Raw genomic sequence first — 41,343 nt, forward strand, 5'->3', positions numbered from 1 at the left:
TCACAGGATGCCTTCGTAGATCGGCCAGAGCGTCTCGGTCTCGAAGAGGGACGAGACGCTGGTGCCGTTCCAGATGTTCAGGATCGCCTGGGCAAACAGCGGCGCGGTGGGCAGGATTCGGATATTGGGCGCCTCCTCGACCGGGCCGGTGGGCTGGATGCTGTCGGTCAGCACCAGCGACTTCATCACCGAGTTGGACACCCGCTCGACCGCCGGGCCCGACATGACCCCGTGACTGATATAGGCATGCACCTCGGTGGCGCCGTGTTGCAGCAGCACCTCGGCCGCCTTGCACAGCGTGCCGGCCGTGTCGCACATGTCATCGACAATCAGGCATTTCTTGCCCTCGACGCTGCCGATCACGGTCATCTCGGCCACCTCGCCGGGTTTTTCGCGGCGCTTGTCGACGATCGAGAGCGGCGCCTCGATCCGCTTGGCCAGTTCGCGTGCGCGGGCCACGCCGCCGACGTCGGGCGAGACCACCATCATGTTGCCGGCGGCCAGGTCCTCGGCGAAGGTCTTCTTGATGTCCAGCGCGAAGATCGGCGAGGCATAGAGGTTGTCGACGGGGATGTCGAAGAAGCCCTGGATCTGGGCGGCGTGCAGGTCCATGGTCAGCACCCGCTCGATCCCGGCCTCGGCGATCATGTTTGCCACCAGCTTGGCGGTGATCGGCGTGCGCGCCTTGGTGCGGCGATCCTGACGGGCGTAGCCGAAATAGGGGATCACGGCGGTGATGCGCGCCGCCGAGGAGCGCCGCAGCGCGTCCGACATGATCAGCAGCTCCATCAGGTTGTCATTGGCCGGGTTCGAGGTGGACTGGAGGATGAACATGTCCTCGCCGCGCACGTTCTCGAAGACCTCGACAAAGATCTCCTGATCGTTGAACCGCTCGACGCGGGCGTCGACTAGGCCGACGCGCATCCCGCGATAGAGCGACATGCGCCGCGCGATCGCCTCTCCCAGGGGGCGGTTCGCGTTTCCGGAGATCAGCTTGGGTTCGATGAGTGTGGGCATGGCGGCGGCTCCGGAGTGACGGATTCGTGACGTTGCGGTCGCCTTAGCATGGCCCTACGGTGCGGGCCAGCGTGACACCGGGGAGGTTCCACCGTGGCCCATATCGACTGTTACTTTGCACCCATTTCGCCCTTCACCTTCCTCGCCGGCAACAGGATGGAGGCGGTTGCGGACCGCCACGGGGCGACGGTCACCTACAAGCCGCTGGACATCATGGCGCTGTTTGCCCGGACCGGCGGCACGCCGGTGCCGCAGCGCCACCCCTCGCGCATCGAGTATCGCGCCCAGGCGCTGCAGCGGCTGGCGGGCAAGACGGGCATGCCCTTCAACCTGAAACCCGCCTTTTGGCCGACCAATGCCGCGCCGTCCTCCTACGCGATCATTGCGGCGCAGAAGGCGGGGGACGGCGACCTGCCGGGGCTCGTGCAGGGCATCCTGCGGGCCTGTTTCGCCGAGGAGCGCGACATCGCCGAGGATGCCGTCATCAAGGACTGCCTCGCCGGTGCCGGTTTCGATCCGGCGCTGGCCGAGCGCGGCCTGCTGGACGGGGCCGAGACCTATGCCGCCAATCTCGAAGAGGCGGTCTCGGCCGGCGTGTTCGGCGCGCCCTTCTACATCGTCGACGGGACCGAGCGGTTCTGGGGGCAGGACAGCATCGAGGATCTCGACCGGTTCCTGGCGGGGCAGCCCTGATGCGCGACGCGGGTGGCATCGCGGTCCGGACCTTCGGGACCGGGCCGTCGCCCGCGCTGATGCTGCATTGCGGGCTGGGCCAGTCGGGCATGCTGAAGCGCATGGCCGCGCCGCTGGGCACGCGGCTGACCATCACCGCGCCGGACCTGCCCGGTCACGGGCAGAGCGCCGATTTTCCGCCCGACCGCGACGTGATGGCGGCGGCACGGGACGCGATGCACCCCTTCCTGCAGCCGGGCGCGCACTTGGTCGGGCACAGCTTCGGCGCCTGTGTCGCCCTGTGGCTGGCGCTGGAGAACCCTGAGAAGGTCGCTTCGCTGACGCTGATCGAGCCGGTGCTTTTCGCCGCGGCGCCGGACGGGCCGGTGAGAGACGCGCAGCGCGGGATCGAGGACGAGATCGAGGCGCTGACCGTGCAGGGCGACAGGACCGGGGCGACGCGGCTGTTCAACCGCATCTGGGGCGGCGGCGCGCGCTGGGACAGCCTGATGCCGGACACCAGGGCCCGGATGGTCGCGCAGATGCCCTTCATCCTGGCGACCGAGCCTGCGCTCTGGCGCGACGTGCACGGGCTGCTGGCGCCGGGGCGGCTGGAGGCGCTGCGCCTGCCGGTGCTGCTGCTGCGCGGCTCGCAGACGGTGCCGATCGTGGCCGAGCTGCATCGCGGGCTTGCCGCCCGGCTGCCCGACGTAACCGAGACGGTGATCGAGGGCGCCGACCACATGCTGCCGGTTACCCATCCCGCGCCCTGCGCCAGCGCCATCGCGGCGCATCTCGACCGGGTGGGCTAGGCCTCCGGTGGTGGCGGGGGCGTCCGCCCGATGCGCGGCTCGGTCCCGGCGCGCAGGCGGGCAAGGTTGTCCTTGTGGCGCAGGTAGATCACCGCGGTCAGCAGCGTGCCGATCACCATCAGGTCGAACCGTCCCATGAAGAACATCCAGATGATCGTCGAGGCCGCCGCCGTCAGCGCCCCCACCGACGAGATCCGCGTGACCGCCACCGCGAAGGCCCATGTGGCGCAGCAGAGCAGCCCCACGGGCCAGGCCAGCGCCAGCACCACGCCCAGGTAGGTCGCCACGCCCTTGCCGCCCTTGAAGCGCAGCCAGGCCGGGTAGCAATGACCCACGAAGGCCGCGAGCCCGGCCCATTGCGCGGCACCCTCGGGGCCCAGCCAGCGCGCCAGCAGCACCGCGGCCGCGCCCTTGGCGCCGTCCAGCAGCAGAGTGGCGGCAGCGGCGCCCTTGTGGCCGGTGCGCAGCACGTTGGTGGCGCCGATATTGCCCGAGCCCACCTTGCGCAGGTCGCCCAGGCCCAAAGTGCGCGTGATGACGATGCCGAAGGGCACCGAGCCCACAAGGTAGCCGAGCACCGACCAGATCAGGATGGCAAGGGCGGGCGTGTCGAACATCGGCTCGGTCCTTTCAGGTCGCGGCGTCGAAGACGCGCGTGCCGGCCACCCATGTGCCCAGCACGCGCCCCTGCAGGCGGGCCCCGTCAAAGGGCGTGTTCTTGGATTTCGAGCGCAGCTTGAACCGGTCCAGCACCAGCGGCTTGTCAGGGTCGAACAGCACGAGATCCGCGGGCGCGCCGCGCGCCAGCCGGCCGCTCTCCAGCCCCAGCCGCCGCGCTGGGTTCAGCGCCAGCGCACGGAACAGAACCGGCAGGTCCAGCTCGTCGGCATGGTAGAGCCGCAGCAGCACCGGCAGCATGGTCTCGAGCCCCACCGCGCCCGAGGCGGCCTCCTCGAAGGGCAGGCGCTTGCTTTCCTCGTCCTGCGGCGTGTGAAAGCTGCCGATCACGTCGATCAGCCCGCTGCGCAGCGCCTCGACCACCTGCTGGCGATCCTCTTCCGAGCGCAGCGGCGGCGTCAGCTTGAAGAAGGTCCGGTAATCGGCCACGTCCAGCTCGTTCAGCGTCAGGTGATGCATCGAGATGCCGGCGGTCACGTCGAACCCGTTGCGCTTGGCGCGCTCCAGCGCGGGCAGGGCGCGGGCGGTGGTGACCTGGTCGGCGTGGTAGCGCGCGCCGGTCATCTCGACCAGCGCGATGTCGCGGTCCAGCCCCATGCGCTCGGCCATGGGCGAGACGGATGGCAGGCCGCGCAGGCTGGCGAACTTGCCCGAGGTCGCGACCGCGCCGGCCGACAGGCCCGGGTCCTGCGGATGGCCGATCACCAGCGCGCCAAGGCTGCGTGCATAGGTCATCGCGCGGCTCAGCACCTTGGTGTCCGACACCACATGGGCGCAATCGGTGAAGGCCGCGGCTCCGGCATCCAGCAGAAAGCCGATCTCGGTCATCTCGGCGCCGGCAAAGCCCTTGGTCAGCGCGGCCATGGGCAACACGTTGACCGGAGCGGCCTCGTTGGCGCGGCGGCGGATGAATTCCAGCGCCTCGGGCGTGTCGATGGGCGGCTGCGTGTCGGGCCGGGTGACCAGCGTCGTGACGCCGCCCGCCGCGGCGGCCTGCCCGGCCGTGCCCAGGCTTTCCTTGTGCCGCTCGCCCGGCTCGCCCACCTTGACGCCGATATCGACGATGCCGGGGGCGAGGCACTTGCCGCCTGCCTCGACCACCGTGGCGTCGGCGACCTGCGGGGCCGGCGTGTCGAAGACCTGGGCGATGCGCCCGGCCTCGATCAGCAGCGCGCCGGGGGCGTCGGTGCCGGCCTCGGGGTCGATCAGGCGGGCATTGGCGATCAGGGTTCGGGTCATGGTTGCGTCATCCGTTCTGGCGTCGGGCCTCGATCCGGGCGATGGTCGCCTGCGGGTCGGCCTGGAACTTGATCAGGTGCTTGTCGCCATCCTGCGTGATCACCTGCACCGCGGCCCCGATGGCGCGCAGCCTGTCGATCCGCGCAAGCGGCACAAGGCGCTCGCCGGGCCCCTCCAGCCGGTCGCCGGTCAGGGTCCAGACATGGGCCAGCTCCTCGCTCATCAGGAACCAGCCGCGGAAGGCTACGGCCCCCAGCCCGCCGATGGCACCGGCCCAGACATGCGGGTTGCCGAGCAGCCAGAGCACGACCATCCCGCCGGCCATGGCCAGCGCGGCCATGATGGCATGGGTGCGGAGATAGGTCTGCCTGTCGGGGCGGAACAGGATCGCGCCGCCCACATCCCGCCCCGCGCCGCTCATGACACGATCAGCACGAGGGCCAGCAGGATCACCACCGCCACGCCGGCCAGCACCAGCTTGAGCGTTGCGGAACTGCCGCGCCCCGGCCCGGCCGGCGCGGTGCCGGTGCCCTGGCCGCGGGCGGCCTCGGTCACGATGGCGGGGCCGCGCCCTTGCGGGCGGATCTCGCCATAGCTGCCCACGAGGCTCAGCGGCGGGGCCACGGTCAGCTCCTGCGAGACGTGGTCGAAGGCCTGCGCGGGCAGCAGCACCACGTGCCCGGTCAGCGCATCGAGCCGGGCGCGGTCGGCGCCTATCGCGGCCGCCTCGACCCCGTGCGCCTCGATCATGTATTGCGACAGCGGCATGGCGCCCAGATCGCGGATGTCGACCACGTCGACAAAGCCCGGGCGCAGCGCCTCGGCCCCCAGCGCGTATTTCAACGGCCATTCGCCCGTGCCGGCCTGGGTGGTGAAGCGCTCCACCGCCTCGGGCGGCAGGTCGAGCCGGAACACCCGCAGCGTGCCGGTGTCCGAGCCGTTGATCGTCAGCTTGCTCATGGCCGTGGACCCTTCGACGAAATGGCCGTTCATGCGGCCGTTCATGCCATCACCTCGGTGGGGCGCGCGCGCAGGTTGCGGGCCAGCAGGTCCATCGCGGCCATGCGCACGGCGACGCCCATCTCGACCTGGTCCTGGATGACCGAGCGGTTGATGTCATCGGCCAGCGTGCCGTCGATCTCGACCCCGCGATTCATCGGCCCGGGATGCATGACGATGGCCTCGGGGCTGGCATGGGCCAGCTTCTCGGCATCCAGCCCGTAGCGGTGGAAATACTCGCGCTCGGACGGGATGAAGCCGCCATCCATGCGCTCGCGCTGCAGGCGCAGCATCATCACCACGTCGACGTCGCGCAGCCCTTCCTCCATGTCGTCGAACACCTCGACGCCGAATTCCTCGATCCCCGAGGGCATCAGCGTGGGCGGCCCGACCAGCCGCACGCGGTTCTCCATCTTGTGCAGCAGCAGGATGTTCGAGCGTGCCACGCGGCTATGGGCGATGTCGCCGCAGATCGCCACCGACAGCCGGTGCAGCCGGCCCTTGGCGCGGCGGATCGTCAGCGCGTCCAGAAGTGCCTGCGTGGGGTGCTCATGGCGGCCGTCGCCGGCATTCAGCACCGCGCAATTCACCTTCTGCGCCAAGAGGTCGGCAGCGCCCGATTGCGGATGGCGCACGACCAGCAGGTCGGGATGCATGGCGTTCAGCGTCATCGCCGTGTCGATCAGCGTCTCGCCCTTCTTGATGGACGAGGCCTGCATCGCCATGCTCATCACGTCGGCGCCCAGCCGCTTGCCGGCCAGTTCGAAACTGGCCTGCGTGCGCGTCGAGCTTTCGAAGAACATGTTGATCTGGGTCAGCCCGGCCAGCGCCCGGGCGTGCTTGTCGCGCCGGCGGCCAAGATCGACATACTGGTCGGCCAGGTCGAGGATCGTGACGATCTCGTCCGGGCGCAGGGGTTCGATCCCCAGCAGGTGGCGGTGGTCGAAGCGCATTCCGTCCTCGTGTCTGACACAAGACGTCATAGGAAGGCCGGCCAGCGGGGGCAAGTGGACAGGCGCCCCGCAACGGGGATTCGGGGAAATCTGCCGGACACGTGCCGTGGGGCGTTCAAAGCGGCGCGCCGCAAGGCTAGGTTATGGCGCATGGATTCGGGCATCGACTGGCATACGGCGCGGGCGCTTCTGGAATGGCAGCTCGAGATGGGGGTGGACGAGACCCTGTCCGAGACGCCCGTGGACCGTTTCGCCGAACACAGCGCGCAACGCGCGGCAGCCGAGGCCAAGAAGGCCGCGGTCGCCGTGGCACATCCCGATGCGGCGCCGCCCGCCCAGGCCGACCCGGTGCAAGAGGCCGAGGCCGCCGCCCGGGGCGCGCGTGATCTGGACGCGCTGCGCGAGGCGCTGGCGGCCTATCCGCATTGCGCGCTGAAGAAGGGCGCGCGCTCGCTGGTCTTCTGCGACGGGGTGCCCGGGTCGCGCGTGATGATCGTGGGCGAGGCGCCGGGCCGCGAGGAGGACCTGCAGGCCAAACCCTTTGTCGGTCGCGCGGGGCAGCTGCTGGACCGGATGCTGGCGCCGATCGGGCTGGCCCGCACCGAGAATGTCTACATCACCAACGTCCTGCCCTGGCGCCCGCCGCAGAACCGCGATCCCAAGCCCGACGAGATCGCCATGCTGCTGCCTTTCCTCAAGCGTCATATCGAACTGGCCGCGCCTGAGATCCTGGTGATCGTCGGCAACATCTCGTGCCAGGCACTGCTGGGGCGGCGCGGCATCACCCGGCTGCGCGGGCAATGGACCGAGGCCGAGGCGCGCCCGGCGCTGCCGATCTTCCACCCGGCCTACCTGCTGCGCAACCCGGCCGCCAAGCGCGAGGCCTGGGCCGACATGCTGGCGCTGCAGGCCCGGCTGCGCCGCCCCTCATGACAAGGAGACGCCATGTCCCGCATCGATGAGACCCGCGAGTTCATCCCCGTCCGCATCGCCGTGCTGACCGTCTCGGACACGCGCACGCTGCAGGACGACCGCTCGGGCGACACGCTGGTCGCGCGGCTGACCGAGGCCGGCCACGTGCTGGCCGATCGCGCGATCGTGAAGGACGAGCGCGCCGTGATCGCCGACCAGCTGCGCCGCTGGATCGCCGACCCGCAGGTGGACGTGGTGATCTCGACCGGCGGGACAGGTCTGACCGGGCGCGACGTCACCGTCGAGGCGCATCGGGATGTCTACGAGAAGGAGATCGACGCCTTCGGCACGGTCTTCACCCATGTCTCGATGCAGAAGATCGGCACCTCGGCGGTGCAGAGCCGGGCCACGGGTGGGGTCGCGGGCGGCACCTACCTGTTCGCGCTGCCCGGCAGCACCGGCGCCTGCAAGGACGCCTGGGACGAGATCCTGGCCTGGCAGCTGGACTACCGGCACCGCCCCTGCAACTTCGTCGAGATTTTTCCGCGTCTGGACGAACATCGCCGACGGAAGTGATCCGGGCGCGCGTATAAGGGCGTAGAGCTTGGAAATTACCGGGGTGCTGCTATCTTTGGCTTGTCCCCGCGGAGTTGGATGCATGCGCTTTCTACGCAAGAGCCTGACGGGGCTCTTCCTGTTGTCACTGACCTTCGGTCTTCTGGCCTATGCCGGCGTGCTGGTGCGCGACGCGGTGCAGGTGCGCATGAACGAGGAGCCGCGCGTGCCCCGTGCGCGCGAGCGGGTCTTTACCGTGAATGTCGTGCCAGTGGTCTTCGAGACCGTGGTGCCCGAGCTCAGCGCCTTCGGCGAGGTGCAGAGTCGCCGCACGCTGGAGCTGCGCGCCGCCACGGGCGGGGCGCTGATCGATCTCGACCCGGCCTTCGTCGAGGGCGGGCAGGTCGAAGCCGGCCAGCTTCTGGCCCGGATCGACCCGGCCGATGCGCAGGCCGCCTTCGAGCGCGCCGAAAGCGACCTGCTGGACGCGCAGGCCGAGCAGCGTGAGGCGCAGCGCGCCATCGTAATCGCCCGCGACGAGCTGACCGCCGCCGAGGACCAGGTGGCGCTCCGGGAACAGGCGCTGAAACGCCAGAACGACCTGCTGGAGCGGCGCGTCGGCACCGCCGCCGCGGTCGAGGCGGCCGAGCTGACGCTGTCCTCGGCCCGGCAATCGGTGCTGACCCGCCGGCAGGCCGTGGCCACCGCCGAAGCGCGCATCGACCAGTCTGCCACCCGGTTGCGCCGGGCCGAGATCGCGCTGGACGAGGCGCAGCGCCGGCTGGACGATACCGAGATCCGGGCGGAATTTTCCGGCACACTGTCGGACGTGACCGTGGTCGCCGGGCGGCTGGTCTCGGCCAACGAGCGGCTGGCTCAGCTGGTCGATCCGCGCAGCCTCGAGGTCGCGTTCCGCGTCTCGACCCAGCAATATGCCCGCCTGCTCGATTCCGACGGGCGCCTGCGCGCGGCGCCGGTCACCGTCACGCTGGATGTGTTCGGCACCAACATCACCGCGCAGGGTCAGCTGTCGCGCGACGGCGCGGCCGTGGGCGAGGGCCAGACCGGGCGCCTGCTCTTTGCCGATCTCGACAGCCCGCGCGGCTTCAAGCCCGGCGATTTCGTGACCGTGACCATCGACGAGCCGGAGCTGCCCTTCGTGGCCCGCCTGCCGGCCACCGCGGTCGATGCTGCCAGCCAGGTGCTGGTCGTGGGCGAGGAAGAGCGGCTCGAGACCGTCGACGTGCAGGTGATGCGCCGGCAGGGCGATGACGTGCTGATCCGCGCCCGGGCGCTGGATGGTGCGCTGGTCGTGGCCGAGCGCACGCCGCTTCTGGGCACGGGGATCAAGGTGCGCCCGCTGGGCGCCGAGGCGGCCGAGGCCGCGCCCGAACCGCCCGCCATGGTCGAGCTGAGCGACGAGCGCCGCGCCCGGCTGGTGGCCTTCGTGCAGGGCAACAGCCGCATGCCGGACGAGGTCAAGACCCGTATCCTGGCCCAGCTGGAACAACCCGAGGTGCCGGCCGAGATGGTCGCGCGCTTCGAGTCGCGGATGGGGGGCTGATCCATGGCCCGTTCCGCGCCTCGTGCCGCCGGCGGCATCTTCAGCTATTTCACGCGCCATCCCACGCTGGCCAACCTGCTGCTGGTCATCCTGCTGACCGCCGGGGTGATGGCCGCGCCCAACATGCGCGCGCAGTTCTTCCCCGATGTCATCATCGACGAGGTCAGCGTCAGCATCCGCTGGGACGGGGCCGGGGCCGAGGATATCGATTCCGCCATCGTGCAGGTGATGGAACCCGCGCTGCTGGCGGTCGAGGGGGTAGAGAGCGCGGAGGCCGTCTCGCGCGAGGGATCGGCCCGCATCCAGCTGGAGTTCGAGCCCGGCTGGGACATGTCGCGCGCCACCGACGACGTGCAGGAGGCGGTGGACGGCATCTCGAGCCTGCCCGAGGAGGCCGAGGATCCCGACGTGATCCGCGGCGCCTGGCGCGATCGCGTGACCGACATGGTCATCACCGGGCCGGTGGGGGTCGACCAGCTGGCGCGCTTCGCCGACGAGCTGGTGGTGCAGCTCTTTGCCGAGGGCGTCACCCGCACCACGATTCAGGGCGTCGCCGCGCCCGAGACGCTGGTCATCGTGCCCTCGCAGAACCTGATCGCCTACGACGTCACCATGCAGGAGATCGCCGCGGCCATCGCCGCCGAGGTCGATGCCGACCCGGCGGGCGATGTGGGCGGGGCCGGCGCGCGGGTGCGCACGGGGGTCGAGAAACGCTCGGCCGACGATATCGCGGGCATCGTGCTGCGCTCGAACCCCGACGGCTCCAAGCTGACCGTGGCCGACGTGGCGACCATCCGGGTCGAGGGGATCGACCGCGAGCGCAGCTATTTCGTGGGCGACAACCCCGCCATCGCGATCCGCGTGGACCGCTCCGACCAGGGCGACGCGATCGGCATTCAGAACACGGTCGAGGAGGTGGTGCGCGGCTTCCAGGCCTCGCTGCCCGAGGGCACCACGATCGACCTGATCCGCACCCGCTCCGAAGCGATCACCGGGCGGCTGAACATCCTGCTGGACAATGCGCTGACCGGGCTGGCGCTGGTCGTGCTGCTGCTGTTTCTCTTCCTGAACACGCGCACCGCCTTCTGGGTGGCCGCGGGCATCCCGACCGCCATGTTCAGCGCCATCGCGCTGATGTACGTGGCCGGGCTGACGATCAACATGATCTCGCTCTTCGCGCTGATCATCACGCTGGGCATCGTGGTCGATGACGCCATCGTCGTGGGCGAGCATTCCGACCACCTGCGCCGCAAGGGGCTGGGCGCCTTCGAGGCCGCCGAGGGCGCGGCGCGGCGCATGGCGCTGCCGGTCTTTTCGGCCACGCTGACCACGGTGATCGCCTTTTTCGGGCTGACCGCGATCTCGGGGCGGTTCGGCGACCTGATCGCCGACATTCCCTTTACGGTTATCGTCGTGTTGATCGCGTCACTGGTGGAATGCTTCCTGATCCTGCCCAACCACATGGCCCATGCGCTGAAACATTCCGACCGGCAGCACTGGTACGACCTGCCCTCGCGCATGGTGAACCGGGGCTTCGTCTGGGTGCGCGAGACGCTGTTCCGCCCCTTCATGCGGCTGGTCATCACCATGCGCTATGCCGTGCTGGCCGGCGCGGTGGTGCTGCTGGCGGGGCAGGTCTCGCTGCTGATCACCGGCGATGTGCAATGGCGCTTCTTCAACGCGCCCGAACGCACCTCGGTCTCGGGCAATTTCGCCATGGCGCCGGGCGCCACGCGCGAGGACACGCTGGCGCAGATGCGCCTGTTGCAGGAGGCGACCGAGGCGCTGGGCGCAGAATACGAGGAACGCTATGGCCGCAACCCGCTGGCCTATGTCATGGCCGAGATCGGCGGCAATTCGGGCCGTGGCCTGTCGGGCACCGACACCAAGGATGCCGACCAGCTGGGCGCCATCTCGATCGAGCTGATCGAGGCCGACCTGCGGCCCTATTCCTCCTTCGCCTTCGTGGGCGAGTTGCAGGAGAAGGTCACCCGCCATCCGCTGGCCGAGACGATCTCGTTCCGGGGCTGGCGCTCGGGGCCGGGGGGCGACGCGCTGGACGTGCAGTTCTACGGCGCGGACTCCGAGACGCTCAAGGCCGCGTCCGAGGATCTCAAGACCGCCGTGGCGCGCTTCCCCGAGGTCTCGGCGGTCGAGGACAACCTGGCCTATGACAAAGAGGAGCTGATCCTTGAGCTGACACCGCAGGGGCAGGCGCTGGGTTTCGACATCGACGGTCTGGGCCGTGTGCTGCGCAACCGGCTGGGCGGGATCGAGGCGGCGACCTACCCGGTGGGGCCGCGCTCGGCCGCGATCCGGGTCGAGCTGCCCGAGGGCGAGCTGACCGCCGATTTCCTGGAACGCACCCAGATGCGCACCCCCGGCGGCGCCTATGTGCAGCTGGCCGACATCGTCAGCGTCGAACGCCGCACCGGCTTCTCGACCGTCCGGCGCGAGAACGGCATCCGGCTGGTCTCGGTCACCGGCGACATCTCCGAGGACGACCCCGCCCGCGCGACCGAGATCATGAAGGCGCTGGAGGAGGAGATCCTGCCCACCATCGCCAGCGAGCAGCAGGTCGAGTACCGCATGTCCGGCCTGTCCGAGCAGGAGGACCGGTTCCTGAACGATGCCCGCACCGGGCTGATCCTCGTGCTGCTGGGCATCTACCTTGTGCTGGCCTGGGTCTTTGCCAGCTGGACACGGCCGCTGGTGGTGATGGCGATCATCCCCTTCGGACTGGTCGGCACGATCTTCGGCCACGCACTATGGGACGTGCCGCTCAGCATGTTCACCGTGGTCGGGCTCCTGGGCATGACCGGGATCATCATCAACGACTCGATCGTGCTGGTGACGCAGATCGACGAATACGCGGCCGAGCGCGGGCTGATCCCCTCGATTATCGACGGCGCGGCGGACCGGCTGCGCCCGGTCTTCCTGACCACGGCCACCACGGTGCTGGGCCTTGCGCCGTTGCTCTACGAGCAATCGGCCGACGCGCAGTTCCTGAAACCCACCGTGATTACGCTGGTCTACGGGCTGGGCTTCGGCATGGGGCTGGTGCTGCTGATCGTGCCCTCGCTGGTGGCGATGCAGCATGACGTGGCGCGCCATGTCACCGCGCTGCGCCGGGGCCTGCGATTCCGCGCGCTGGGGCCGCGGCTGGCCTCGGGGGCGGCGGTGCTGGCCATGCTGGGCTGGCTGGGCGTGACCATGGGCCATGTCGCCTGGACCGGAGAGCTGCTGCCGCTGCTGGCCGGGCTGGGCCCGGTCTCGGCGCTGTCGCCGCTGCTGGCCAGCTTCGTGATCTTCGTGGCTGGCGCGGGGCTGTTCGCGCTGCTGCTTTACCTGCTGGGCGCGCTGGTCGTGGGGCTGATGCGCCTGCGTCGGCCCGCCGCGCCGGCGGGCTGAGGCCTCAGCCGTCGCAGCCGCGGATCTCCAGCGGCAGGCGGCCGTTCAGCACCGTGACCTGCAGCGCGCCGCGCGACAGGGCAAAGGCTCCGCCAGAGGCGTGCGAGACATGCGCCTCGGCCACAAGGTCGCCATCCTGCCAGTAGGTCTGCGGCTCGGTCACCCAGAGCTGGGGGTCGGGAAACTCGATCACCGTCTCCTCGCGCCCGGTGCCGCGCGGCATGTCCAGCTCGACCCGCACGGCCAGCCCGCCATCCGAAGCAGGCGAGACCCGGCAGCGCATGGCCGAGACGCCGCCATCCTCGCGCCCGAAGGGCAGATCGGCCAGCGAGGCGGCGATCACCGGGTCGGGGCGGGTGGCATCTGCGGGCAGCACGGCCTCGACCTGCAGGCGGTGCGGCATGCAGACATCGTGGCAGATGCCGATATCGACCACCCCGGCCAGCCGCGCGTCGCGGCTGCTGTTCTTCAGCGAGACGCGCAGCGGCAGCACGACCTCGTCGCGATAGCCGACCGAGCGCATGCCCGATTGCCAGAACACGTCCGGGGCGGGCCACTGCACCCGCACGGCGCCGGTATTGCGCGCGCCCGACCAGTCGAAGACCGGCGGGATGCCGGCCTCGCCCGGGCTGCGCCAGTAGGTCTTCCACCCCGGCGCCAGCACCATGTGCAGCGCCGCCATGTGATCACCATCGGGCAGACGCCAGCCGGGCCGCAGCTCGGCCGAGATGACGTCGTCATAGGGGCCCGACAGGGCCGTGCCTGGCACGGCCAGGCCCAGGAGCAATGCGAGAATGCGTGTCATCCGGCGATATAGGCCCGGATTCGCTGAAATGGGAAGTCACGAAGCGGCGACGGAAAACGTGAGCCCGCCATGTCCGCACGCCCTTGCACGGGACCCGGCGGGCGGTCATTCTGGGCCGGCCAAGAGCCGGAGTACCCTTCACGTGACGATGTCAGAAATTGCGACAGGCGCGACCGACCTGACCGGGCACATGCTGATCGCGATGCCGGGCATGGGCGATCCGCGGTTCGAGCATTCGGTGGTCTTCATGTGTGACCATTCCGAGGACGGCGCCATGGGGTTGATCATCAACAAGCCCAGCGACGATCTCGACATGGGCGGGCTGTTGTCGCAGCTGTCGATCGAGACCGACCCGGCGCTGGCCAAGCGCCGCGTGCATTTCGGCGGCCCGGTCGAGATGGGGCGCGGATTCGTGCTGCACACGCCCGATTACAGCTCGGTCGTGACCACGCTGGAGGTGCTGGACGAGGTGCACATGACCGCCACGCTGGATATCCTCGAGGATCTCGCCACTGGCAAGGGGCCCTCCAAGTGGTTGATGATGCTGGGATATGCCGGCTGGGGGCCGGGCCAGCTGGAGGGCGAGATCGCCGAGAACGGCTGGCTGGTCTGCCCCTGCGCGCCGCGGCTGGTCTTCGATCTGCCCGACATGGAGAAATGGGAGGCGGCGCTGGAATCGATCGGCGTCGCGGCGCTGGCCCTGTCGGCCGAAGGCGGTCGGGCCTGAGACGATGCCCTCTGCGCTGATCGTGACCGCCCATCCCGGGCCCACCTCCTTTGCCCGCGCCTGGGCACAGGCATCGCGCGATGCCTGTGCCGAGCTGGGCTACAGCGTTGAAATCTCGGACCTTTACGCCATGGGCTTCGACCCGGCCGAGCGCGCTGCGCTTTATGGTCGGGACGGGCCGTTCGATCCGCTGGTCGCGCAGGAAGACCTGGGCGGCGCGCCGGATGCGCAGGCCGAGGCGGCCAAGATCGAGGCGGCCGACCTGCTGGTCCTGCATTTCCCGATCTGGTGGTTCGCGCCGCCCGCCATGCTGAAGGGCTGGCTGGACCGTGCGCTGATCCACGGGCGGCTGCACGATGTCGAGAAGCGTTTCGATTCAGGGGTTTGCCGCGGCAAGACCGCGCTGCTCTGCGTCACGACCGGCGCCTCGGAGGCCGAGGTCGGCCCGCGCGGCAAGGAGGGGCGGCTGGACCTGCAGCTCTGGCCGGTGGCCTACACGCTGCGCTATTGCGGCTTCGACATTGCCCGGCCCGTGGCGTTGCACGACGTGCATGGCTACTGGGACGGGGCCGAGAAGGACGCGCTGGAGGCGCGGCTGTCGGCGGCGCTGGCGGGGCAGCGCGACGTGATCGCGGGGCTGCCGGTGCGCCCGCGCTGGCGCTTCAATGCCGATGCCGATTTCGACGAGACGGGGCGATTGAAGCCCGGCGCGCCGGTCTACTGGCCCTTCGTGTCCTGAACGCGGGTTTGCCCGTTTCGTACGAAACGGGTGCCGATCTTGCCAAAACGGACGAAACCCCTCAGCGCTCGGCGGCGGCGCGGCTCAGCCGGTCATTGATGGCGACGCCGAGATCGAGATGCGGCACGGGCGAGACGGCGATCACCTCGGCCCCCGAGGCGTCCAGCCGGTGCAGGTACTCGAACAGGTTGGCGGCCGCCTCGGTCAGGTCTTCGTCCTGCGACAGGTTCAGGTCGCAATCGACCGGGCCGAAGCCCAGCCGCGCCTCGCCCGGTTCCCACTCGGTCGCGTTGATGCGCACGCGGGCGCGCGGCGCGTAATGCGACGGCGTCTGGCCGGGGGCCGAGACGGCCTCGGTGTCGCGGCGACGGGCGACCGGGGCGCCCAGTGTCCGGGCCAGCGCCTCGCGCGAGATCGCGCCGGGGCGCAGCAAGGTGGGCGGGCCGGACAGGCCGAGGATGGTCGATTCCAGCCCCACCCGGCAGGCCCCGCCATCCAGCACCGCGTCGAGTCGGCCGGTCATGTCGGCGGCGACGTGCGCGGCCCGGGTCGGGCTGATGCGGCCCGAGCGGTTGGCCGAGGGCGCCGCGACACCGCGTCCCACCCGTCGCAGCAGCGCGCGGGCGACCGGCGCCTCGGGCACGCGCACGGCCAGCGTGTCCAGCCCGGCGGTCACCAGCCGCGACACCCGCGCGCCGGGGCGCAGCGGCAGGACCAGTGTCAGGGGGCCGGGCCAATAGGCCCGCGCTGCGGCCTCTGCCGCGTCGGACCAGGTGACAAGCGCCTGTGCATCCTCGATTTCCGCCAGATGCACGATGAGCGGGTTGAAGCTGGGCCGGCCCTTGGCGGCATAGATCGCGGCGACGGCGCGGTCATTGGCGGCATCGGCGCCGAGCCCGTAGACCGTCTCGGTCGGGAAGGCGACCAGGCCGCCGGCGCGCAGCAGGTCTGCGGCCCGTCCCAGCCCGTCCTCGTCGGCGGCCAGCGAAATCGTGGTACGGTCGGTCATGGGCCTCGTGACGCGGCGTTTCGGTTGCCGGGCCAAGCGCGGCATATACCCTTGCCCCGAGCGATGCCTAGCTACTAAAGCTGACGCGCATTGCCAAGTGGATGCAATGCTGGAGGAGGTTTCCATGTCCTACCGTGCCCCGCTGGACAGCTATCGGCTGTTGCTGGCCGATGTCGTCGGATATGACCGGGTGGCCGCGACCGACCGCTTCTCCGAAGCTTCGATGGAGACGGTCGAGGCCGTGCTGACCGAGGCCGGGCGCATGTGCGAGGAGGTGCTGGCGCCGCTGCGCCGGCAGGGTGACCTGGACCCCGCGCGGCTGGAGAACGGCGTGGTGCGCACCTCCAAGGGCTTTGCCGAGGGCTATGCCGCGATCGCCGAAGGCGGCTGGGTGGCCAGCTCGGCCGATCCGGCGCATGGCGGGATGGGCCTGCCGCTGACCGTGACCACCTGTGTCAACGACATGATGAGCGCCGCCTGCCTTGCGCTGCAGCTGAGCCCGCTGATGACGCAGGGCCAGATCGAGGCGCTGGAGCACCATGCCAGCGACGCGATCAAGGCGCTTTACCTGCCCAAGCTGGTGACCGGCGAATGGGCCGGCACGATGAACCTGACCGAGCCGCAGGCCGGCTCGGACGTGGGCGCGCTGACCACCCGGGCCGAGCCCAATGGCGATGGCAGCTACGCGATCACCGGGCAGAAGATCTACATCACCTGGGGCGACAACGACTTCACCGGCAATGTCTGCCACCTGGTGCTGGCGCGTCTGCCCGGCGCGGTGCCCGGCACCAAGGGGATCAGCCTGTTCCTCGTGCCCAAGTACCTTCCCGACGCCGACGGCAATCCCGGCGTGGCCAACACGCTGAAGGTCGTCAGCCTCGAGCACAAGCTGGGCCTGCATGGCAGCCCGACCTGCGTGATGGAATATGATGGCGCCACCGGCTGGCTGGTGGGCGAGGAACATGACGGGATGCGCGCCATGTTCACCATGATGAACAATGCCCGGCTGGGCGTGGGCGTGCAGGGGATCGGCGTGGCCGAGGGCGCCTTCCAGCACGCGCTGGCCTATGCGCAGGAGCGCAAGCAGGGCCGCAGCCCAGAGGGCACGATCATCGGCCATGCCGATGTGCGCCGGATGCTGGCCACGATGAAGGCCCAGACCTTTGCCGCCCGCGCGATCGGGCTGGCCACGGCGGTGGCGATCGACATGGCCAATGCCACCGGCGGGGCCGAGTGGACGGCCCGCGCCGCGCTGCTGACGCCCATCGCCAAGGCCTTCGGCACCGATACCGGGATCGAGGTCGCCTCGACCGGGGTGCAGGTGCATGGCGGCATGGGCTATGTCGAGGAGACGGGCGCGGCGCAGTTCATGCGCGACGTGCGGGTCACCGCGATCTACGAGGGCACGAACGGCATCCAGGCGATGGATCTTGTCGGGCGCAAGCTGATGGATGGCGGCGAGGCAGCCTATCGCCTGATGGACGAGATCTGCACCACCGCCGAGGACGCCCGGGGCGCCTTCCCCGACCTGGCCGAGGCGCTCTGGCAGGCCACCGAGGATCTGCGCGAGACAACCGAGGCGCTGGTCGCCATGGAGCCCGCCGCGCGTTTCGCGGGCGCGGTGCCCTTCCTGCGCGGCTTCGCGCTGGTGCTGGGGGCGGGCTATCACCTGCGCGCTGCCATGGCCCGGCGCGAGGGGGGCGAGGCGCGGCTGGCCCGGTTCTACATCGAACGCATCCTGCCCGAGACCGCGGGCTGCCTGGCCCATGCGCGCAGCGGGGCCGACAGCCTGATGGCGCTGTCGCCCGAGGATCTCGTGGCATGATGGACGGTGCGGGCGAGGCCATCCGCTACCCGTGGGAAACCCCGCCCGAACCCGGGGCGGCGGTCGAGGTGGCCGAGGGCGTGCTCTGGCTGCGCCAGCCGCTGCCGATGAAGCTGGACCACGTGAATGTCTACGCGCTGGACGAGGGCGATGGCTGGACGCTGGTCGATACCGGGTTCGACACGCGCAAGTCGCGCGTGCTCTGGCAGGCGGCGCTGGAGGGCCCGCTGAAGGGCCGGCCGATCCGGCGCGTCATCGTCACCCATCACCATCCCGACCATGTGGGGCTGGCCGGCTGGTTCCAGCAGGACCACGGTGCCGAGCTGGTCACGACCCGCACCGCCTGGCTTTTTGCGCGGATGCTGCAGCTGGATGCGCAGGACCGCCCCTCGCCCGAGACGGTGGCCTATTGGCGCGCCTGCGGCATGGACCCGGAGATCCTGTCCCAGCGGATGGAGGAGCGCCCCTTCAACTTCGCCGATTGCGTGGCGCCGCTGCCGCTGGGCTTCACCCGGATCCGGCAGGGCGACGTGATTCGCGCCGGCGGGCGTGACTGGGACGTGCACGTGGGCAACGGCCACGCGCCGGAACACGCGACGCTGTGGTCGCGCGATGACGGGCTGGTACTGGCGGGCGACCAGATGCTGCCCTCGATCAGCTCCAATATCGGGGTCTACGCGACCGAGCCCGAGGCCGACCCGGTGGGCGAATGGCTGGAGGCCTGCGAGCGGCTGGCCACGCTGGCGCGCCCCGACCAACTGGTGCTGGGCGGTCACAAGCTGCCCTTCACCGGGTTGCCGCTGCGCATGGCGCAGCTGATCGACAATCATCACGGCGCGCTGGAGCGGCTGCACGCCCATATCGCCACGCCGAAAGCGGCGGGCGAGTGCTTTGCCCCGCTCTTCAAGCGCCGCATCGGGCCGGGCGAATACGGGCTGGCGCTGGTCGAGGCGATGGCCCATTGCCTGCATCTCTGGCACACGGGCCGCGCGACGCGGCAGCGCCGCGACGACGGCGCCTGGGCCTGGCAGGCCGCCTGACCGGGCAGGCGCGCGCGCCACACTGCGACATATGGGCGACCCGCGCGCGGCTTTGGCATCGTGACAGGCGCGGCGAATTCCGGTAATTCCTGTGCCGAACGCAGGAACAGGAGCCGCGACATGGCAGAGCACAAGCATGGCAGCATGGATGTCACCGAACAAGAGAAGACCTTCGAGGGCTTCATCACCTTCACCATCCGCTCGGTGATCGTGATCCTCGCCATCGTGGTCTTCCTCGCCGTGTTCAACACCTGATCCGCGCCGCGGACAGGACAGTGACCATGGTGATGAAACTGCGCTGGCTCATGCTCGCGCTGGTCGCGACCGTCACCCTGAGCGGGTGCGACGCCTCCTTCCGGCCCGATGCCTCGCCCGAAGAGGTGGCCCGCTTCGCCTACCGGCATGACGGCCCGCCCGAGATCGTGCTCTACACGATGATCAACAACCGCACCGGCAATGGCGCGCATTCCAGCATGCTGATCAATGCGCCCAGCCAGCGGGTGGTGTTCGACCCGGCCGGCTCGGTGGCGCTGCGCACCGTGCCCGAGGTGGATGACGTGCTCTACGGTGTCACCCCCGAGGTGCGCCAGTTCTACGAGAGCGCGCATGCCCGCAGCACCTACCACGTGCGCATCCAGAGCGTGCGCGTCGCGCCCGAAGTGGCCGAGATGGCGCTGCGTCTCGCCGAGGCGAACGGCCCCGCGCCGGCCTCGCAATGCGCGCTGTCGACCTCCGGCGTGATCAGCCGCCTGCCGGGCTTCGAATCGGTCGAGCGGGGCTGGTTCCCCAACCGCGTGGCCGAGCAGTTCGCCCGCATCCCCGGCGTGACCGAGCGCAAGCTCTACGAGGATGACGACGAGGACAAGGAAAAGGCCGTGGCCGAGTTCGAGGCGCAGCAATTGGCGCGCCTGCAACGCGCCCAGGCGCAGTAGACCCCTTCGCGCCTGCCCGGGGCTCAGAGCCCGGGCAGGTAGGCGGCACCCAGCATGACCGCGCCGCCGGTGCCCATGGCGGCATAGATGTTCTTCGTCAGGTAGCCCACCGCCAGCGCCAGCAGCGCCGCCGACAGGCGCACCGGGTCGGGCTGCCCGTCATTGGCGGCAGGCCAGACCACCAAGGGCGCGACCAGCGCCGGCATCACGGCGACGGCCGTGTAGCGCAGGTGGCGCAGCAGCCAGGGCGGCAGCGCGCGGTCGCCCACGAGGCCCAGGAAGACGAAGCGCAGCCCGAACGAGCCCAGCCCCAGCGCCGCGATGACGATCCAGAGATTGTCCTTGTCGATCATGTCGCCTCGCGCCGCCGTTCGATCTCGGCCCCCACGACCATCCCGCCCATCGCCGCGACCAGCAGGCCCAGGTTGTAGGGCAGCCAGGCCATCAGCAGCGCAAGCCCCGTGGCGCTCAACGCCGCGCCCACATGGGCGCGGGTGCGCAGCGCCGGGCCGATCATGGCGATGAAGGCCAGTGGCAGAACCATGTCCAGCCCGGTCCCCGGCGGAATCGCCTCGCCCACCCAGGCGCCCACCAGCGTGAACAGATACCAGTTAGGACAGATCGGCGTCGCCACACCCAGGAAGAAGGCGAATTTCTCCGACAGGCTCTGCCGCGGGCGCGCCTCGTAATCGAGGATCGAGGCGGCATAGACCTGGTCGACCAGCAGGTAGGCGGCCAGCGCCCGCTTGTGTAGCGGCAGCGGGCCCAGATGCGGCGTGATCGAGGCCGAGTACATGGCCATGCGCAGGTTGACCGCCAGCGCCGAGGCGATGACCACCAGCGTCGGCGCGTCCTCTCCCATCAGCTGCAGCGCGGTGAACTGCGAGGCGCCGGCAATCACCACCACCGAGAAGCTCAGCGTCTCGAAGAGGCTCAGCCCGGCCTTGGTTGCCACCACGCCGAACATCATGGCGAAGGGCACCACGACAAGGATGAAGGGGCCGCCCCCGCGCATCCCGCGCAGATAGGCGGATCGGATCGTGTCTCTGGACATGTGGACCGTCTGGTTCGCTTTCCGCCGGGCTTACCCCAGCCCGCATCCGGCGGCAATGCGCCGGGCCCGGCGGTGCGCTTGGTGGCGGGCGCCGAAATGAGTATTTCTGGAAAGATGAAAGACGGGGTGCGACCTGCCTTTCATCTTTCTCCAAATACTCCCGGGGGAGGCGCGCAGCGCCGGGGGCGGAGCCCCCTCAGTCGAACGTGCCCGCCACGCGGCCCAGCAGCATGAAGGCGCGCGAGGTGCGGGTCGCGGCAAAGGCCGAGATCTCCTCGTCGCTGGCCTCGGGCTCGAAGGCGGCGAGGCTCTGGTCGTAGCGGCGCAGGAAGTGATGCGCCGCGTCGCGGAAGATCGGGTCCTGTTTCATGCGCCCGGCGGCCAGCGCCAGCGAGGAGCGGTCGCGCACACCGCCCAGCCCGGCGATGGCGCGGCCGCGCGCGCCCTGGGCGAAGGCGCGCCAGACCTCGGGGCGGGCCATGTCGGGGCGCAGGTCGTCCATGTAGATGCCATCCTGGCTGAGCAGGGTGAGCACGTCCTGCGCGGCCTGAATCAGCCTTGCGGCGTTGCGGTCCTTAAGCGCGCGGCGCAGCGCGGCAAAGCCGTCCTCGTCCTCGGCGGTTTCGGGAAAATGCAGCGCGCGGATGAAATCGGCATTGGCCAGCGGCGGCTGCAGCGCCTCGGCGGGCGTGCCGAGCGACAGGCTGGGCTGGTCCTCGCCGCTGCCCTGTGGGGGGGCGCCGGCGGGGCGGGTGCCGCCCTCGGCCTGGCGGATGCCGCCCAGCATGGCCAGCGTGGCCTCGACATTGCGCTGCGCGCCCGAGATCTCGTCCAGCCGCTTGAGGATGCCGGGATGCGGCTGGTCCTGCCGCCCGGTCTGGGCCTGGCTGACATAGGCCTGGCGCAGCGCGTCCACCGCGGCCTGCAGCCGGGCGCTTTCGTCGCGCAGCACGCGCGAGGTGCGGATGGTGATTGCCGCCACCCAGATCAGCGCGATGGGCAGCAGGATCACCATGAGCACCAGCAGGAAGCGCAGGCTGCTGTCGGTGCCGCCATCGGAAGCGGCGAAATACCAGCCCGACAGGCCGAGCCAGAACACGGTCAGCGCCACGGCGACCATCTCGACCCCGGTCACGCCGGCCTCGACGCCGCGGTCATAGAGCCCGGGAAGCGTGGGACGGGCCTGGTTCTGATCGGCCATGCGCGGTCTGCCTTACTGGTAGGTGATCGACAGGATCTCGTAGGACTTCTCGCCGCCGGGGGTGCGGACCTCGACGCTGTCGCCTTCTTCCTTGCCGATCAGCGCCCGCGCAATGGGGGATTTGACGTTGAGCAGACCTTTTTCGATGTTCGCTTCGTGTTCGCCCACGATCTGCCAGGTCTTCTCTTCGTCCGTGTCCTCGTCGACCACGGTGACGGTGGCGCCGAACTTGACGGCGCCGGACAGCGTCTTGGGGTCGATGACCTCGGCCAGGCCGATCACGCCTTCGAGTTCCTTGATGCGGCCCTCGATGAAGCCCTGCTTCTCGCGGGCCGAATGGTACTCGGCGTTTTCCTTCAGGTCGCCCAGCTCGCGCGCCTCGGCGATGGCCTGGATGATGGCCGGGCGTTCGACGCTTTTCAGCTGTTTCAGTTCGGTCTCGAGCGCGGTGAAGCCCGCGCGGGTGATCAGGATCTTTTCCATGTCGGGTCGGTCTTCCCTGGGGAACTCGCGTGTCGTCTGATGGTCGTGCGGTGAGCGCGGGATGTAAAGCCAAGCGGGGCGCGCTGCCAGCAGGTTTTCGCGTGCAGCCCCGGTTGCGGGCGCGAAAGACGCGGCGACGAGGCGTGTGGGGCCGGTCTCGAATCGGGCGATTCGCCGGAATCGCGGCATGCGGGGCTGTGAGTGCGGGGAATTTGTTTACGTTTGGTAAGCAAATTCCGTGGATTGCGTCGAATGCCCTGCATCCCGGGGGGAATTGCAAGAAGTTCGCCATGATTTCGCCAAGCCGGGTATGCTGATGACGGCGATGGGCGAGTGGTGCGCCGGCCGGGGATATTTTCAGGGGACAGAATTATGCCGACAAGTGGAAATGACAGTCTGACGGGGTCGTTTCTGGGCGACCTGATCGCGCTTCTCGAGGGCGACGACACCTATCACGGTCTTGCCGGCAATGACACGATCGACGGCGAGGCGGGCGATGACGTGCTGTCCGGCGATCTCGACGATGACTCGATCAAGGGCGGGCTGGGCTTCGACCTGCTGCTGGGCGGAGAGGGCAATGACACGCTGGAAGGCGGGCTCGACAATGACACGATGGACGGCGAATCCGGCAATGACCTGATGCTTGGCGGCGAGGGCAATGACTGGATGAAAGGCGAGCAGGGCCGCGACACGATGGATGGCGAGGCCGGTGATGACACGCTGGAAGGCGGGCTCGACGACGACTGGATGAAGGGCGAGCAGGGCCGCGACCTGCTGCTGGGCGGCGAGGGCAATGACACGCTGGAAGGTGGGCTCGACAACGACACGATGGACGGCGAATCCGGCAATGACCTGATGCTTGGCGGCGAGGGTGATGACTGGATGAAAGGCGAGCAGGGCCGCGACACGATGGACGGCGAGTCGGGCAATGACACGATGGAAGGCGGCTCCGGCACGGACTGGATGAAGGGCGAGCAGGGCGATGACGTCATGTATGCCGCCTCGGAAGATGGTAACTCGTTCGGCCGGGATACCCTGGATGGCGGGATCGGCGATGACAGCTTGATCGGTGGCAACGGGGCGCAACTGCTGATCGGTGGTTGGGGCAATGACACGATCACTGGCGGGGATGACTGGTTCACCGCCGATACCGACACGATCGAGGGTGGCGGCGGCAACGACCTGCTGATCTCGGGGCAGGTATTGACGCCAATGACTGCGTTTCAGGCGCGCGGCGACATCATGTCGGGTGGGTCCGGGACCGACAGCATCGTCGGCGGTGCTGCGGATGACGTGCTTTATGCTGACGCGGTCAGTGGCAATGCCTACGGACGGGACACGCTGGATGGCGGTGCCGGAGACGACGAACTCTTTGGCGCGAACGGGGCGCAGCTTCTGCAGGGCGGGTCGGGGAACGACACGATCACCGGCGGGGATGACTGGTTCACCGCCGATACCGACACGATCGAGGGCGGGTCGGGCGATGATCTGCTGATCTCGGGACAGACGCTGACGCCGACGGCCGCGACGCAAGGCAACGGCGATATCATGTCGGGTGGCGATGGCATGGACACGCTGGAAGGCGGCGCGGCGGATGACCTGATGTCTGGCGGTGCCGATGCGGATGTCTTCGTCTTTGCGGCTGGCGGGGGCGTGGATACGATCACCGATTTCGAGGACGATATCGACACGCTCGACTTCTCTGCGATCGGGGCACTCTCCTACTCGCTGAGCCCGGACGGCTCCGGGAATACCGAGGTCCTGGCGGACGGCACGTTGTTCCTGATCGTCGAGGGGATCGATCCGTTCCCGCTGAGCGATGACGTGATCCTCTGAGACCTGCGCCATATCAGGCATGAGACATGGCCCGCGCCGATCATGCGCGGGCCTTTTTCATGGCTGCGACGCTGCGTCAGCGGGGCCGCGCGCTTATGACGCTGCGGGCGCATTGACGGATGCCGCAGCGCCGCGCTACCTCTCGTCAAACCCGTCCGGTGCCGCGCGGATCCGCCCGGTGACCGGTCCCATTGAAGGAGTAGGCATGAGCGACGTCACGCGCGAGTCGATGGAATATGATGTGGTCATCGTGGGCGGCGGGCCCGCGGGTCTGTCGGCGGCGATCCGGCTGAAACAGCTGGATCCCGGGCTGGATGTCGTGCTGCTGGAAAAGGGCTCGGAGATCGGGGCGCATATCCTGTCGGGCGCCGTGCTGGACCCGGTGGGGCTGAACGCGCTGATCCCCGACTGGAAGGAGAAGGGCGCGCCGCTGAACGTGCCCGTGCGCGAGGACCAGTTCTACATGCTGGGCGAGGCGGGCAAGCTGCGCATTCCCAACCTGCCCATGCCGCCGCTGATGAACAATCACGGCAACTACATCGTCTCGATGGGCAATGTCTGTCGCTGGATGGCCGAGCAGGCCGAGGCGCTGGGCGTCGAGATCTTCCCCGGCATGGCCTGCTCCGAGCTGGTCTACGGCGCGGATGGCGAGGTGCGCGGCGTGGTCGCGGGTGAGTTCGGCCGCAATGCCGACGGCACGCCGGGACCGGGCTACGAGCCGGGGATGGAGCTGCTGGGCAAGTATGTCTTCCTCGGCGAGGGCGTGCGCGGATCGCTGTCCAAGGAGGTGATCGCGAAATACGACCTGGCCGCCGGGCACGAGCCGCAGAAATACGGGCTCGGCATGAAGGAGATCTGGGAGGTCGATCCCGAGAAGCATCACGAGGGGCGCGTCACCCACACGATGGGCTGGCCGCTGGGCTCGAATGCCGGCGGCGGGTCGTTCATCTACCATCTCGAGAACAACCAGGTCTATGTGGGCTTCGTGGTGCACCTGAACTACCGCAACCCGCATCTCTACCCCTACATGGAGTTCCAGCGCTTCAAGCATCACCCGATGGTGGCCGAACTGCTGAAGGGCGGCAAGCGCGTGGCCTATGGCGCCCGCGCGATCAGCGAGGGCGGCTGGCAATCCATGCCCAAGATGGTGGCGCCGGGTGTCGCGCTGCTGGGCTGCTCGGTGGGCATGGTCAACGTGCCGCGCATCAAGGGCAACCACAACGCGATGCTCTCGGGCAAGGCCGCGGCCGAGGCGGCGCATGCCGCGCTGCAGGCCGGCCGGGCCAGCGACGAGCTGTCCGATTACGAGAAGACGGTGCGCCGCGGGCCGATCGGGCAGGACCTCAAGAAGGTCCGCAATGTCAAGCCGATGTGGTCGAAATGGGGCCTGACCGCCAGCCTGGGGCTGGGCGGTCTGGACATGTGGACCAACGACCTGCTGGGCATGTCGCTTTTCGGCACGATGAAACACGGCAAGACCGATGCCGAGGCGACCGAGCTGGCCGCGCAACACCAGCCGATCGAGTACCCGAAACCCGACGGCACGCTCAGCTTCGATCGGCTGACCAATGTCAGCTTTTCCTTCACGAACCATGAAGAAAGCCAGCCGGCGCATCTGAAGCTGAAGAACGACATGGTGCCGGTGATGGACAACCTGCCCAAATATGACGGGCCGTCCCAGCGCTATTGCCCGGCCGGGGTCTACGAGTTCGTCAAGGACGACAATGGCCGCGCGCGCTTCGTGATCAACTTCCAGAACTGCGTGCATTGCAAGACCTGCGACATCAAGGATCCGGCGCAGAACATCAACTGGACCGTGCCGCAGGGCGGGGACGGGCCGAACTATCCCAACATGTGAGTCTGTTCAGGAAATCTGAACCTTTCCCGGTCCATCCTGCGTCTGCATTCGGCAGCGGCAGGAGGATCGGGTGAAATACAGGGCACAACGCTGGCCCAGCGCCTGGGCGCTGGCGGTGGACACGCCGTCGGGCCGTGTCGCCGTTCAGGTGCGCAATGTCAGCGAGAGCGGGCTGCTCTATCGCGGCGACCTGGGCTGTCAGCCGGGCACGCGGGTCGCGGTCGAGGTGCTGCACCAGGCGCTGCCGGCGGATGTCACGCGGCTGACCGGGCAAGGCGGCGCGCTGGGCTTCGTGCAGCCGGTCTCGGCGGTGCAGCTGGGCGTGTTGCGGCAATATCGCGACGCGGTGCCCGGGATGGGATGACAGGGTGACACGGCTGCGTGAGCAGGGGCGGATCGGCGCCGGCGGGGCGACCGGCGCGATTGCCATGCTGCAAAGGGCGCTCTAGGCTCTGTCAAAACCATATGACAGGAGAGGCGCATTGACTGTTTGGGCCAAGACGATCCGTGCCGGCGTGCTGGCATGCGCGCTGACCGCGCCCCTGGGGGCGGCGGCGACCGGCGTGTCCGGGGATTACCTCGCCGCGCGTCAGGCCAGTTTCCTGGGCGATTTCGAGGCGGCGGCACGCTATTACGGCCGCGCCCTGGCGCATGACCCGGGCAAGCCGGAGCTGCTGGAGCGGGCGATCTACGCCAATATCTCGCTCGGCAAGCTGAACCTGGCCGCCGACCTGGCCGGGCGCCTCGGCCAGCAGGGCTATGCCAGCGAGCTGGGCCAGATGGCGCTGATCTCGCAGGATGTCCGGGCGCAGGATTATGCCGGCGTGCTCAGCGCCATCGAGGCGCAGCGCGGGCTGGGGCCGCTGGCCGACGGGCTGGTCCGGGCCTGGGCGCTTCTGGGCAACGGGGATCGCGACGCCGCGCTCGAGGCCTTTGACGAGGTTGGCCGGATGCAGGGGCTGGCGCCGTTCTCATCCTATCACAAGGCGCTGGCGCTGGCCTCGGTCGGTGCGTTCCGCGAGGCCGAGGCGATCTTTGCCGATGCCGCCGCCGGCAGCATGACCGCCACGCGGCGCGGTATCATGGCCCGCGCCGAGATCCTGTCGCAGCTGGACCGCAACGGCGATGCCGTGGCGCTGATCGACACCAGCTTCGGCGCCGACCTGGACCCGGGGTTGGCGGCGCTGCGCGAGGCGCTCGACAGTGGCCAACAGGTGCCCTTCACCCATGCCGAGACGGCGCGCGACGGGGTGGCGGAGGTGTTCTACACGCTTGCCGCGGCCCTGTCGTCGGAGCGCAATGACGACCTGACCCTGCTCTATGCGCGGCTGGCCGAGTTCCTGCGCCCCACCCATGTGGACGCCATCCTGCTGTCGGCCGAAGTGTTGGACGAGATGGGGCAGTTCGACCTCGCGGTCGAGACCTATGCCGCCGTGCCCAAGGCGCACCCGGCCTATCACGCGGCCGAGCTGGGCCGAGCCGATGCGCTGCAGGCCCAGGACAAGCTGGAACAGGCCGTCGCGGTTCTGGCCGCGTTGGCCGAGACGCATGGCGAGCTGCCCATCGTGCATTCCACGCTGGGCGACCTGATGCGCCGGATGGAGCGGTACGACGACGCCGTCGCCGCCTATACCACCGCGCTGGACCAGGTGGCCGAGATCACCGAGCGGCAATGGTTCATCTTCTACGCGCGCGGCATCTCCTATGAGCGGATGGACGAGTGGGAGCAGGCCGAGGCCGATTTCCGCCGCGCGCTCGAGCTCAACCCCGAGCAGCCGCAGGTGCTGAACTATCTCGGCTATTCGCTGGTCGAGAAGCAGATCAAGCTGGACGAGGCGCTGAACCTGATTGAGCGCGCTGTCGCCGCGCGGCCCGATAGCGGCTATATCGTCGACAGCCTGGGCTGGGTGCTCTACCGGCTGGGCCGCTACGAGGAGGCGGTGGCCCATATGGAACGCGCCGCCGAGCTGATGCCGATCGACCCGATCGTGAACGACCACCTTGGCGATGTCTACTGGGCCGTCGGGCGCCATCGCGAGGCCGAGTTCATGTGGCGTCGCGCGCTGTCTTTCGTCGACTGGGAGGATGCCGCCGAAGAGGCCGACCCGGACCGTATCCGCCGCAAGATCGAGGTGGGGCTGGACCAGGTGCTGGCCGAGGAAGGCGCACCGCCCCTGCAAATGGCCAATGACGACACCCGCTGAGGCCTTTGCGCCGGCTAAGGTCAACCTGACGCTGCACGTGACCGGCCGACGCGACGACGGCTATCACCTGCTCGATTCGCTGGTCATGTTCGCCGATATCGGCGACCGGGTGACGGTGCGCCCTGCGGACGAGATCTCGCTGAGCGTGACGGGCCCCTTTGCAGAGGGGGTGCCGAATGATGCGCGCAACCTGTGCTGGCGCGCGGCCCAGGCCTTTGGCGCGCCGGTGGCGATCACGCTGGACAAGCAACTGCCCGCGGCGGCGGGCGTGGGGGGCGGATCCTCGGACGCGGCCGCGGTGCTGCGCGCGATGGAGGCGGCCTTCGGCCGCCCTGCACCGGTCGATCCGCTGACGCTGGGTGCCGACGTGCCGGTCTGCACCGTGGCTCATGCCGCGCATATGGCCGGCATCGGCGAGCGGGTGTTGCCCCTGACCATGGCGCCGATCCCGGCCGTGCTGGTCAACCCGGGCGTCTCGGTCGCCACGCCAGAGGTGTTCGCCGCGCTGGCCAGCCCCGACAACGCGCCGATGACGCCCTGGCCCGAGGGCGGCGGCACCGCGGCCACTCTGCGCTGGCTGGCAACGCAGCGCAACGACCTGCAGGCCCCCGCCATCGCCTGTGCCCCGGTCATCGCCGAGGTGCTCGACGCGCTGAAGGGGGCTGATCTGGCGCGCATGTCGGGCTCGGGCGCGACCTGTTTCGGCCTGTTCGAAGACGCGGCGGCGGCCGAGGCCTGCGCCGCGGAACTCTCGGCCGCGCATCCCGGCTGGTGGGTGCGGGCGACCACGCTGCGCTAAGCGGCCCCTGCCGACTGAGGGGGTCGGCCTTGTGCACCGCGCCGCCGACCCGCACGTCGATCAATGTGCGTGACCTCGTGCCGACCGGACGGGCCGGATCACGCTGAAGGTGGTCGAGGTCAGGCGCGGGGCCGGCGCAGCACGCCTGCGGGCGGGATGGGCCCGGCCGGTGTGGCGGCGTGGCGGTCGGAATAGTTGAACCAGAACCGCTCGGTCCCGGTGTCGCGCACGCGCACGCCCTCTGGCAGGGTCAGCACCTCGATCCCGGTCTTGTCGCAGACCCAGGCGATCACCCGGTCGAGCGCATCCTCGTCGCCCCAGCCGGCGAGGTAGAGATGCCCGCCCGCATGGACCGCGAAGGGGGCGCCGTCCTCGGCGGCGATGATCGTGTCCAGCCGGCCCTCCAGTTCCTCGCGGTAATGCAGCACATGGCCGCCGCCCGACAGGGGTACGGGCATGTCGGGGCGCAGGCTCTCGACCCGGGCGACGCGCAGATCGGCGCCGGGCAGGCCGGGTGGCAGCCCCTCGGGGATGGCCATGTCGAGGTCGCGGGCCCCGCTGCGCGGCCCGGCCACGACCAGCGCATCGCTTTCGGCCAGCGCGGCCTTGAACGGTGCGGCCATGTGCATCAGCCCGGGCGCGAAGATCGCGGCATAGCCCTCAAGTGCGTCCGGGTCGGGCGGCAGGATGTCGATGGACAGCCCCGCCCGGCGCAGCGCGCGGTAGGTGTCGAAGACCAGCCCGAAATAGCTGAGCCCGCGGCCATGCGGCTGCACCGCCCAAGCGAAATCGGCATCGTAATCAAAGACCAGCGCCACCCGGGCGCGGTGCGGCACGACCTCGGGCGCCTCGGCCAGCTCGGCCGCGACCTGCCGGGCCTCGGCCAGGCCCGGCGCCTCGGCGCTGTCGGGGCGCAGCAGGCCGGCATGCATCTGCTCCTGCGCGAAGGGCGCCTGCCGCCAGCGGAAATAGCACACCGCCTCGGCGCCATGGGCGAAGGCCTCCCAGCTCCACAGCCGGACCATCCCGGGCAGGGGGGCGGGGTTGTAGGGGGCCCAGTTCACCGGGCCGGGCTGCTGTTCCATCACCCACCAGCGCCCGCGCCCGACGGCGCGGTAGAGATCGTGGTGGAAGGCCTGGAAATCGGGGTCGCCCTGCCGTGCATAGGCCCGTTGCCGCTCGGGCGGGGCGCCGACGCGATCCTCGAGAAAGCCCAGCGGGTAGCTGTCCCAGCTGGCCACGTCCAGATCGGCGCCCACCTTGAAATGGTCGAAATCGGTGATCCGGCCCATGTAGTTGTGGATCAGCGGCGCGTCGGTATGGGCGCGCAGGATGTCCACCTGCACGCGGTTGAAGCGCACCACCTGGTCCGAGGAGAACCGCCGGAAGGCCAGCACATGGGCGGGGTTCGGCTCGGTCACCGTCAGGTTGGGCAGGTCGACCTGGTCGAAGCGGTCATATTCCATCGACCAGAACACGTTGCCCCAGGCGCGGTTGAGCGCATCGACGGATTGGTAGCGCTGCGCGAGCCAGTCGCGGAAACCCGCGCGCGCCGCGTCCGAGTAGGACAGGATCGTGTCGTGGCAGCCATATTCATTGTCCGTCTGCCAGGCCGCCACATGCGGGTTGCGGCCATAGCGCCGGGCCAGCTCGGTCACGATGCGGCGGCATTCGCCGAGATAGCCTTGATGGCTGAAGCAGTAATGCCGGCGCGAGCCGAACTTGCGGGGGCGGCCCTGTTCGTCCACGGCCAGCATGTCGGGATGCTTGTCCACCACCCAGCGCGGCGGCGTGGCGGTGGGCGTGCCCAACACCACGCGCAGGCCGGCCGCGCCCAGCACCGCGATCGCGTCGTCCAGCCAGTCCCAGTCGAACCGGCCCTCTTCGGGCTCCAGCCGCGACCAGGCGAACTCGCCGATGCGCACCCAGGTCAGGCCCGCCTCGGCCATGCGGCGTGCGTCCTCCTCCCAGGTCTCGCGGGGCCAGTGTTCGGGGTAGTAGCAGGTGCCGAGCGTGCGCTGCATGGGGTCTCCGTTCGGGTCTTGGGATCAGTCGGGCAGGGCGTCGTAGGCCGCGACCATGACCGCGGCGCGGCGGCCCACCTCGGCGGCGTCGAGGCCGGGCTTGTAGAGCTCGGAGCCGATGCCGAAGCCGGCGATGCCGGCGGCGCGCCATGCGGCGAAATCATCGGCGCCGACCCCGCCCACGGCATAGCTGTCGGTGCCCTTGGGCAGCACCGCGCTCAGCGCCTTGTAGCCGTCGAGCCCCAGCTTGAAGGCGGGGAAGAATTTCAGCCCGTCCGCCCCGGCGCGCAGCGCGGCAAAGCATTCGGTCGCGGTGAACACGCCGGGGAAGGACAGCATCCCGGCCGCCTTGGTGGCGGCGATGACCTGCAGGTTGCAGTCGGGCGAGACCACCATGCCGGCGCCCAGCCCGGCCAGCCGCGCCACCGCGTCGGTGTCGAGCACGGTGCCGGCGCCGATCAGGGCGCGGTCGCCCGCATGTTCGATCATCCGCGCGATGCTGTCATAGGGATCGGGCGAGTTCAGCGGCACCTCGATCCGGGTGATGCCCGCACCGACCAGCGCGTCGGTCATGTCGCAGGCTTCGTCCGGGTGCAGCCCGCGCAGGATGGCGATGATGTTGCGGCTCATGCGGTGGTGTCCTTCAGTTGTGCGTAGGCGGCCGTGAGGCCCTTGAGCGTGATGTCCTGGGCGGGGGTGGTGGCGACCTCGGCACCCTGTGCCTGCAGCGCGCGCAGGTAGGCCGCGCCGATGCCGTCCTCGCCCACGATGCGCACCGGCTGGCCCAGCCAATAGGGGCGCGACGCGGCCAGTTCCATCCCGATCAGCAGCCCCGAGAGGCGCGCTCGCGCGGTATCGGCCGAAAGCCCCTCGAGCAACGCGGCGGCTCGGAGCCCGAAAAGCCGTGCGGCCACGTTGGCCGGGGTCGAGATCGCGTCCGAGACGGCCTCGTCGAAGGCCGCGTCATCCCAGCCCGGCCCCTGCACCGAGTGGCGCAGCACCGACTGGTCGGAGAGCAGGGCGAACATCTCGCCGGTCATGAAGGTGCGGAAGCTGACCACCTCGCCGGCGCTCAGATGCGCCCATTTCGTATGGGTGCCGGGCAGGCAGGCGATGCCGTCGAACCCGGGCGTCGCGGCCAGCAGCCCGGCGATCTGGGTTTCCTCGCCGCGCATCACGTCGGCGGGCGCGGTCTGCTTGATGCCGGGCAGGATATGCACGTCGAAATGGTCGCAGGTGATGCGGGTGGCCTGCGGCGCCCCGGGGGGCGCGCAGGGCACCGCGGCATAGGGCGCCTCGGCCCAGCCCTGGCGCGAGCCGGCCATGCCGCAGCAGATCACCGGCAGTCGCCCGGAGGCGGGCAGCACATCGGCCAGGGCCGCGTTCAGCACCGGCGCGTAGCCGTCGCGGGTCAGCCGGCCCATGCCCTGGTCGGAGGAGCGTCGGTCGAGCACCCGGCCCGTGTCGCTCATCAGCCAGAGACGCAGGTGCGACGTCCCCCAATCGGCGGCTATCCAGTCCGGTGTCGTCTCTGCCATGGTGCGTGTCTTTCCTTGTCGTCCAACGATGCGCGCGACAGGCGCGCACCGGTTCCTGTCCGGGGGCGGGTGCGCTCAGAGGCGGCGGCCCTCGACCACCCACATCGTGCCCGGGAAGCGCCAGGGCAGGGTCAGCCCGTGGCGCATCAGGGCCTGTCCGCTCAGCGTCAGCGGGCCGTCCTTGATCGGCATCGCCCCCCGCGACAGGTGCGAGGCCTGGTCGCGGTTCACGAGGTCGACCTCGTACATCGCTTCGGGGTCCAGCCCGCACAGCGCCAGCGGCCGGGGCGCGATCTGGGCCGAGGTCGCGGCCTGCCCGACAAAGACCACGAAGCGGCTGCCATCCTGGGCCAGCTGCGCCTCGGCGATCACCGCGGGGTCGCGGCTGTCGAGCCGCAGGATGTCGGCCTGCATGCGCCAGTCGCGGTTGGTCTTCCACCACAGGGTGATCTCGCGCAGCGTGGCGGCCTCGTCCTCGGTCAGCTCGCGCGGGTCCATCTCGAAGCCCATGTGGCGCTGGGCGGCCACCCAGCCGCGGAAGGACATGTCCAGCACCCGGCCCGAAGTGTGGCAGGTGCGTGGGCCGACATGGCTGCCGGTGATCGCGGCGGGCAGGAACAGCGCGGCGTCATGCTGGATGCGCAGGCGTTCCAGCGCGTCGTTGCTGTCGGACAGCCAGACCCGCTGGGTGCGCGACAGGATGCCGAGGTCGATCCGCCCGCCGCCCGAGGCGCAGCTTTCGATCTCGACCGTCGGGTGCGCGGCGTGCAGCCGGTCGAGCAGGTCGTAGAGCCCCGCCACCTGCGCGGCGTCCACCATGGGCAGCAGGCGGTTGTGATCCCATTTCAGGTACTCGATCGGCGCGCTCGAGAGCACCGCGTCGAGCCGTTTGAACAGGTGGTCGCGCACGGCCTCTTGCGCGAGGTCCAGCACGTATTGCTGGCGCCCGGGCGGCTGGTCGGCGGGGCCAAGCAGCCAGTCGGGATGGGCACGGTAGAGCGCGCTGTCGAAATTGACCATCTCGGGCTCGACCCAGAGACCGAAGCCCATGCCCAGGTCGCGCACGTATTCGGCGAAGGGCGCCAGCCCGTCGGGCCATTTGCGCGGGTCGATCTCCCAGTCGCCCAGGCTGGTCGTGTCATCGTCACGCCGGCCGAACCAGCCATCGTCGAGCACGAAACGCTCGGCGCCCAGCTCGGCCGCCTGCTCGGCGATCTCGTCCAGCACGGCGCGGTCATGGTCGAAATAGACCGCCTCCCAGCAGTTGTAATGCACCGGGCGCGGCTGGCGGGCGCGGGGTGCGGTCAGGGCGCGCAGGTGGCGCTGCAGGCGCACCGCCGCCCCGTTCAGCCCGGCCGCGCTGTAGGCGCCGGTCAGCTCGGCGCTCTCGACCCGCGTGACCAGCCCGTCATAGGCGCCGGTGGCGTGTCCGAACTGGATCTGGCGGCGCCCGTCGGGCAGTTCCTCGGCGACCATGCGATGCCCGCCCGGCCAGCCATAGGCCAGCGCCCAGACCTCGCCCGCAGCATTCGTGGTGCCCGGCGTGGTCAGCAGCGCGAAGGGCGGATGTTCATGGCCCGAGCGGCCCTGCCGTGCCTCGCGCAGGTGGATGCCGGGACGCCAGTCATGGCGCTGCAGCTGGAACTCGCCGATCCAGCGGCCCGAGACATCGGTCAGTCCGTCGCTCTGCGCCGGCACGGGCAGGACCGGCGCGGCCAGCCACTCGACGCGGTGGGGGGCGTCCATCTCCAGTGCCGCTTTCGAGACCAGCAGGCCCTCGCGCAGGTGCAGCGACAGCTGGTAGGTGATGCCGCCCTCGCTGGCCGTGGCCTCGAACCGGTCGGGGCCGGCCTCGACCGTGCCGAGCGCGAGGCAGGGCGTCACCGCGCGGCCCTGCGCATCGCTCAGCCGCAGCCCGGGCTGGCCCGGGAAGGCGCGCCGCGCCTCGGGGCAGACCGAGATCGGTGCGGTGGCGTCCATCATCCCGCCCGAGACGTCGACCACCTGCGCCGCGGCCAGCGTGGCCAGATCCTCGGAGGCGGGCAGGGGCGCGCCCCAGTAGGCGATCCCGGGCAGGCCGCCCTCGGGGGCGGCCAGGACCACGGTCTGGATCTCGTCATCGAGTCGCCAGGTCTGCATCACTTCACGGCCCCCAGCGTCAGCCCGGCGATGAAGTGGCGCTGCATCAGGAAGAACATGGCCACCGGCGGCAGGGCCGCGACGATGCTGCCCGCGCTCATCAGGTGGTACTGCGCCACGAACTGGCTATTGAACGAGGTGATGCCCGCGGTGACCGGCTGCGCGTCGGGGCCCTGTGTCAGCACCACCGCCCAGAAATAGTCGTTCCAGATGAAGGTGAAGATCAGCACCGCCAGCGCCGCGATCGCGGGTTTCATCAGCGGCAGAACGACGTACCAGAAGATCCGCCACTCGGCCACGCCCTCGACCCGGGCCGCCTCGATCAGCTCGTAGGGCAGGGCGCGGATGAAGTTGCGCATGAACAGGGTGCAGAACCCGGTCTGGAAGGCGACGTGGAACAGCACCAGCCCCAGCTTGGTGTCATAGAGGTTGAGGTCCACGGTCAGGTCGCGCACCGGCACCATCAGGATCTGGAAGGGCACGAAGTTGCCCGCGATGAACATGAAGAAGATCAGCAGGTTGCCGCGGAACCGGTAGATGCCCAGGGCGAAGCCCGTCATGCAGGACAGCGCCACCGCGCCGATCACCGTGGGCACGGTGATCAGCACCGAGTTCCACAGGTAGCGGGGCATGTCGGATTCGAGGAACACGCGCCCGTAATTGGTGAACAGCTCGAAGGACGAGGGCCAGCCCCAGTAATTGCCGTTCGAGAAATCGGCCAGCGGCCGGATCGAGAACAGCGCCACGGCGATCAGCGGCAGCAGCCACAGGATCAGGGCGACGGGGACCAGCGCCTGGTAGGCGACCTGAGTGCTGCGCGGGCGCTTCTGGATCGGGGTCGGGAACATCTCAGGCCTCCTTGCGGGCCGGTGCGGCCCCTGTTGCTGCGGCGGCGGGGAAGGGGGTGGGGCGGGTCATGGCAGGACGGGTCATCAGCGCCGCGCCTCGCGCTCTTCTCGCCACATCGACCACAGGAAATAGGCGATGAAGACCAGCATGATCAGGAACAGCACCACCGCGATGGCCGAGCCATAGCCCATGCGGAAGCCGTATTCCGACAGCGCCTTCTCGAACATGTAGAAGGACAGCACCCGGGTGGAGCCGAACGGGCCGCCATTGGTCATGACCGAGATCAGGTCGAAGCTGCGCAGCGCGCCGATGATGGTGACCACGAAGGCGATGAAGGTGGCCGGGCGCAGCTGCGGGATGACCACGTGCCAGAGCATCCGCCAGCCCTTGGCGCCGTCCAGACGGGCGGCCTCGATCTGCTCGGGGTCCACGGCGTTCAGGCCGGTCAGGTAGAGGATCATGCAATAGGCGGTCTGCGGCCAGAGCCCCGCGGCGATGATGCCGTAGGTGGCCAGCGTGGGATCGCCCAGCACGTTGATCGGCTCCATCCCGAACAGGGTCAGCGCCGCGTTCAGCAGCCCCTCGCGCGGGAGGTAGAACCACGAGAAGACGAGGCCCACCACCACCTGGCTGAGCACGAAGGGGAAGAAGAACAGCGACTTGTAGATCCGGATCCCGGTGACGGTCTGGTTCAGGAACAGCGCGATGAACAGCCCGCCGGGGATCGCCAGCAGGTACAGCGCCAGCCACTTGACGTTGTTCCACAGCGAGACTTCGAAGGCGCGGTCGCCCATCAGCTCGCGGTAGTTGCCCATGCCGACGAATTCGCCCTGCTCCTGCAACTCGCCCAGACCGTTCCATTCATAGGTCGAGATGTAGAAGCTCTGAAAGATCGGGATGACCACGTAGACGGCGAAGAACAGCACGCCGGGCAACAGGAACAACAGGGGGGTCAGGGTCATCCGGTTGCGCCTGAACCAGCCCTGTTCGGGTGGCAGATCGACAGCGACTGTCATGTCCTCTCCTCCGTTGGACACTTCACGGGAAAGCCGCGCGGCCCCGGGGCGGGGCGGCTTGCCGATGAGGTGGGGATGGGAAAGGGGGCGCGCGCCTGGCGCGCCCCGGGGGTCGGGTCAGTCGTAGATCCGCTGGCGGGCGCTTTCGAGCCGCTGCAGGATGTCGTCCAGGTTGTCCGGGAAGACCATGAATTCCTGCAGGCCTTCCATGCCGAGCGCGGCCATCTCGGCCGGGAAGTCGCGGTCGAAGAACTGCGCGATGCCGCCGGTGGCGTTCTGCGACAGCATCTCGAAGCCCTGCTGGATGAACTCGTCATCCGCGACGCTGGCATTGGCGTTGACCGGCAGCTGGCCCAGCCCGTCGGGGCCGTTGATCTCGGCCTGCACCTCGGGCGAGGTGACGTATTTCAGGAAGGCCTTGGCCGCCTCGACATTCTGGGCGCCCGACGCGATGTGGAACGTGTCGGTCGGCGCGTCCTCGCCCATCGGGTGATCGCCGATCTTGGGGAACTGGTAGAAGTCGATCTGGTCGTCCGACAGCCCGGCCTCGCGCAGGTGCGGCACGGCGAAGTTGCCGATCAGGTAGGCGGTCGCCTCGCCATTGACCATGAAGGGCAGGGCCTCCTGCCAGCTATAGGTCTGGTGGTCGTCGATGAAGGCGCCCATGTCGATCAGCTTGCGCCAGTTCGCAAAGGTCTCGCGCACGCGGTCATCGGTCCACGGCACCTCGCCGCGCGCCAGCTCCATGTGGAAGTCGAAGCCGTTGGTGCGCATGTTGAGGTAGTCGAACCAGCCGCCCGCGGTCCACAGGAACTTGGAGCCGATCGTGTAGCACTTGCGGCCCGAATCGAGGATCTTCTGGCAGTTCGCCATCTCTTCCTCGAAGGTCGCGGGTTCGCTGAGGCCCAGCTCGTTGAAGATGTCCTCGCGGTAGTAGATGCCCCACTGGTAGTAGCTGTAGGGCACGCCCCATTGCTTGCCGTCGATGGTCATCGCGCCCTTGACCGAGTCGAGCCCGGTCAGCTCGCCCGACGCGTACATGTCGCTGATGTCCATGAAGAGACCGGATTCCACGTAGGGCAGCATCCGGTTGGCGGCGTACCAGTTCACCACGTCCGGCGGGTTGGCCGAGAGCGCGTTGCGGATCTGGCTCTTCCAGGCTTCGCGGTCGACGATGTCCAGCTCGACCTCGAGATCGGGATGCATCTCGCCGAAATCGGCGGCGAGCTTTTCCATCACGGCGCGGGGCGCCGGGTTGGACATGTCCGAGATGATGCGCAGGGTGCCGTCGAGGCTGGCGCCATGCGAGCCGGCAAAGGCCGGCGCGACCAGCGCGGTGGACAGCGCGAGAGCGCCCGCGAGGCGGGTAACGGGGTTGTGCATTGGTATCCTCCCTTTTGCACGTTGGGCGGTTCCGAATAATGAAACTAGTTTCCAACTATTGAAACAATGAAGGATTCGGGGTATGCCTGTCAACACCCCAGCGGAAGAGGAGCCGCGGGGCAGGGAGGATTGAGGCCATGAACAGCCATGTCAACGAGATGCGCGCCCGCGACGGCACGGTCGGCAAGGCGCTGGACGTGCTCGATACGGTGGCCGGCTATGGTCGCCCGGTGCGATTCGGCGAATTGCTCGAGGGCTCGCCGCATCCCAAGGCAACGCTCTACCGGCTGCTGCAGACGCTGACCAACCAGGGCATGCTGGCCTATGACGAGTCCAGCCACACCTATTCGCTGGGCCTGCGGCTGGTGCGGCTGGCCCATGTCGCCTGGCAGCACAGCTCGCTCGCGCCCGTGGCGCGGCCCTTCCTCGACGCGCTGTCCGCCCGGGTGGGCGAGACGATCCACCTGGCCCAGCTGGACGAGGGGCAGGTGCTCTATGTCGACAAGCGCAACGCGCAGCGCCCGGTCGAGATGTTCTCGGCCGCGGGCAAGGTCGGGCCGGGCTACTGCACGGGCGTCGGCAAGGCGATGATCGCGCATCTCGCGCCCGCCGAACGGGCCCGCGCCATCGCGCAGCAATCCTTCTACCGGCACACCGCGCATACGCTGACCGACCCGGAACGCTTTGCTGCCGAGCTGGACCGGATCGTCGCCGAGGGCGTGGCCTTCGACCGCGAGGAGCATGAGCCCGGCATCATCTGCATCGCCGCCCCGATCGTCGCACCGGACGGGCGCGTGCTGGGCGCGCTGTCGATCACGACATCGCTGCAGAACAGGACACTCGAGGATCTGACCGGCCTGCGGCCCGACCTCATCGATACCGCGAAACGCATCGCCGAGGCTGCCGCATCCTGGCAGTTCCCGGGATAAGAAGGAGGAGATCCACGCATGACAGGCGTGACACTTGAGAACACCATCAAGAAATACGGCGACACACAGGTCATCCACGATATCGACCTGACCATCGAGGATGGCGAGTTCTGCGTCTTCGTGGGCCCGTCGGGCTGCGGCAAGTCCACGCTGCTGCGCATGATCGCGGGGCTCGAAGAAACCACCGGCGGCCGCATCAGCATCGGGGCGCGCGACGTGACCCGCGCCGATGCCGCCGATCGCGGCGTGGCCATGGTGTTCCAGACCTACGCGCTCTACCCGCACATGACGGTCGAGGAGAACATGGGGTTCGGGCTGCGCATGACCGGCCACCCCAAGGAGGAGATCCGCGAGAAGGTGGCCGAGGCCAGCCGCATCCTCAAGCTGGACGCCTATCTCAAGCGCAAGCCCAAGGCGCTCTCGGGTGGCCAGCGTCAGCGGGTCGCCATCGGCCGGGCCATCGTCCGCGGCCCCGAGGTGTTCCTCTTCGACGAGCCGCTGTCCAACCTCGATGCCGAGCTGCGCGTCGACATGCGGGTCGAGATCGCGCGCCTGCACAAGGAGATCGGCGCCACGATGATCTACGTCACCCACGACCAGGTCGAGGCGATGACGCTGGCCGACAAGATCGTCGTGCTGCGCGCCGGCCGGATCGAACAGGTGGGCAGCCCGATGAAGCTCTACGAGGATCCCGACAACAAGTTCGTCGCCGGCTTCATCGGCTCGCCCTCGATGAACTTCCTCGAGGGCGTGGTCGAGGCCGGCGCGATCCGCGTGCCCTCGCTGGGCAACCGGCGGGTCGAGACCAGCGTGTCGCTGCCCGAGGAGGGCCGGGCGGTCTATCTGGGCCTGCGCCCGCAGAACCTGCAGATCACCCCGGCCGAGAGCGAGATCCGCCTCGACATTCGCGAGCGGCTGGGCGGCGTGTCCTACGACTACCTGATCGCGCCGGGCGGCGAGAAGATCATCGTCGAGACCCGCAGCAAGGAGGAGTTCCGCGAGGGCGCCACCGTCGACCTGCAGTTCGACCCCGCCGAGGCGATGGTCTTCGACGCCCGGACCGAGGCCCGCCTGCGCTGAGCGTGGTACCCGGGCCGCGACGAGACGCGGCCCGTTCCCGGCTTGCGCGGAATCGCTCTTGCAGTCCGTGCGAAGCCTTTGCTACACGGGTCGACGGAGAGGTGGCCGAGTGGTCGAAGGCGCACGCCTGGAAAGTGTGTAGGCGGGAAACCGTCTCGAGGGTTCGAATCCCTTCCTCTCCGCCACTTGCCCTTGCGAAAGCGTTCTCCCGATCCGGCTGCGGCCGGATTTTTGCGTTGTTTTCGAGGGTTATGCGGGAGGGGCTGAGCACTGGCCCTCGCGCCAAGAGGCCCGTAAGTGGTCTCTGAGGGCCGATATTCTCCGGACCTCATGACTGCGCTGGTTTGGTGAATAGCTTGTAAGCTCCTGGTAGAATGAACATTTCTTCGCTGCCGACCTAAACACTTCGACGCCGGTGGCACACGTTGGGACGGAACGCAGATCCAACTGTCACTGCAGCAAGCAACGCTGTGCACTTAGTCTAGCTTGAGCCATTCCATGAAATCCTGACGCTGCTGGAAGACGTCTCTCAGGGCATCTTTCAATGGAGACGTCCGCGTAGAGAGATTAATGACCAGTGTGTCCATGGCGCGGGTTAGAGGGATCATCGTCCATTGCGCTGCGAATGCAGCAGCCAAATCTTCCTGGGCATCAAATAACCCGCCTAGATCTTGAGGAGCGTTCAACCATTTTCGATACTTATAATCGTAGAAATCATCCAACGCATAATTGAAGACGGTCCAGCCCTCAAGGCCGCGGCAAGAGTCGTACTGCACAATCCGCAGTGCATCGCGATCAGTTGGAAACTGCGCGCGAACGTCTGCAGCCGTAGCATCCCAGACGAGGCCTACTTCAGAATTAATCGTTTGCCCAGGTACTGAATAGGTATTGTCTTCGTCGCGAATGACGAGTGACGGCGGTACGCAGGCAAGCAAGTCGACGGGATAGTTGCCGAGTTGCGCTGGCCTGCCCCTATTGGGTGGTCCGGTTTCAGTCTTAGTGCATGACGGGTCTCGGCGCCAAGGTAGATGCCTGGGGCGGGGGCGATCCGCCATCTCGGG

40 protein-coding genes and 1 tRNA gene (1 of these 41 running past the window's edge) are annotated in these 41,343 nt (G+C 68.9%); 20 read left to right on the forward strand and 21 right to left on the reverse strand.

From position 1 onward, the window contains the following. A protein-coding gene (locus tag AVJ23_RS23180; protein WP_205626873.1) for a VOC family protein crosses the window boundary here: on the reverse strand, positions 1-4 show its start. 158 nt of this gene lie to the left of the window's left edge; 4 of the gene's 162 nt are visible here — the first part of the coding sequence; it begins with the start codon at positions 2-4; the stop codon falls past the left edge of the window. Next, positions 1-1,017 carry a ribose-phosphate pyrophosphokinase gene (locus AVJ23_RS16420; RefSeq protein ID WP_058863298.1) on the reverse strand — a complete coding sequence of 339 codons (1,017 nt, stop codon included), beginning with the start codon at positions 1,015-1,017 and terminating at the stop codon, positions 1-3. The genes AVJ23_RS23180 and AVJ23_RS16420 overlap by 4 nt, the downstream gene beginning before the upstream one ends. A 93-nt stretch (positions 1,018-1,110) precedes the next feature. On the opposite strand from AVJ23_RS16420, the gene AVJ23_RS16425 reads away from it, so the two are divergent. Both AVJ23_RS16425 and AVJ23_RS16430 read left to right on the forward strand, forming a co-directional pair. Continuing rightward, positions 1,111-1,710 carry a 2-hydroxychromene-2-carboxylate isomerase gene (locus tag AVJ23_RS16425; protein ID WP_058863299.1) on the forward strand — a complete coding sequence of 200 codons (600 nt, stop codon included), beginning with the start codon at positions 1,111-1,113 and terminating at the stop codon, positions 1,708-1,710. Beyond that, positions 1,710-2,501, forward strand: a complete 792-nt coding sequence (locus AVJ23_RS16430; protein WP_058863300.1) for an alpha/beta fold hydrolase — start codon at positions 1,710-1,712, stop codon at positions 2,499-2,501. The genes AVJ23_RS16425 and AVJ23_RS16430 overlap by 1 nt, the downstream gene beginning before the upstream one ends. Here AVJ23_RS16430 and plsY read toward each other — a convergent pair. From plsY to AVJ23_RS16455, 5 genes are read right to left on the reverse strand one after another with little or no spacing between them, the layout of a single operon-like run. Beyond that, positions 2,498-3,118 carry a glycerol-3-phosphate 1-O-acyltransferase PlsY gene (gene plsY / locus AVJ23_RS16435; protein ID WP_058863301.1) on the reverse strand — a complete coding sequence of 207 codons (621 nt, stop codon included), beginning with the start codon at positions 3,116-3,118 and terminating at the stop codon, positions 2,498-2,500. The two genes, AVJ23_RS16430 and plsY, sit on opposite strands and share 4 nt — an antisense overlap. A gap of 13 nt (positions 3,119-3,131) precedes the next feature. After that, entirely contained in the window at positions 3,132-4,418 is a 1,287-nt protein-coding gene (gene pyrC, locus AVJ23_RS16440; protein WP_058863302.1) for a dihydroorotase, read from the reverse strand. Positions 4,419-4,425: 7 nt separating this feature from the next. Then, complete coding sequence (locus AVJ23_RS16445; protein WP_058863303.1) at positions 4,426-4,839, reverse strand: hypothetical protein; 414 nt, start codon at positions 4,837-4,839, stop codon at positions 4,426-4,428. Then, positions 4,836-5,378, reverse strand: a complete 543-nt coding sequence (locus tag AVJ23_RS16450) for a hypothetical protein (protein WP_058863340.1) — start codon at positions 5,376-5,378, stop codon at positions 4,836-4,838. The genes AVJ23_RS16445 and AVJ23_RS16450 overlap by 4 nt, the downstream gene beginning before the upstream one ends. A 41-nt stretch (positions 5,379-5,419) precedes the next feature. After that, positions 5,420-6,370: an aspartate carbamoyltransferase catalytic subunit gene (locus tag AVJ23_RS16455; protein ID WP_058863304.1), complete on the reverse strand. Its 951-nt coding sequence runs from the start codon at positions 6,368-6,370 to the stop codon at positions 5,420-5,422. Between the two features lie 150 nt (positions 6,371-6,520). On the opposite strand from AVJ23_RS16455, the gene AVJ23_RS16460 reads away from it, so the two are divergent. From AVJ23_RS16460 to AVJ23_RS16475, 4 genes are all read left to right on the forward strand, one after another. Beyond that, complete coding sequence (locus AVJ23_RS16460; RefSeq protein ID WP_058863305.1) at positions 6,521-7,303, forward strand: uracil-DNA glycosylase; 783 nt, start codon at positions 6,521-6,523, stop codon at positions 7,301-7,303. A 12-nt stretch (positions 7,304-7,315) separates the two neighbouring features. Continuing rightward, positions 7,316-7,858: a molybdenum cofactor biosynthesis protein B gene (moaB, locus tag AVJ23_RS16465; protein WP_058863306.1), complete on the forward strand. Its 543-nt coding sequence runs from the start codon at positions 7,316-7,318 to the stop codon at positions 7,856-7,858. An 82-nt stretch (positions 7,859-7,940) separates the two neighbouring features. Continuing rightward, positions 7,941-9,401: an efflux RND transporter periplasmic adaptor subunit gene (locus tag AVJ23_RS16470; protein ID WP_058863307.1), complete on the forward strand. Its 1,461-nt coding sequence runs from the start codon at positions 7,941-7,943 to the stop codon at positions 9,399-9,401. 3 nt (positions 9,402-9,404) lie between these two features. Beyond that, positions 9,405-12,812 carry an efflux RND transporter permease subunit gene (locus AVJ23_RS16475; protein ID WP_058863308.1) on the forward strand — a complete coding sequence of 1,136 codons (3,408 nt, stop codon included), beginning with the start codon at positions 9,405-9,407 and terminating at the stop codon, positions 12,810-12,812. A gap of 4 nt (positions 12,813-12,816) precedes the next feature. Here AVJ23_RS16475 and AVJ23_RS16480 read toward each other — a convergent pair whose 3' ends face one another. Next, positions 12,817-13,617: a protein-disulfide reductase DsbD domain-containing protein gene (locus tag AVJ23_RS16480; protein ID WP_058863309.1), complete on the reverse strand. Its 801-nt coding sequence runs from the start codon at positions 13,615-13,617 to the stop codon at positions 12,817-12,819. A 148-nt stretch (positions 13,618-13,765) separates the two neighbouring features. Between AVJ23_RS16480 and AVJ23_RS16485 the strand changes: the two genes are divergently transcribed. Together AVJ23_RS16485 and AVJ23_RS16490 are read left to right on the forward strand one after the other, a co-directional pair. Next, positions 13,766-14,344: a YqgE/AlgH family protein gene (locus AVJ23_RS16485; protein WP_058863310.1), complete on the forward strand. Its 579-nt coding sequence runs from the start codon at positions 13,766-13,768 to the stop codon at positions 14,342-14,344. Positions 14,345-14,348: 4 nt separating this feature from the next. Beyond that, on the forward strand, positions 14,349-15,083 hold the full coding sequence (locus AVJ23_RS16490) for an NAD(P)H-dependent oxidoreductase (protein WP_058863311.1): 735 nt from the start codon (positions 14,349-14,351) through the stop codon (positions 15,081-15,083). 61 nt (positions 15,084-15,144) lie between these two features. On the opposite strand, the gene AVJ23_RS16495 is transcribed toward AVJ23_RS16490, so the two are convergent. Then, the gene (locus AVJ23_RS16495; RefSeq protein WP_058863312.1) at positions 15,145-16,092 is read right to left on the reverse strand and encodes an L-threonylcarbamoyladenylate synthase; all 948 of its coding nucleotides are present in this window, start codon (positions 16,090-16,092) and stop codon (positions 15,145-15,147) included. A 124-nt stretch (positions 16,093-16,216) separates the two neighbouring features. On the opposite strand from AVJ23_RS16495, the gene AVJ23_RS16500 reads away from it, so the two are divergent. From AVJ23_RS16500 to AVJ23_RS16510, 4 genes are all read left to right on the forward strand, one after another. Further along, complete coding sequence (locus AVJ23_RS16500) at positions 16,217-17,917, forward strand: acyl-CoA dehydrogenase family protein (protein WP_058863313.1); 1,701 nt, start codon at positions 16,217-16,219, stop codon at positions 17,915-17,917. Further along, positions 17,914-18,957, forward strand: coding sequence for an MBL fold metallo-hydrolase (locus AVJ23_RS16505; protein ID WP_058863314.1), 1,044 nt, complete (start codon positions 17,914-17,916; stop codon positions 18,955-18,957). The genes AVJ23_RS16500 and AVJ23_RS16505 overlap by 4 nt, the downstream gene beginning before the upstream one ends. Before the next feature lie 120 nt (positions 18,958-19,077). Continuing rightward, positions 19,078-19,212, forward strand: a complete 135-nt coding sequence (locus AVJ23_RS22310) for an aa3-type cytochrome c oxidase subunit IV (protein WP_084794678.1) — start codon at positions 19,078-19,080, stop codon at positions 19,210-19,212. Between the two features lie 26 nt (positions 19,213-19,238). Further along, positions 19,239-19,889 carry a hypothetical protein gene (locus tag AVJ23_RS16510; protein ID WP_367576932.1) on the forward strand — a complete coding sequence of 217 codons (651 nt, stop codon included), beginning with the start codon at positions 19,239-19,241 and terminating at the stop codon, positions 19,887-19,889. A 23-nt stretch (positions 19,890-19,912) separates the two neighbouring features. On the opposite strand, the gene AVJ23_RS16515 is transcribed toward AVJ23_RS16510, so the two are convergent. From AVJ23_RS16515 to greA, 4 genes are all read right to left on the reverse strand, one after another. Further along, a complete protein-coding gene (locus AVJ23_RS16515; RefSeq protein ID WP_058863315.1) occupies positions 19,913-20,242 on the reverse strand; it encodes an AzlD domain-containing protein in 330 nt (109 codons plus the stop codon). Beyond that, positions 20,239-20,943, reverse strand: coding sequence for an AzlC family ABC transporter permease (locus AVJ23_RS16520; RefSeq protein WP_058863316.1), 705 nt, complete (start codon positions 20,941-20,943; stop codon positions 20,239-20,241). The genes AVJ23_RS16515 and AVJ23_RS16520 overlap by 4 nt, the downstream gene beginning before the upstream one ends. A 196-nt stretch (positions 20,944-21,139) precedes the next feature. Continuing rightward, positions 21,140-22,144 (reverse strand): hypothetical protein, encoded by a 1,005-nt coding sequence (locus AVJ23_RS16525; protein WP_058863317.1) that lies wholly within the window; start codon positions 22,142-22,144, stop codon positions 21,140-21,142. A gap of 12 nt (positions 22,145-22,156) precedes the next feature. Further along, positions 22,157-22,627: a transcription elongation factor GreA gene (greA, locus tag AVJ23_RS16530; protein ID WP_058863318.1), complete on the reverse strand. Its 471-nt coding sequence runs from the start codon at positions 22,625-22,627 to the stop codon at positions 22,157-22,159. Between the two features lie 372 nt (positions 22,628-22,999). Between greA and AVJ23_RS16535 the strand changes: the two genes are divergently transcribed. The 5 genes from AVJ23_RS16535 to AVJ23_RS16555 all read left to right on the forward strand — a co-directional run bounded on the left by AVJ23_RS16535 (position 23,000) and on the right by AVJ23_RS16555 (position 29,324). Further along, complete coding sequence (locus AVJ23_RS16535; protein ID WP_058863319.1) at positions 23,000-24,463, forward strand: calcium-binding protein; 1,464 nt, start codon at positions 23,000-23,002, stop codon at positions 24,461-24,463. A gap of 205 nt (positions 24,464-24,668) precedes the next feature. Continuing rightward, complete coding sequence (locus tag AVJ23_RS16540) at positions 24,669-26,321, forward strand: electron transfer flavoprotein-ubiquinone oxidoreductase (protein WP_058863320.1); 1,653 nt, start codon at positions 24,669-24,671, stop codon at positions 26,319-26,321. Positions 26,322-26,391: 70 nt separating this feature from the next. Further along, positions 26,392-26,685 carry a hypothetical protein gene (locus AVJ23_RS16545; RefSeq protein ID WP_058863321.1) on the forward strand — a complete coding sequence of 98 codons (294 nt, stop codon included), beginning with the start codon at positions 26,392-26,394 and terminating at the stop codon, positions 26,683-26,685. Positions 26,686-26,803: 118 nt separating this feature from the next. Continuing rightward, on the forward strand, positions 26,804-28,525 hold the full coding sequence (locus tag AVJ23_RS16550; RefSeq protein WP_058863322.1) for a tetratricopeptide repeat protein: 1,722 nt from the start codon (positions 26,804-26,806) through the stop codon (positions 28,523-28,525). Next, complete coding sequence (locus AVJ23_RS16555) at positions 28,509-29,324, forward strand: 4-(cytidine 5'-diphospho)-2-C-methyl-D-erythritol kinase (RefSeq protein WP_058863323.1); 816 nt, start codon at positions 28,509-28,511, stop codon at positions 29,322-29,324. The genes AVJ23_RS16550 and AVJ23_RS16555 overlap by 17 nt, the downstream gene beginning before the upstream one ends. A 119-nt stretch (positions 29,325-29,443) precedes the next feature. Here the strand turns inward: AVJ23_RS16555 and AVJ23_RS16560 are convergent, their stop codons facing one another. The 7 genes from AVJ23_RS16560 to AVJ23_RS16590 all read right to left on the reverse strand — a co-directional run bounded on the left by AVJ23_RS16560 (position 29,444) and on the right by AVJ23_RS16590 (position 38,273). Continuing rightward, a complete protein-coding gene (locus AVJ23_RS16560; protein ID WP_058863324.1) occupies positions 29,444-31,348 on the reverse strand; it encodes a beta-galactosidase in 1,905 nt (634 codons plus the stop codon). Positions 31,349-31,372: 24 nt separating this feature from the next. Continuing rightward, on the reverse strand, positions 31,373-31,978 hold the full coding sequence (locus AVJ23_RS16565) for a 2-dehydro-3-deoxy-6-phosphogalactonate aldolase (RefSeq protein ID WP_058863325.1): 606 nt from the start codon (positions 31,976-31,978) through the stop codon (positions 31,373-31,375). Then, positions 31,975-32,886, reverse strand: coding sequence for a 2-dehydro-3-deoxygalactonokinase (locus AVJ23_RS16570; protein ID WP_058863326.1), 912 nt, complete (start codon positions 32,884-32,886; stop codon positions 31,975-31,977). The genes AVJ23_RS16565 and AVJ23_RS16570 overlap by 4 nt, the downstream gene beginning before the upstream one ends. A 75-nt stretch (positions 32,887-32,961) precedes the next feature. After that, a complete protein-coding gene (locus tag AVJ23_RS16575) occupies positions 32,962-35,025 on the reverse strand; it encodes an alpha-galactosidase (protein WP_240484689.1) in 2,064 nt (687 codons plus the stop codon). Then, on the reverse strand, positions 35,025-35,873 hold the full coding sequence (locus AVJ23_RS16580; protein WP_058863328.1) for a carbohydrate ABC transporter permease: 849 nt from the start codon (positions 35,871-35,873) through the stop codon (positions 35,025-35,027). The genes AVJ23_RS16575 and AVJ23_RS16580 overlap by 1 nt, the downstream gene beginning before the upstream one ends. An 84-nt stretch (positions 35,874-35,957) precedes the next feature. After that, on the reverse strand, positions 35,958-36,890 hold the full coding sequence (locus AVJ23_RS16585; RefSeq protein ID WP_058863329.1) for a carbohydrate ABC transporter permease: 933 nt from the start codon (positions 36,888-36,890) through the stop codon (positions 35,958-35,960). Positions 36,891-37,007: 117 nt separating this feature from the next. Then, positions 37,008-38,273 (reverse strand): ABC transporter substrate-binding protein, encoded by a 1,266-nt coding sequence (locus AVJ23_RS16590; protein WP_205626874.1) that lies wholly within the window; start codon positions 38,271-38,273, stop codon positions 37,008-37,010. Between the two features lie 137 nt (positions 38,274-38,410). Here AVJ23_RS16590 and AVJ23_RS16595 point away from each other — a divergent pair, with 137 nt between their 5' ends. The 3 genes from AVJ23_RS16595 (at position 38,411) to AVJ23_RS16605 (ending at position 40,467) form a co-directional block, all read left to right on the forward strand. Continuing rightward, positions 38,411-39,202, forward strand: a complete 792-nt coding sequence (locus AVJ23_RS16595) for an IclR family transcriptional regulator (RefSeq protein ID WP_058863330.1) — start codon at positions 38,411-38,413, stop codon at positions 39,200-39,202. An 18-nt stretch (positions 39,203-39,220) separates the two neighbouring features. Then, positions 39,221-40,282, forward strand: a complete 1,062-nt coding sequence (locus AVJ23_RS16600) for an ABC transporter ATP-binding protein (RefSeq protein ID WP_058863331.1) — start codon at positions 39,221-39,223, stop codon at positions 40,280-40,282. Positions 40,283-40,377: 95 nt separating this feature from the next. Beyond that, a tRNA-Ser gene (locus AVJ23_RS16605) sits at positions 40,378-40,467 on the forward strand. A gap of 291 nt (positions 40,468-40,758) precedes the next feature. Here the strand turns inward: AVJ23_RS16605 and AVJ23_RS22315 are convergent. After that, positions 40,759-41,343 (reverse strand): hypothetical protein (locus tag AVJ23_RS22315; protein ID WP_205626875.1); only part of this gene is annotated, 585 nt, incomplete at its 5' end.

It is taken from the genome of Pseudoponticoccus marisrubri, assembly GCF_001482405.1.
GTDB classification, from domain to species: Bacteria; Pseudomonadota; Alphaproteobacteria; order Rhodobacterales; family Rhodobacteraceae; genus Pseudoponticoccus; species Pseudoponticoccus marisrubri.

Bases quoted from the DNA above. Each gene is read 5' to 3' on its own strand.
- AVJ23_RS22310 (WP_084794678.1), top strand. From the start codon at position 19,078: ATGGCAGAGCACAAGCATGGCAGCATGGATGTCACCGAACAAGAGAAG.
- AVJ23_RS16500 (WP_058863313.1), top strand. From the start codon at position 16,217: ATGTCCTACCGTGCCCCGCTGGACAGCTATCGGCTGTTGCTGGCCGAT.
- AVJ23_RS16565 (WP_058863325.1), bottom strand. From the start codon at position 31,978: ATGAGCCGCAACATCATCGCCATCCTGCGCGGGCTGCACCCGGACGAA.
- AVJ23_RS16470 (WP_058863307.1), top strand. From the start codon at position 7,941: ATGCGCTTTCTACGCAAGAGCCTGACGGGGCTCTTCCTGTTGTCACTG.
- AVJ23_RS16485 (WP_058863310.1), top strand. From the start codon at position 13,766: ATGTCAGAAATTGCGACAGGCGCGACCGACCTGACCGGGCACATGCTG.
- AVJ23_RS16570 (WP_058863326.1), bottom strand. From the start codon at position 32,886: ATGGCAGAGACGACACCGGACTGGATAGCCGCCGATTGGGGGACGTCG.
- AVJ23_RS16460 (WP_058863305.1), top strand. From the start codon at position 6,521: ATGGATTCGGGCATCGACTGGCATACGGCGCGGGCGCTTCTGGAATGG.
- AVJ23_RS16580 (WP_058863328.1), bottom strand. From the start codon at position 35,873: ATGTTCCCGACCCCGATCCAGAAGCGCCCGCGCAGCACTCAGGTCGCC.
- AVJ23_RS16480 (WP_058863309.1), bottom strand. From the start codon at position 13,617: ATGACACGCATTCTCGCATTGCTCCTGGGCCTGGCCGTGCCAGGCACG.
- AVJ23_RS16490 (WP_058863311.1), top strand. From the start codon at position 14,349: ATGCCCTCTGCGCTGATCGTGACCGCCCATCCCGGGCCCACCTCCTTT.
- AVJ23_RS16455 (WP_058863304.1), bottom strand. From the start codon at position 6,370: ATGCGCTTCGACCACCGCCACCTGCTGGGGATCGAACCCCTGCGCCCG.
- AVJ23_RS16600 (WP_058863331.1), top strand. From the start codon at position 39,221: ATGACAGGCGTGACACTTGAGAACACCATCAAGAAATACGGCGACACA.
- AVJ23_RS16475 (WP_058863308.1), top strand. From the start codon at position 9,405: ATGGCCCGTTCCGCGCCTCGTGCCGCCGGCGGCATCTTCAGCTATTTC.
- AVJ23_RS16505 (WP_058863314.1), top strand. From the start codon at position 17,914: ATGATGGACGGTGCGGGCGAGGCCATCCGCTACCCGTGGGAAACCCCG.
- AVJ23_RS16525 (WP_058863317.1), bottom strand. From the start codon at position 22,144: ATGGCCGATCAGAACCAGGCCCGTCCCACGCTTCCCGGGCTCTATGAC.
- AVJ23_RS16560 (WP_058863324.1), bottom strand. From the start codon at position 31,348: ATGCAGCGCACGCTCGGCACCTGCTACTACCCCGAACACTGGCCCCGC.
- AVJ23_RS16540 (WP_058863320.1), top strand. From the start codon at position 24,669: ATGAGCGACGTCACGCGCGAGTCGATGGAATATGATGTGGTCATCGTG.
- AVJ23_RS16590 (WP_205626874.1), bottom strand. From the start codon at position 38,273: ATGCACAACCCCGTTACCCGCCTCGCGGGCGCTCTCGCGCTGTCCACC.
- AVJ23_RS16495 (WP_058863312.1), bottom strand. From the start codon at position 16,092: ATGACCGACCGTACCACGATTTCGCTGGCCGCCGACGAGGACGGGCTG.
- AVJ23_RS16595 (WP_058863330.1), top strand. From the start codon at position 38,411: ATGAACAGCCATGTCAACGAGATGCGCGCCCGCGACGGCACGGTCGGC.
- AVJ23_RS16445 (WP_058863303.1), bottom strand. From the start codon at position 4,839: ATGAGCGGCGCGGGGCGGGATGTGGGCGGCGCGATCCTGTTCCGCCCC.
- AVJ23_RS16585 (WP_058863329.1), bottom strand. From the start codon at position 36,890: ATGACAGTCGCTGTCGATCTGCCACCCGAACAGGGCTGGTTCAGGCGC.
- AVJ23_RS16520 (WP_058863316.1), bottom strand. From the start codon at position 20,943: ATGTCCAGAGACACGATCCGATCCGCCTATCTGCGCGGGATGCGCGGG.
- AVJ23_RS16555 (WP_058863323.1), top strand. From the start codon at position 28,509: ATGACGACACCCGCTGAGGCCTTTGCGCCGGCTAAGGTCAACCTGACG.
- plsY (WP_058863301.1), bottom strand. From the start codon at position 3,118: ATGTTCGACACGCCCGCCCTTGCCATCCTGATCTGGTCGGTGCTCGGC.
- AVJ23_RS16515 (WP_058863315.1), bottom strand. From the start codon at position 20,242: ATGATCGACAAGGACAATCTCTGGATCGTCATCGCGGCGCTGGGGCTG.
- pyrC (WP_058863302.1), bottom strand. From the start codon at position 4,418: ATGACCCGAACCCTGATCGCCAATGCCCGCCTGATCGACCCCGAGGCC.
- AVJ23_RS16420 (WP_058863298.1), bottom strand. From the start codon at position 1,017: ATGCCCACACTCATCGAACCCAAGCTGATCTCCGGAAACGCGAACCGC.
- AVJ23_RS16575 (WP_240484689.1), bottom strand. From the start codon at position 35,025: ATGCAGACCTGGCGACTCGATGACGAGATCCAGACCGTGGTCCTGGCC.
- greA (WP_058863318.1), bottom strand. From the start codon at position 22,627: ATGGAAAAGATCCTGATCACCCGCGCGGGCTTCACCGCGCTCGAGACC.
- AVJ23_RS16430 (WP_058863300.1), top strand. From the start codon at position 1,710: ATGCGCGACGCGGGTGGCATCGCGGTCCGGACCTTCGGGACCGGGCCG.
- AVJ23_RS16535 (WP_058863319.1), top strand. From the start codon at position 23,000: ATGCCGACAAGTGGAAATGACAGTCTGACGGGGTCGTTTCTGGGCGAC.
- AVJ23_RS16450 (WP_058863340.1), bottom strand. From the start codon at position 5,378: ATGAGCAAGCTGACGATCAACGGCTCGGACACCGGCACGCTGCGGGTG.
- AVJ23_RS16510 (WP_367576932.1), top strand. From the start codon at position 19,239: ATGGTGATGAAACTGCGCTGGCTCATGCTCGCGCTGGTCGCGACCGTC.
- moaB (WP_058863306.1), top strand. From the start codon at position 7,316: ATGTCCCGCATCGATGAGACCCGCGAGTTCATCCCCGTCCGCATCGCC.